General features: G+C 46.1%; 52 protein-coding genes and 1 pseudogene (1 of these 53 running past the window's edge). 34 read left to right on the forward strand and 19 right to left on the reverse strand.

Annotation, left to right across the window (positions count from 1 at the left end):
* Positions 1-155 (reverse strand): MqnA/MqnD/SBP family protein (locus QZ157_RS03495; RefSeq protein ID WP_363147720.1); only part of this gene is annotated, 155 nt, incomplete at its 3' end.
* 108 nt (positions 156-263) lie between these two features.
* On the opposite strand from QZ157_RS03495, the gene QZ157_RS03500 reads away from it, so the two are divergent.
* The 8 genes from QZ157_RS03500 to QZ157_RS03535 all read left to right on the forward strand — a co-directional run bounded on the left by QZ157_RS03500 (position 264) and on the right by QZ157_RS03535 (position 6,391).
* Positions 264-1,358: a DNA adenine methylase gene (locus tag QZ157_RS03500; RefSeq protein WP_295141867.1), complete on the forward strand. Its 1,095-nt coding sequence runs from the start codon at positions 264-266 to the stop codon at positions 1,356-1,358.
* 112 nt (positions 1,359-1,470) lie between these two features.
* Positions 1,471-2,571, forward strand: coding sequence for a recombinase RecA (gene recA, locus QZ157_RS03505; RefSeq protein ID WP_295141871.1), 1,101 nt, complete (start codon positions 1,471-1,473; stop codon positions 2,569-2,571).
* A gap of 3 nt (positions 2,572-2,574) precedes the next feature.
* Positions 2,575-3,825 carry a phosphopyruvate hydratase gene (gene eno, locus QZ157_RS03510; protein WP_295141873.1) on the forward strand — a complete coding sequence of 417 codons (1,251 nt, stop codon included), beginning with the start codon at positions 2,575-2,577 and terminating at the stop codon, positions 3,823-3,825.
* Positions 3,822-4,088 (forward strand): septum formation initiator, encoded by a 267-nt coding sequence (locus tag QZ157_RS03515; protein WP_295141876.1) that lies wholly within the window; start codon positions 3,822-3,824, stop codon positions 4,086-4,088. The genes eno and QZ157_RS03515 overlap by 4 nt, the downstream gene beginning before the upstream one ends.
* 31 nt (positions 4,089-4,119) lie before the next feature.
* Positions 4,120-4,863: an AMIN domain-containing protein gene (locus QZ157_RS03520; protein ID WP_295141879.1), complete on the forward strand. Its 744-nt coding sequence runs from the start codon at positions 4,120-4,122 to the stop codon at positions 4,861-4,863.
* Positions 4,864-5,096: 233 nt separating this feature from the next.
* The gene (locus QZ157_RS03525; RefSeq protein WP_295141882.1) at positions 5,097-5,531 is read left to right on the forward strand and encodes a hypothetical protein; all 435 of its coding nucleotides are present in this window, start codon (positions 5,097-5,099) and stop codon (positions 5,529-5,531) included.
* Positions 5,532-5,599: 68 nt separating this feature from the next.
* Positions 5,600-5,941, forward strand: a complete 342-nt coding sequence (locus QZ157_RS03530) for a hypothetical protein (protein ID WP_295141885.1) — start codon at positions 5,600-5,602, stop codon at positions 5,939-5,941.
* Between the two features lie 90 nt (positions 5,942-6,031).
* Positions 6,032-6,391 (forward strand): hypothetical protein, encoded by a 360-nt coding sequence (locus QZ157_RS03535; RefSeq protein WP_295141888.1) that lies wholly within the window; start codon positions 6,032-6,034, stop codon positions 6,389-6,391.
* 306 nt (positions 6,392-6,697) lie between these two features.
* On the opposite strand, the gene QZ157_RS03540 is transcribed toward QZ157_RS03535, so the two are convergent.
* On the reverse strand, positions 6,698-7,183 hold the full coding sequence (locus QZ157_RS03540; protein WP_295141891.1) for a hypothetical protein: 486 nt from the start codon (positions 7,181-7,183) through the stop codon (positions 6,698-6,700).
* Between the two features lie 140 nt (positions 7,184-7,323).
* Between QZ157_RS03540 and QZ157_RS03545 the strand changes: the two genes are divergently transcribed.
* Entirely contained in the window at positions 7,324-7,581 is a 258-nt protein-coding gene (locus QZ157_RS03545) for a SemiSWEET family transporter (protein WP_295141894.1), read from the forward strand.
* A gap of 967 nt (positions 7,582-8,548) precedes the next feature.
* Here the strand turns inward: QZ157_RS03545 and leuC are convergent.
* Together leuC and QZ157_RS03555 are read right to left on the reverse strand one after the other, a co-directional pair.
* Positions 8,549-9,823 (reverse strand): 3-isopropylmalate dehydratase large subunit, encoded by a 1,275-nt coding sequence (gene leuC, locus QZ157_RS03550; protein WP_295141897.1) that lies wholly within the window; start codon positions 9,821-9,823, stop codon positions 8,549-8,551.
* A gap of 363 nt (positions 9,824-10,186) precedes the next feature.
* A complete protein-coding gene (locus QZ157_RS03555; protein ID WP_295141900.1) occupies positions 10,187-12,322 on the reverse strand; it encodes a TonB-dependent receptor in 2,136 nt (711 codons plus the stop codon).
* 86 nt (positions 12,323-12,408) lie between these two features.
* Between QZ157_RS03555 and QZ157_RS03560 the strand changes: the two genes are divergently transcribed.
* The 12 genes from QZ157_RS03560 (at position 12,409) to QZ157_RS03615 (ending at position 28,254) form a co-directional block, all read left to right on the forward strand.
* Positions 12,409-13,728, forward strand: a complete 1,320-nt coding sequence (locus QZ157_RS03560) for an NFACT RNA binding domain-containing protein (protein WP_295141903.1) — start codon at positions 12,409-12,411, stop codon at positions 13,726-13,728.
* Between the two features lie 14 nt (positions 13,729-13,742).
* The gene (locus QZ157_RS03565) at positions 13,743-14,099 is read left to right on the forward strand and encodes a hypothetical protein (protein ID WP_295141906.1); all 357 of its coding nucleotides are present in this window, start codon (positions 13,743-13,745) and stop codon (positions 14,097-14,099) included.
* 326 nt (positions 14,100-14,425) lie between these two features.
* Positions 14,426-15,157, forward strand: coding sequence for a phosphatidate cytidylyltransferase (locus QZ157_RS03570; protein WP_295141908.1), 732 nt, complete (start codon positions 14,426-14,428; stop codon positions 15,155-15,157).
* The gene (dxr, locus tag QZ157_RS03575; protein ID WP_295141909.1) at positions 15,139-16,254 is read left to right on the forward strand and encodes a 1-deoxy-D-xylulose-5-phosphate reductoisomerase; all 1,116 of its coding nucleotides are present in this window, start codon (positions 15,139-15,141) and stop codon (positions 16,252-16,254) included. The genes QZ157_RS03570 and dxr overlap by 19 nt, the downstream gene beginning before the upstream one ends.
* 599 nt (positions 16,255-16,853) lie before the next feature.
* Positions 16,854-18,095 (forward strand): uracil-xanthine permease family protein, encoded by a 1,242-nt coding sequence (locus QZ157_RS03580; RefSeq protein WP_295141912.1) that lies wholly within the window; start codon positions 16,854-16,856, stop codon positions 18,093-18,095.
* A gap of 212 nt (positions 18,096-18,307) precedes the next feature.
* Positions 18,308-20,416 (forward strand): type I DNA topoisomerase, encoded by a 2,109-nt coding sequence (gene topA, locus QZ157_RS03585; RefSeq protein ID WP_295141915.1) that lies wholly within the window; start codon positions 18,308-18,310, stop codon positions 20,414-20,416.
* A 307-nt stretch (positions 20,417-20,723) separates the two neighbouring features.
* A complete protein-coding gene (locus QZ157_RS03590; protein ID WP_295141917.1) occupies positions 20,724-21,563 on the forward strand; it encodes a biotin synthase in 840 nt (279 codons plus the stop codon).
* A gap of 387 nt (positions 21,564-21,950) precedes the next feature.
* The gene (locus QZ157_RS03595; protein ID WP_295141919.1) at positions 21,951-23,477 is read left to right on the forward strand and encodes a flagellin B; all 1,527 of its coding nucleotides are present in this window, start codon (positions 21,951-21,953) and stop codon (positions 23,475-23,477) included.
* 397 nt (positions 23,478-23,874) lie between these two features.
* Positions 23,875-25,047: a cation:proton antiporter gene (locus QZ157_RS03600; protein WP_295141922.1), complete on the forward strand. Its 1,173-nt coding sequence runs from the start codon at positions 23,875-23,877 to the stop codon at positions 25,045-25,047.
* On the forward strand, positions 25,044-26,318 hold the full coding sequence (locus QZ157_RS03605) for a citrate synthase (RefSeq protein WP_295141925.1): 1,275 nt from the start codon (positions 25,044-25,046) through the stop codon (positions 26,316-26,318). The genes QZ157_RS03600 and QZ157_RS03605 overlap by 4 nt, the downstream gene beginning before the upstream one ends.
* A 369-nt stretch (positions 26,319-26,687) precedes the next feature.
* Positions 26,688-27,551, forward strand: a complete 864-nt coding sequence (locus QZ157_RS03610; RefSeq protein WP_295141927.1) for a 3'(2'),5'-bisphosphate nucleotidase CysQ — start codon at positions 26,688-26,690, stop codon at positions 27,549-27,551.
* A 172-nt stretch (positions 27,552-27,723) separates the two neighbouring features.
* Positions 27,724-28,254 carry a hypothetical protein gene (locus tag QZ157_RS03615; RefSeq protein ID WP_295141930.1) on the forward strand — a complete coding sequence of 177 codons (531 nt, stop codon included), beginning with the start codon at positions 27,724-27,726 and terminating at the stop codon, positions 28,252-28,254.
* 167 nt (positions 28,255-28,421) lie between these two features.
* Here QZ157_RS03615 and tsaD read toward each other — a convergent pair whose 3' ends face one another.
* The 3 genes from tsaD to QZ157_RS03630 form a co-directional block, all read right to left on the reverse strand.
* On the reverse strand, positions 28,422-29,420 hold the full coding sequence (tsaD, locus tag QZ157_RS03620; protein WP_295142046.1) for a tRNA (adenosine(37)-N6)-threonylcarbamoyltransferase complex transferase subunit TsaD: 999 nt from the start codon (positions 29,418-29,420) through the stop codon (positions 28,422-28,424).
* A 566-nt stretch (positions 29,421-29,986) separates the two neighbouring features.
* Positions 29,987-31,315, reverse strand: coding sequence for a cell envelope integrity protein CreD (creD, locus tag QZ157_RS03625; RefSeq protein WP_295141932.1), 1,329 nt, complete (start codon positions 31,313-31,315; stop codon positions 29,987-29,989).
* A gap of 216 nt (positions 31,316-31,531) precedes the next feature.
* Positions 31,532-33,031 carry a C69 family dipeptidase gene (locus tag QZ157_RS03630; RefSeq protein WP_295141934.1) on the reverse strand — a complete coding sequence of 500 codons (1,500 nt, stop codon included), beginning with the start codon at positions 33,029-33,031 and terminating at the stop codon, positions 31,532-31,534.
* A gap of 212 nt (positions 33,032-33,243) precedes the next feature.
* Between QZ157_RS03630 and rpmI the strand changes: the two genes are divergently transcribed.
* The 6 genes and pseudogenes from rpmI to QZ157_RS03660 all read left to right on the forward strand — a co-directional run.
* Entirely contained in the window at positions 33,244-33,435 is a 192-nt protein-coding gene (rpmI, locus tag QZ157_RS03635; RefSeq protein ID WP_002944195.1) for a 50S ribosomal protein L35, read from the forward strand.
* 82 nt (positions 33,436-33,517) lie between these two features.
* The gene (gene rplT, locus QZ157_RS03640) at positions 33,518-33,871 is read left to right on the forward strand and encodes a 50S ribosomal protein L20 (RefSeq protein ID WP_002944116.1); all 354 of its coding nucleotides are present in this window, start codon (positions 33,518-33,520) and stop codon (positions 33,869-33,871) included.
* 166 nt (positions 33,872-34,037) lie between these two features.
* Complete coding sequence (locus QZ157_RS03645; RefSeq protein ID WP_295141939.1) at positions 34,038-34,526, forward strand: hypothetical protein; 489 nt, start codon at positions 34,038-34,040, stop codon at positions 34,524-34,526.
* Positions 34,527-34,790: 264 nt separating this feature from the next.
* Positions 34,791-35,288: a hypothetical protein gene (locus QZ157_RS03650; protein WP_295141942.1), complete on the forward strand. Its 498-nt coding sequence runs from the start codon at positions 34,791-34,793 to the stop codon at positions 35,286-35,288.
* 9 nt (positions 35,289-35,297) lie between these two features.
* Positions 35,298-35,978, forward strand: coding sequence for a DUF4304 domain-containing protein (locus QZ157_RS03655; protein WP_295141944.1), 681 nt, complete (start codon positions 35,298-35,300; stop codon positions 35,976-35,978).
* A 98-nt stretch (positions 35,979-36,076) separates the two neighbouring features.
* Positions 36,077-36,166: pseudogene (locus QZ157_RS03660) on the forward strand (50S ribosomal protein L20); the annotation flags it as partial.
* A 52-nt stretch (positions 36,167-36,218) separates the two neighbouring features.
* Here the strand turns inward: QZ157_RS03660 and QZ157_RS03665 are convergent.
* The 6 genes from QZ157_RS03665 to QZ157_RS03690 form a co-directional block, all read right to left on the reverse strand.
* Positions 36,219-36,590, reverse strand: a complete 372-nt coding sequence (locus QZ157_RS03665) for a hypothetical protein (protein WP_295141946.1) — start codon at positions 36,588-36,590, stop codon at positions 36,219-36,221.
* A gap of 187 nt (positions 36,591-36,777) precedes the next feature.
* A complete protein-coding gene (gene coaE, locus QZ157_RS03670) occupies positions 36,778-37,176 on the reverse strand; it encodes a dephospho-CoA kinase (RefSeq protein ID WP_315105677.1) in 399 nt (132 codons plus the stop codon).
* Positions 37,177-37,390: 214 nt separating this feature from the next.
* Entirely contained in the window at positions 37,391-37,702 is a 312-nt protein-coding gene (locus QZ157_RS03675; protein WP_295141947.1) for a hypothetical protein, read from the reverse strand.
* A 59-nt stretch (positions 37,703-37,761) separates the two neighbouring features.
* On the reverse strand, positions 37,762-39,333 hold the full coding sequence (recJ, locus tag QZ157_RS03680) for a single-stranded-DNA-specific exonuclease RecJ (protein WP_295142049.1): 1,572 nt from the start codon (positions 39,331-39,333) through the stop codon (positions 37,762-37,764).
* The gene (locus QZ157_RS03685) at positions 39,323-39,475 is read right to left on the reverse strand and encodes a hypothetical protein (protein WP_295141949.1); all 153 of its coding nucleotides are present in this window, start codon (positions 39,473-39,475) and stop codon (positions 39,323-39,325) included. The genes recJ and QZ157_RS03685 overlap by 11 nt, the downstream gene beginning before the upstream one ends.
* 221 nt (positions 39,476-39,696) lie before the next feature.
* The gene (locus QZ157_RS03690) at positions 39,697-41,361 is read right to left on the reverse strand and encodes a CTP synthase (protein ID WP_295141951.1); all 1,665 of its coding nucleotides are present in this window, start codon (positions 41,359-41,361) and stop codon (positions 39,697-39,699) included.
* A 134-nt stretch (positions 41,362-41,495) separates the two neighbouring features.
* Between QZ157_RS03690 and QZ157_RS03695 the strand changes: the two genes are divergently transcribed.
* The 5 genes from QZ157_RS03695 to QZ157_RS03715 all read left to right on the forward strand — a co-directional run bounded on the left by QZ157_RS03695 (position 41,496) and on the right by QZ157_RS03715 (position 45,715).
* A complete protein-coding gene (locus QZ157_RS03695; protein WP_295141954.1) occupies positions 41,496-41,711 on the forward strand; it encodes a DUF4492 domain-containing protein in 216 nt (71 codons plus the stop codon).
* Position 41,712: 1 nt separating this feature from the next.
* Complete coding sequence (locus QZ157_RS03700) at positions 41,713-43,242, forward strand: cytochrome ubiquinol oxidase subunit I (RefSeq protein WP_295141957.1); 1,530 nt, start codon at positions 41,713-41,715, stop codon at positions 43,240-43,242.
* Complete coding sequence (locus tag QZ157_RS03705) at positions 43,226-44,353, forward strand: cytochrome d ubiquinol oxidase subunit II (protein ID WP_295141960.1); 1,128 nt, start codon at positions 43,226-43,228, stop codon at positions 44,351-44,353. The genes QZ157_RS03700 and QZ157_RS03705 overlap by 17 nt, the downstream gene beginning before the upstream one ends.
* Positions 44,354-44,361: 8 nt before the next feature.
* Positions 44,362-44,490, forward strand: a complete 129-nt coding sequence (locus QZ157_RS03710) for a hypothetical protein (protein WP_002943393.1) — start codon at positions 44,362-44,364, stop codon at positions 44,488-44,490.
* Between the two features lie 79 nt (positions 44,491-44,569).
* Entirely contained in the window at positions 44,570-45,715 is a 1,146-nt protein-coding gene (locus QZ157_RS03715; protein WP_295141965.1) for an iron-containing alcohol dehydrogenase, read from the forward strand.
* Positions 45,716-46,080: 365 nt separating this feature from the next.
* On the opposite strand, the gene yedF is transcribed toward QZ157_RS03715, so the two are convergent.
* The 6 genes from yedF to ilvD all read right to left on the reverse strand — a co-directional run bounded on the left by yedF (position 46,081) and on the right by ilvD (position 56,065).
* Entirely contained in the window at positions 46,081-46,323 is a 243-nt protein-coding gene (gene yedF / locus QZ157_RS03720; protein ID WP_004323059.1) for a sulfurtransferase-like selenium metabolism protein YedF, read from the reverse strand.
* A 1-nt stretch (position 46,324) separates the two neighbouring features.
* Complete coding sequence (yedE, locus tag QZ157_RS03725; RefSeq protein WP_295141971.1) at positions 46,325-47,533, reverse strand: selenium metabolism membrane protein YedE/FdhT; 1,209 nt, start codon at positions 47,531-47,533, stop codon at positions 46,325-46,327.
* A 988-nt stretch (positions 47,534-48,521) separates the two neighbouring features.
* Entirely contained in the window at positions 48,522-49,481 is a 960-nt protein-coding gene (locus tag QZ157_RS03730; RefSeq protein ID WP_295141974.1) for a UDP-glucuronic acid decarboxylase family protein, read from the reverse strand.
* Position 49,482: 1 nt separating this feature from the next.
* Entirely contained in the window at positions 49,483-52,680 is a 3,198-nt protein-coding gene (locus QZ157_RS03735) for a radical SAM protein (RefSeq protein ID WP_295142052.1), read from the reverse strand.
* Entirely contained in the window at positions 52,656-54,257 is a 1,602-nt protein-coding gene (locus QZ157_RS03740; protein WP_295141977.1) for a glycosyltransferase family A protein, read from the reverse strand. The genes QZ157_RS03735 and QZ157_RS03740 overlap by 25 nt, the downstream gene beginning before the upstream one ends.
* Before the next feature lie 134 nt (positions 54,258-54,391).
* On the reverse strand, positions 54,392-56,065 hold the full coding sequence (gene ilvD / locus QZ157_RS03745; RefSeq protein WP_295141980.1) for a dihydroxy-acid dehydratase: 1,674 nt from the start codon (positions 56,063-56,065) through the stop codon (positions 54,392-54,394).
* Positions 56,066-56,174: 109 nt separating this feature from the next.
* Here ilvD and QZ157_RS03750 point away from each other — a divergent pair, with 109 nt between their 5' ends.
* Positions 56,175-57,626, forward strand: coding sequence for an MBOAT family O-acyltransferase (locus tag QZ157_RS03750; protein ID WP_295141983.1), 1,452 nt, complete (start codon positions 56,175-56,177; stop codon positions 57,624-57,626).
* An 8-nt stretch (positions 57,627-57,634) separates the two neighbouring features.
* A protein-coding gene (locus QZ157_RS03755) for a hypothetical protein (RefSeq protein WP_295141986.1) crosses the window boundary here: on the forward strand, positions 57,635-57,671 show its start. Its footprint extends 1,001 nt past the window's final position; the window shows 37 of its 1,038 coding nt (coding positions 1-37); it begins with the start codon at positions 57,635-57,637; its stop codon lies beyond the right edge, outside the window.

The raw sequence follows: 57,671 nt of genomic DNA on the forward strand, positions 1-57,671 counted from the left end.
TTTAGCGCCTCGTCGTTTAGCGTCTGGATATCAAGCGCGGTGGCGCTAAATTTTAGATTTTTCGAGCTCACCCAGCCAAAATCAATCGCCTTATACATAAAAATATCGTCGGCGTCGGGCGAGTGAGCGACGTTTATATGCTTAAAAATCTTCAAATTTTATCCTTTTTGCTCCGCTTTAAATTTCGCGCGTAGTTTGATTGCGAAATTATAGTAAATTTTTGCTACAATCGCCATAAAAATGCGGAATTTATAAAGAAAAATATGGAAAATCAGGCGTATTTAAAAGAGCAAATTTTAACTTATCTTGGCAACAAACGCTCGCTTTTAGGCTTTATCGAACAAGGCGTAAATATCGCAAAACACACACTTGGCAAAGAAAAACTAAGCTGCTGCGACCTTTTTAGCGGTAGCGGCATCGTGTCGCGGTTTCTAAAATCCCACGCAAATTTCATCGTCGCAAACGATTTGGAGCTTTATAGTCGCGTAACAAACGAATGCTACCTCGCAAACGCGGACGCGAAATTTAAAAAAGAGCTTGATTTTTGGCACGACAAATTAACTCGCCAAATCGGCGCAAATTTACGCGAGGGCTTTATCTGCGAGCTTTATGCGCCAAAAGACGAGGCGAATATTTTGGCGACTGACCGCGTCTTTTACACGAGAAAAAACGCTGCCTACATCGATACCGCGCGCCAGATGATCGACTCGATCGTGCCGCAGGAGCTGCGCGTTTTTTTTATCGCTCCGCTGCTGTATTCAGCTAGCGTGCACGCCAACACTAGCGGCATTTTCAAGGGTTTTCACAAAAACAAGGACGGCCTTGGGCAGTTTGGCGGACGCGGCAAACACGCGCTATCTCGCATCACGGCCGACATTAGCTTGCTTAAGCCCGTTTTTTCAAATTTTAACGTCGAATTTGACGTGCAAAGGCGAGACGCAAATGAGCTTGCCGCCGAGCTTCCGCCGCTTGATCTGGTCTATCTTGATCCGCCGTATAACCAGCATCCCTACGGCTCGAACTACTTTATGTTAAATTTGATCGCTAGCTACGAGCGTCCGAGCGAAATCTCGAGAGTTTCTGGTATCGCGCGGGGCTGGAACCGCTCGGTGTTTAATCAAAAATCAGCCGCCGCACCCGCGTTTTTCGAGCTAATCTCAAAACTAAAAGCCAAATTCGTGCTCATCTCGTTTAACTCCGAGGGCTTCATCGCGCGCGAGGAATTTAGCGAAAATTTAGCAAAACTCGGCGAAGTGCAAATTTTGGAGCAAAAATACAACGCCTTTCGCGGTAGCAGAAACCTAGCCAGCCGTCCGACGCACGTTAGCGAGCTGCTTTACGTCTTAAAAAAGGCGTAAATTTAGGCTAAATTTGACCGCGCCCAAACCCGTCTCAAATTTGCGCGAATAATCAAAAATTCATCTCAAATTTGATAAAATCAGCCCGATTATTTTAAATTTAAGGAAGCCGATGGCAAAAGAAAAAGAAGAGAAAAAGATAGTCCCGCCGACAAACGATTCGGACAAGAAAAAGGCCTTAGACGCGGCTTTAAAGCAGATAGACAAAGCGTTCGGCAAGGGTACGCTGATCCGCCTAGGCGACAAACAAGTCGAGGCCATAGATAGTATCTCCACGGGTTCGCTAGGACTTGACCTAGCCCTTGGTATCGGCGGTATCCCAAAGGGCCGTATTATCGAGGTTTACGGACCTGAGAGCTCGGGTAAAACGACTCTGACGCTACACATCATCGCCGAAGCGCAAAAAACGGGAGCCACGTGCGCCTTTATCGACGCGGAGCACGCTCTAGACGTGAAATACGCGGCAAATTTGGGCGTAGATACCGAAAATCTCTACGTCAGCCAGCCAGACTTCGGCGAACAGGCGCTTGAGATCGTAGAAAACCTCGCTAGAAGCGGCGCGGTCGAGCTTATTGTAGTCGATAGCGTCGCCGCTCTAACGCCAAAAAGCGAGATAGAAGGCGACATGGGCGATCAGCACGTAGGCCTGCAAGCTCGTCTAATGAGCCAGGCGCTGCGCAAACTAGCCGGCGTCGTGCACAAGATGAATACGACCGTGATCTTTATCAACCAAATTCGTATGAAAATCGGTGCGATGGGCTACGGCACACCAGAGACCACTACGGGCGGTAACGCGCTTAAATTTTACGCCTCAGTGCGCCTAGACGTGCGAAAAATCGCCACGCTAAAACAAAACGAAGAGCCTATCGGCAACCGCACGAAGGTAAAAGTCGTGAAAAACAAGGTCGCGCCTCCGTTTAAAACGGCGGAATTCGACATAATGTTCGGCGAGGGTATCAGCCGCGACGGCGAGATCATCGACTACGGCGTGAAGCTCGATATCATCGACAAAAGCGGCGCGTGGTTTAGCTACAAAGCCGCCAAAATCGGCCAAGGCCGCGAAAACGCAAAAGCCTATCTCAAAGAGCACCCCGAGATATCAGACGAGATCGTAGCGACGATAAAAAGCTCGATCGGCCTAGATAAGCTAATAAGCGGCTCAGGCGGCAAAGACGAAGACGGCGAAAGCATAGAAGAAAATACGGAGGAATAAAAAATGGTATTTATAGAAGACGTAACCGCGATAGAGGTACTTGACAGCCGCGGCAACCCGACCGTGAAGGCGACCGTGGCTCTAAGCGACGGCACTGTGGCAAGCGCGATAGTCCCAAGCGGCGCAAGTACGGGCAAACGCGAGGCGCTGGAGCTTCGCGACAAAGACGAAAGATACTGCGGCAAGGGCGTGCTAAAGGCGGTAGAAAACGTAAATTCGCAGATCGCCGAAGCCGTGATCGGGCTAGATGCCTTCGATCAAAAGGCGCTTGATGACGAGATGAGGGATCTTGACGGCACCGATAACTACTCAAATTTGGGCGCAAACGCCGTGCTTGGCGTATCTATGGCGGTAGCGCGCGCGGCGGCAAAGAGCCTTGACGTGCCTTTGTACCGCTACCTAGGCGGCGCAAACGCTAGCGTACTGCCGGTGCCGATGTTTAATATCATTAACGGCGGCGCGCACGCGAACAACAGCGTGGATTTTCAAGAATTTATGATTATGCCGTTTGGTTTTGATAAATTTAGCGACGCGCTGCGAGCGGCGACGGAGATTTACCACACGCTAAAAGGCCTACTAAACGCGGCCGGTCACAGCACGGCAGTGGGCGACGAGGGCGGATTTGCGCCAAATTTAAACGATAATGAAGAGCCGATCAAACTCATCATGCAAGCTATCGAAAAAGCGGGCTACAAGGCAGGCGAGCAGATCAAACTAGCCCTTGACGTCGCAGCTAGCGAGCTGTACGAAAACGGCAAATATAAGCTAGAAGGCAAGGAATTTAGCAGCGAAGAGCTGATAGAGCGATACGCGCAGCTTTGCGAGAAGTATCCGATATTTTCGATCGAAGACGGCCTAAGCGAGGACGACTGGGCGGGCTGGGCGAAGCTAACGAGTAAGCTTGGCTCTAAAGTGCAGCTTGTGGGCGACGATCTTTTCGTAACGAACGAGAAAATTTTGCGCGAAGGCATCGCCAAAGGCGTAGGCAACGCGATTTTGATAAAACCAAATCAAATCGGCACGGTTAGCCAAACTATGCAGACGATCCGCCTAGCTCAGCGCAAAGGCTACCGCTGCGTGATGAGCCACAGAAGCGGCGAGAGCGAGGATAGCTTTATCGCGGACTTCGCCGTCGCGATGAATACGGGCCAAATCAAAACGGGCGCGACCTCAAGAAGCGAACGCAACGCCAAATACAACCGCCTGCTTGAGATCGAGCGCGAGACGGACGAGTTTTTGGGGCATGAAATTTGAACGAGGCGCAAGACGAATACGTCGAGAAAAAGCCGTTTGATTTCAGGCTTTTTTTCAGATTTATGCTTATAGCGTTTTGCGTGGTCTGTTTTGGTGTTTACGTCGGCAACATAGTTTTTGGCAAGCGCTCGCTAGACGTGATGCTAAGCCTGCAAGAGCAAAAAACGCAGCTAGAACGCGACGTCGAAACGCTAAAAAAACAAAACGCCCAGCTGCAAAAGGCGTATTTCGAGCTAAAAGAGCTCGAGCCGAGCGGCGGCTGATTAGTCGGAAAATTTAAAAAACGGGGGAGTTATGAAAATCGGTAAAATTTGGCTTTTGGCGCTAGCCTGCGGGCTGGCTTTTGGCAGAGAAAATCCTTTTGCGCCCTCGGGCGATGTAAACGCGAGCATGACTAGCAGCAACGTCGTGGAAAATTTGCCGCCTTTTGAGAAGCAAAATTTCAAATTTCCCGCCGACGCTAGAAACTTCATCTCCGTCACGCTAAAATACAAAAGCCTCGACGGCAGTATCAAGGAAAAAACCGTCGATATAAACAAAAGCATCTCGTGGCAGGATGAGTTTTTGCTCAGCAAGATCGCAGTACCAGTCGTCGTAGAAAAGCCCGACGTCTCGGTCACTAAAGAGGAACCAAAAGCCGCCGCGATAGACGTCGCGCCAAAGCCTACCGAGCGCAATATGACAACACAAGAGCCGCTAAAAGACGTCGTCATAAAACCGCTTGAAAAGCCGCAACCGCAAAAGCAAATCGTCTATAAGCAGACGAAATTCGAGATCTATCCGATGCAGATAAAAATCCTCACGACCGATGAGAAACTAAAGGACTACTCGATCGACAAAGGCACCAAGGTCGTGATCGACTTCGCCTCGCAAACGGACGTAAATACCAGGAAAGACGAGCTTGACTGCGGCGCGTTTAAAACGGCTCTTTTTGGCTCGCACGGCAAATTTTACCGCGTAGTTTTTGATCTGGACGGCAGTTACAAGCACGAGATCGAAAAGACGCAGGACGGGTATCTGCTAAAGCTTTCTAGATAAATTTGATTTTTGCGCGCCGAGCTTTCGGCGTGTAAATTTACAGTGATAATTTTCTCGCGGCGAGGGTTAAATTTGAGCCTTTGTCGCGTTTTGTTTTTTAAATTTGGCTTTTAAATTTAGTCAAATTTGCCTTGATTTATTTTCCCCGCATTTTCCAAATTTCCCATCCCAATTTCACTCAAATTTAACCGCCCTTTGGCTAAGATTTTGCAAATTTGACTTAAGGGATAAATTTGAACAAACTCGCAGTAGCCTTCGCCGCTCTTTTCCTTGTCGTTTTCGTAAATTTTATTTACGAAAAACTATCCGGCCCGACTCGGTTCGTCGTTACCGCCGATACTAAAATAATCCCGGGTTCCGAGCTAAGCAAATACGTAACGCAAGAGGAGATAGACGATTTTGCTTTTAGATATTGGGATATAGATAAGCAGATAAAAGATGACGCATTTGCTGAAAATTTCCGCAAGCTTTTAAAATCAAAGCAAACGGATCAAATTTTAAAATTTATGCAAGATAATAACATTAGCATAGACTCTCCCGTCATAGACGGCGTTACTCCTTTGATGTACGCTAGCTTTTACGATGACGAAGTCACGGCAAAAAGACTTATAGATATGGGCGCAAACGCTCACGCAAAAGATAACTACAAACTCTCGCCCCTGGCATAGAAAACAACTCTACAAAGACCGCTAAACTACTGCTTGATAGCGGGGTGAAATTCGATGAAGTAAAGACGGTGCAGTACTACATAGATCCTCCGTTTTACAATAACATTGAAAAGCTTATCATAGACGGAGACGACGTAAAGATAATATTTGAAGACAACTATCAAGTTAACAAAGAATCCAAAGACGTAAACGATCCGATAGGATATATAGTAACCCATAACTACGTAGAGATGACCGAGCTTGCTCTTGCTAGCGGGTATAGACCCAAACTTCGAAATAGACCCTCCTCGTTTCCCGGCCTAAGAGACGGTAGTTCGCCTTTTAAGCACTCACATTATGCCCTATTAGATACCGTGCCCAACTACGAACCCATGCTAGAGCTTCTTTTAAAATACGACGTCGTAGGGTAACCTACTAAAGAGGAGCTAAAGAAGGCGTATGAGGAGTGCTATAAAAAGCGCAAGGGATGGATTGATTATAAAGAAAACTATATCTATAAGATGAATCAAGGCAGAGACGAAGAGGCCGAGGAAAAGATACAAAGAACCAATAATAAATACAAATATGCTCCTTACTGGCACATATATCAAGACGGTCTTTTACAATACAAACCAAAGCCGATAGACCCGAAAAAGATAGAAGAATTTGACAAAGAAATAAATTTCTATAATCCGCATTGCCCCGATGAAAATGCTACGTTTAAAGATATTAGGGCTTTTATCAAATGGGCAAACGAAATGGAAAAACGAGACGGGATCAAGAGCGCCATAGGTAGAGCCAAAAAGGGCATGGCTCAGGTGATTTACATAGATAGCAACCGAAGTAAATCAGACTCAAACTCAAATTTACAAAACAAATAGATAAAAGGAGATAAAATGTCAGGGGAAAAATTTGATAGAGCGGAGCTTGCCTAAAGCGGCGGAGGTCACCACTGGGCGCGGGAGATTTGACTCCGCGGTTTAAGTAGCGAGGGCGCCAACCGGAGGTGGTTTGCCGGCAAATTTGGCTTAACGGCCTAAGTTTAGCCTTGCTGCGAGGCGCGAGCAAATCCGCAACCGATCTAAAATTTACAATCTGTGCTAGGGTAAATGCTAGGATCGCTTAAGTTCCTGCGCGCGCAAATTTGAACCCCGCCTTTTAAAACTGCGCTCGGCACAAATTTAGCTTTATTTATCCGCGCTTTTGCCGGCTTTTTTGAATTCTAAAAACTCCTCGTAGCGGCGGTCGATGATTTGTTTGACCTCGGCATAGTTTTGCGGCGAGTTTTCTATGTAAAAATAGGCGTTGTTAAAGTCTTTTTCACCCAATTTATCCGAGACGAAATCCGCGTAATCCTGCAAATACCAGCCGTGGGTTTTAGCAAATTTCGTGTAGTAGGCTTTCGCAAACGCCTTGCCAGCGGCATTTAGCGCGTCGCTATCCAGCACACCGTCCATATCGCGAAAGAAAAATCCGCGGTAGTCAAAGCTATCGTCCATCCGCGCAAAATCCGCCGAAAAATCCGCCGCAAACTCCTTGGAATAAAGCTTGCGCTCCATGCACCAGCGAAAGAAAAACGCGATGTGCGTCGCGCCGTTTTCCTGCGGGATGTCAGTCGGCGCAGTTTCCGCGCCCCAGTGCCATTTTGCCTTGTCGTAGGTTACGTAAGCCATTTCGTCCCCCTTTAATCGGCGTATTTTACTAAAATTTAGCTTTACTTTAGCGCAAATTTACGCCCGCCGCGGGCAAATTTAGCGCTTGATTATCACAACTTAAAAGGATATAATGCCGCCTCTATTTCAAAGGAGAAAAAATGAGCGAGAAAAATTTACAAATTTTAGGCTGGATAGGCACGTGTCTGTCGGTCATTATGTATATTTCCTACATCCCGCAGATAATGGGCAACCTCGAAGGCAACAAGACGCCTTTTATCCAGCCTCTAGCCGCAGCGATAAACTGCACGATCTGGACTAGCTACGGCCTGCTAAAATCTAAAAGAGACTACCCGCTAGCGGCTGCGAATTTGCCCGGCATCATCTTTGGACTTTTGGCGACGATAACGGCGTTTTAAAGGACAAAGGCTGCTAAATTTGTCGATACGGCGAAGTTAAATTTGCTATTTTTAACGCGAGTTTAGGCGGCTCAAATTTGCAAATTCGACCCCAAATTTGAATGTAAATTTTCTGCACTGTTTTGCCGTATTTTTAATATCTTGATTTTCTTACTAAGGGGGAGGGCTTTGCTTCGCCTGCGGCTCGTAACTGCGAGCAGACCTATTTACGCTCTGTTTACAGCTACGAGCAAAGCGGTCTCAAGCCCATAGGGCGACGGTAGCGAACGTAGTGAAGCTAAAGTAGAGCGTCGCCTTTCTTTGCGTCGTGCTATGCACTCGCAACTCCGAAGGCAAACCCTCCCCCATCTGCTTGCAGCTGCTAACGCAGCGACGCAGAAGCCCTCTCTAACCCCACTGCATGTGAGAGGTTGCTGCACTGCTTGCAGGTTTATTTGGCGCCATCACGTCGCGAATTTAAATTTGACGTTTTCAAGGTGCGGGTCTTGGCGAGTCAAATTTGCAAATTTGACTTCAAATTTGAATGCAAATTTTCCGCACTATTTTGCTGCATTTTTAATATCTTGATTTTCTTGTTAAGGGGGAAGGGCTTGAATTACGCTCTGCTAGCAGCTCTCAAAGAGAGTGCAAGCACAAGGCGAGGCAAAGCCGAAGCAAAAGAGCTCCCCCTTAACAATCCCCCAACCCCTACGACGTGAGAAGTTGCTACACTGCGTGCAGGTTTATCTGGCGCTGTCGCGCCGAAAATTTAAATTTGACATTTTCAGGATGCAGGTCTCGGGGGGGGGTAAAATTTTGAAAATTTAACCAAATTTGACTTCAAATTTGAGCGTAAAGAGTTAAGGCGTAGGATTTTTGTTCTAGACGAGGCGGAAACGACGGAGGCAAGGGAGCGGACTAGTCGTCCGTGACCGAAGCCGACCGAGTTTCCAACAAAGTATAGAGCAAAAAGACAAGCCGCCAAATTTTAAAGATCGCGAGGGTCGGCGATCTTGCCTGCGACCGCACTCGCTGCGGCGACGGCCGAGTTTGCCAGATACACCTCGCTCGTGCGGTCTCCCATGCGGCCGACGAAGTTTCTGTTTGTCGTACTTACGCAGCGTTCCCCAACGCCCAAAATCCCCATATATCCGCCCAGGCATGCGCCGCAGGTCGGGTTGCTTACGACTGCGCCAGCCTCGGCAAATATATCCATCAGCCCCTCTTTTTGCGCTTGTAGGGCGATTTTTTGCGTCGCAGGCGTGATGATGAGGCGGGTTTTGCGCGCTACTTTGCGGCCTTTTAGGATTTCAGCCGCGATGCGCAGGTCGCTTAGGCGGCCGTTCGTGCAGCTGCCGATAAAGGCCTGATCGATAGCGATGTCGTCTTTTACCGCTTCGCGCACGCTCTTGCCGTTACTAGGTAAGAACGGATAGGCGATCACGGGATCGAGCTTACTAACGTCGATTTCTAAAATTTGCTCGTAATTTGCACCCTCGTCGGAGTAGTGCAGCTTCGGCTCGGCGCGTAAATTTTTGCCTTTTAAAAACTCTTTTGTTGTTTCATCGACCGCGATGATGCCGCTTTTGCCGCCGGCCTCGATCGCCATGTTACACATCGAAAAACGTCCGTCCATATCGAGGTTCTCTATCGTCTCGCCCGTAAACTCCAGCGCCTTATACAGCGCGCCGTCTACGCCGATGCGGCGGATGATTTCTAAGATGAGGTCCTTGCCGTAGACATGGCGGTCTAGCTTGCCGCGAAAGATCACTTTGATAGTCGGCGGTACCTTAAACCAATTTTTGCCCGTTATCATCGCGTAGGCTAGGTCGGTGCTACCCATGCCCGTGGCAAAGGCTCCCAGCGCACCGTGCGTACAGGTGTGGCTATCGGCGCCGATGATGACGTCGCCGGGCACTACGAGGCCTTTTTCGGGCAAAAGCGCGTGCTCGATACCCATGTCCTTCTCGTCGAAATAATTTTTTAAATCGTGCTTATACGCAAAATCGCGGCTGATTTTGGCTTGGTTGGCGCTTAGGATGTCTTTTGCGGGGATGTAGTGGTCCATCACGACGCTAAAGCCGTCTGGGTTAGCTAGCCTTGTCGCGCCGCTTCGCTCAAACTGCTTGATGGAGATAGGAGTCGTGATGTCGTTGCCGATGACCATGTCGATGTCGCTCTCGATGATCTCGCCCGCGAAAACCTCGCGCCCTACGTGCTCGCTGAAAATCTTTTCGGTGATGGTTTGCTTTTTGTTTTGCATAAATTTCCTTTTTGCGGATACCGCGCGTTTTAAAATTTAGCGATTTTAGCGAAAAATGGATAAAAAGAGATTGAGATTAAAATTTAAGCGCCGCAAATACAAACCCGGTTCGGCTAAATATCGCAATACGCCGCGGATTTAAAACCGAATTCGGCGTTTTCAAGTGCGGGTTTGGGCGAGTAAAATTTGAAGCGGAAATTTGCAAATTTGATTTAAAGTCTGAGCGTAAGAAGTCAAGGCGAAGTATTTTTGCGTTTAGACGAGGCGGATTTAAATTTTACGACGGGAGCTACCTAGTCGGTAGTGACCGAGTAAAATTTAAATCCAACGACGTATAAACCAAAAAAACGAGCCGCTTAAATTTTAAAATTTAACGCTAGCAGTCAGCATAAACTGCCTCGCATACCCCGGCTGTATCGGTATGATATTAGCCTGCGTGCCGGTCGATGAGGACGTATAGTAGAGCTTGTCGGTCAAGTTTTTGACGTTAAAGGCGAAATTCGTCTCGTAGCCCGCGATCTTGGTATCGTAGCTGATAAATGCGTCGTAAACGACCGCATCGTCCATCTTAAAGCCCGTTCCCGCAGGTACGGCCGGTAAATTCGTCCTCATGTAGTAGGTGTACCATGAGCCAAAGTATCTCGCTCCGCCGCCGATCCTTAGGCCTTTTGCGCCTAGGTGGCTAAAGTCGTAGTTAGCAAAGAGACTGGCTTGGTGCTTAGGCGTGGCTTCTAGCGGTTTGCCCACTAGCACGGCAAACGCGCCGCTATCCTTGCGCACCTCGGTTTTAGTGTATGCGTAGCTAGCGCCCACGCTTAGCCCTTGCGTCACGCGGCCGTTAAAGTCAAACTCAAATCCTCTCGAGCGCGCCTCGCCCACGGGCGTACTTACGCTATTTACGGTGCGCATGATGTTTTTCTTATCGATGTTAAATACCGCCGCGCTAGCCGTTATGCTATCGTTTTGAAATTTAGTTCCCAGCTCTATGCTTTTGCCTTCTTCGGGCTTTATGTCGCCGATGTCGTCGCCGCTGATCGCCATTTGCGGATTAAAGCTTTGCGCGTAGTTGGTATAAACGGACCACTCAGGCGTTAGCAGGTATAAAAGCCCCGTCTGCCATGTAAATTTGCCGTCTTGCTGATCGGTAGTGTTTGGTCCGCTAGTCGTGCCGCGCGCGACTTGGTCGTAGTATTCGTATCTGACGCCCAAAGAGTAGATCAAATTTTCGGTCAAATTTATACTATCTTGCGCGTAAAATCCGATCGTTCTTAGCTTTTGATACTGGATACCGGAGGCTCGGTCGGACGGATAGGCGACCGTGCCGTAGACTGGACTGTAGATATTTATCGGGAAGTTTTTGTGCGTCGTACCTGAGCTGTAGCTGTTTAGCGCGCCGGGTCTATAGCGGTAGTACTCTTTTGCGTCGATACCAAATAGCAAGTTATGCTCTATCTCGCCCGTTTGCACGTAACCGTTTAAATTTAACGATCCGGCGTGCGTGCGGTGGATAAATCCGTCATACGCCTCGTTTCGTCTAGCCGCAACGCCCGTGTTTAAATTTACGTTCATTAGCCTGATGTGACCGTACTCGTGCTTGGAGCGCGAATACGCGTAAGCGCCGCGCAGTAGCCAGTCCTCGCCGATATTTTTCTCAAAATTTACGTCTACGGTGTCGAGTCTGGTTTTTAGTTTATTAAACGGCTCGTCAAGGCGTCTTTTCTTATCTATCGGCAGCAGTTTGCCCGTGCTTGGTACCAGATACATACCGCGGTCGATCGGATCGGTCGAGCGCGTGTGCGTATAGGCTAAATTTATGCGGTAATCATCGCCTTTATAAGAAAGAGATGGCGCAAAGAGGACGTTTTTATATTCGCCAAACTCCCTCCAGTAGTCCTTTTGCATCATATCAAATATAAATCTATACGCAAAGCCGCTCTCCGCGATCGGTCCCATGGCGTCAAAGCCCGCGTTCCAGTAGTTACGGTTGCCGATACCGGCCCAAATTTCGTTTGAGAAGTCGTATTTTGGCTTTTTAGTGACCATATTTATGATGCCGCCGGGCTCTTGCGCGCCGTAGAGCAAGCTAGCCGGGCCTTTTAGCACCTCGACGCTTTCTACGGTTTTGTTAAAGCTATGCATGACGCTAGCGGGTACGCCGTTTCGCATGATCGAGCCGTCGCGTCCGCCGCCAAAGCCTCTTTTTATGATCGAGTCAAAGATACCGCCCGTGGTGTTGCCGTAGCTAACGCCGCTCACGTTTTGAAGGCTCTCGGCTAGGGTCTCGGGTTTTTTATCTTTTAGTTGCTGCTGGGTTACGACGTTTACCGTTTGCGGGATCTCTAAAATAGGCGTATTTGTTTTGCCTACTTCGCTGGTTTTGGCGCGGTATCCGTCGTCCGCGCTCTCGCTAATCTCGACGCCTTGCAGCGCGACGTCGGCGGCGAAAATTTGGGTTAAAAGCAGCGACGAGGCCGCTAAACTTAGGCTAAATTTGTTCATTTATTTTTTCTCCGTTTTAAAATGCATTATCATTATATTATTCTTGCGCTTAAAATTCGGCCCTATTTTAGGCTATAATTTCGGCTATGAAATACGCAAATTTAAAACAAATACAATCATTTTTGGGCAAATTTAAAAAAATAACCGCAATCAGACGCGCGGGCGATATGGCGATTTTTATCGAATTCGACGGCGAGCTCGGGCTGTTTTTTGATCTCAGCAAGGCTGACTCCGCGATCTATGCAAATCCTGATTTTCTAAACGTAAAAGAGTACAAAGCGCCCTTTGACGTCGCGCTAAAAAAGAGGTTCTGGGGGGCTAGAATTTTAAATTTAAGTGTGCCCGAGGGAAATAGAATTTTAAAGCTGGAGTGCGAATTCCAAGGCTCGTATAAAAGCCTCGCCTCAAGCCTATTTTTGGAGTTTACGGGGCGCTTTACCAACGCGATCATCACGGACGAAAAGGGTGTCATCGTCGAGGCTTTGCGCCATATAGATAATAATTTTCGCGTGATAAAACCGGGGCGCGAGCTGCTTGAGTTGCCGCCTGCAACGATAAAAGAGCGCCAGACGCCGCCGATAACGGATTTTGCGCAGTATTTTAGCGAGGAATTTAAGCGCGTAAATAACGCAAAGCTAGAAAATCTGCGCGCCGTAAAATCTGCCGCGATAGAGCGAAAAATGCAAAATTTAAGCGAGATTTTATCGGGGCTTGAAAACGAGGCGGATCTAAATGCGCAGAGCGAAATTTTAAGCAAAAACGCGGGGTTAATTTTATCAAATTTGCATGCGTTAAAGGACTACGAGCGCGAGGTAACGCTAAATGATTTCGAGCGAGGCGAGGTGAGGCTCGTGCTGGACGATAGCCCTAAAATCGCCGCAAACGCGATGTTTGCTAAGGCAAAAAGGCTAAAACAAAAGGCGGCAGGCCTAACGATAGAGCGGCAAAATTTGACCGAAAAGCTGGAGTTTTTATCAAATTTACAAACGCTCGTAAATGAAGCAAAAAGCGCCGAAGAGCTAGAGGTCCTAGCGCCTAAAAAGGCCCGCGCCGTAAAGCAAAAAGAGCAAAATCAAAACGTCGAGGATTTTTACGTGCAGGGCTATAAAATCAGCATCGGGCGCAACGAAAAGGGCAATGTCTGGCTGCTAAAAAACTCGAAAAAAGACGACGTCTGGATGCATCTAAAAGACCTGCCGTCCGCGCACGTCATCATCAAAACCGCAAAAAGCGCTCCCAGCGAGGAAATTTTGAGATTTGCGGCGAAAATTTGCGTAAATTTTAGCGTCAAAGGCGACGGGACGTACGAAGTTGATTTTACCAAACGTAACAACGTCAAAATTACGAGCGGCGCAAATGTAAATTATATTAACTTTAAGACGATATTAGTAACTAAGCACGACTAAAATAGGAGGCGAAAATGGCTGTAACACCGCTTGGTAACACGATTTTTATCAATCAAAACGTAAACATGGTCTCAAACAAGGTTGCCGACGTCCAAAATAGATTTGACCTGCAAAATCTCGCCGCCGCATCGCTAGCAAGCGACGAAAAACAAGAGATATCCGAGGTGCGACCGACCGAGGAAACCTACAAAATAGACCCTCAAAACGAGCACGAAAAGCAAAAAGGCAGGCAGGAGCAGGGCGAGTTCGCCTCGGAGCAAAAGGGCGAAAACGCAGACTCTGACGGCGATGAAAACTCGGAGGATCATGTCGCGGCTAACGACTTTCCGCAGGCGTCGCCCGTATTTCAGCATCTTGATCTTAAAATTTAATCTTTCCCGCTCAAATTTGGCTGGACTTTTTGCTGCGCGGCAGTCAAATTTGGCTCGATTTAGATCAAATTTGAGCTTTTATCCGCCGAATTTAAGCCGCCGTTTTTAGCAAAAGCAAAATCTAGCGCAGCTCGTCAAATGCGTGCCAAATTTACCGCCTAGCTCGGTAAAATTTGTCAAAAATCGTCAAATTTGTTGCTCGCTTCAAGCAAAAATAAACCTTCAAATTTAACCGTCCCCCAAAGCCCGCAAGCGTAAATTTGCCTCAAATTTCGGCGCTTTTAAGCGAAAATTTTATACAATTATTACTCAAAAAAGGAAAAATCATGAAAACGCGTATAATCACCGGCGTCGCGCTATTTGCGGCGGTTTTGGTCATCTTTTTCGTCGATAGTTATCTGTTAAATTTTGCCATTTTAGGCTTCGTGCTTTATACGGCCTTTGGCGAAGCGCAAAAGCTCTACGGCCTACAGGGCGGCTCTCTTGCGCTCGTGGCGGTTATTTTTTACCTACTCACGCCCTTTTCAAACCCCGTATTTATCGCTATTTTAGCGGTCTTGCTCGTGGTTAGTTTTCTCGCGCATTTTAAAAGCGAAAACCTAACGCCCGCGCTGCCGTTTTTGTATCCGATGACGCCGATTTTTCTCATCTGGATGCTTTATTCGCTCTACGGCGTGGGCTACTTGGCGTGGCTGATTTTAACAGTCGTGGCGTGCGATAGCGGGGCGTTTTTCGTCGGCAAATTTTGCGGCAAACACGCCTTTAGCGAGACATCGCCTAATAAAACCTGGGAAGGCGTCGCCGGCGGTATCGCCGTGGCTACGGTCTTTGGCGCGGGCTTTGGCTGGGTGCTAACCGATAGCTTTTGGCATAGCCTCATCACGGCGTTTTTGGTTGCGGTTTTCGGCGTTTGGGGCGATCTTTTCGAGAGTTACTTAAAGCGCCGCGCGGGCGTCAAGGATAGCGGCACGCTGCTGCCTGGTCACGGCGGTATGCTTGACCGCATCGACGGCTATCTTTTCGGCGTCGCGGCTATGCTTTGGACGCTATCGTGGTAGTGCTGGGCTCGACGGGCTCGATCGGGACGAATACCCTAAATCTAGCCCGTAAATTCGGCCTTGGCGTCGAGGCGCTGAGCTGCGCGTCAAACTACGAGCTTTTAAACGAGCAGATCGCCGAATTTAAGCCTAAATTCGTCTGTATCGCCGAGCCTAAATTTGCTAAATTCGTAAAGCACAAACGCGTTTTTGCCGGCGCACAGGGCATCCGCGATATGCTAAAAGAGTGCGAGAGCGAGCGCGTCGTAAACTCTCTAGTCGGCTTTGCAGGGCTGGCTCCTAGCCTAAGCGCGCAAAAGCTAGGTAAAAAACTAGCGCTTGCCAATAAAGAAAGCCTCGTCGCGGGCGGCAAATTTTTAGATAGGGGCGCGATAAATCCGATAGATAGCGAGCATTTCGGGCTTAAATTTCTACTCGCAAACAAAACCCCGGTCGCTAGGCTCGTCATTACGGCTTCAGGCGGCGCCTTTTACAAAACTCCGCTAAAAGCCCTAAAAGACGCCCGCGCCGCAGACGCGCTAAAGCACCCCAACTGGAGCATGGGCGCAAAAATCACGATCGACAGCGCGACGATGGCGAACAAGCTTTTTGAGGTGCTGGAGGCCTTTTGGCTCTACGGCGTGCGGGATATCGAGGCACTCATCGAGCGCACGTCCACGGTGCATGCGCTGGTGGAGTTTGCCGACGGCTCGACCACGGCGCATCTATCCAAAACCGATATGATTTTGGCCATCGCGCATGCGATTTTGGGCGAGGACGGAGCGCTAAATTTGAACGCCACCGATGTGAAAATCGTGCCAAATTTGGACCTAAAAACATTGAAAAATATAAAATTCGGCGAGATAAATTTGAAAAAATATCCTATCTTTTCGCTAAAAGACCAAGCTTTGCAAAACCCCGATCTCGGCGTTGCTATCAACGCCGCAAACGAAGTTGCGGTGTATAAATTTTTGCGCGGCGAATGCGGATTTTTGGATATCTCGCGAACGGTTTTAGCTGCGGCAAAGAGGTTTGAAAACGAGAAGATAGGGAACGAGAGTAAGATATTTGAAGTGGATTTAGAAGTGAGAGCGTGGGCGGAAAAGTCGCTGAAATAGCGGCTTGTCTTTTTGCTCTATACTTCGTTGGATTTAAATTTTACTAGGTCACTACCGACGAGGTAGCTCCCGTCGTAAAATTTAAATCCGCCTCGCCTAGAACAAAAACACTTCGCCTTGACTCTTTACGCTCAAATTTGAAGTCAAATTTACAAATTTATAAATTTAACTCCATCAAAATTTACAAAACTCGCGACGCTTTGCGTCAGCAAAGCTATGTCGCCACCATAAAAGCGTCGTAGGGGGAGGGTTAAAGGGGGTGGGGAGCGACTTCGCCATTCAAGCCCCCACCCCCTTTATAATAAAGTAAAAAACAACCTCAAATGGTTGTTTTTTATGCAAGAAAGCTGAACTCGCAATCCCAAATTTAACCAAACCAAATTTAGCATTTTTGCGGTGCGGGTCTAGGCGAGTAAATTTAAAATTTGCCCGAAAAATTTGCTTAAAACGACACTTTTTCGTCGCCGTAATCGTCGCCGATATGTTATAATTTCACGAATTTTTAAATCGCGCCGGCTTTAAATTCGGTCGCAAAAACAAGACAAATGCTGCAAATTTCAAGAGACAAAAAATAAGTCGCAAAATAAAAAGAGGAAAAAATGGAAAAATACGAAGGCTACAGTCTCAGGCTACGCGACGCTCTCGTCGGCGTACAGTTTTTATTCGTCGCGTTTGGCGCGCTCGTGCTGGTGCCGATATTAACGGGGCTTGATACGTCCGTGGCGCTGTTTACGGCGGGTATCGGCACGCTGCTGTTTCAGTTCATCACGCGCAAAAACGTCCCGCCGATCTTTCTCGCGTCTAGCTTCGCGTTCATCGCGCCGCTTAGCTTTGGCGTGAAGGAGTGGGGCATAGCCGCTACGATGGGCGGAGTGGTCGCGGCGGGGCTGTTTTACGTGGTTTTGAGCTTGCTTATTAGGCTCAAAGGCGAGGGATTTTTGCATAAAATTTTACCGCCCGTAGTCGTCGGTCCCGTCATCATGACGATCGGTCTCATCCTCTCGCCAGCAGCCGTAAATATGGTCATGGGCAAGGGCAAGGAGGCGCTCTATACGCAGGGCCAGTCGCTTACGATCGCGCTTATCTCGCTCTCGGCGGTTATCGCCATTATGATGTTTGGCCGCGGCATGCTGCGCCTCGTGCCGATACTTTGCGGTATCGCAGCTGGATACTGCGCGTCGCTGTTTGTCGGCATCGTGGATTTTACGCCGATTCTAAACGCGCCGTGGTTTGCGGTGCCGAGCTTTACCGCGCCGGTTTTCAAACTCGAAGCGGTAATCTACATGGTGCCTATCGCTATCGCCCCTGCGATCGAGCATATCGGCGATATGCTTGCGATCAGCAACGTCACGAAGGAAAATTTCCTCAAAAATCCGGGGCTTAAAAGCACGCTACTTGGCGACGGACTCGCGACGTCGCTAGCAGGGTGCTTCGGCGGACCGCCGAACACCACCTACTCCGAGGTCACGGGCGCGGTTAGCATCACGAAGGCCTACAATCCAGCCATCATGACCTTTGCTGCGCTTACGGCGATACTGCTAGCTTTTGTGGGTAAGCTCGGCGCCGCGCTCTCCACGATCCCCGCTCCCGTCATCGGCGGCATTATGCTGCTGCTTTTCGGTATCATCGCTAGCGTGGGCATGGAAACGCTCATAAAAAACAGCGTGGATCTAGCCGAGCCGCGCAATATGATCATCGTCGCGCTCATCTTCGTCTGCGCGATCGGCGGCATGGTGCTGGATTTTGGCGCGATGAGCTTTAGCGGAGTGGGACTTGGCGCGCTTATCGGCATTACGCTAAATTTGGTGCTGCCAAAAACCAAGCATTTTGACGGCTACTAAGTAAAATTCGCGCGGAGCGTGAGTGGTTTTGCGCGGTTGAGTGTAAATTTAGGCCGAGAGGATGTTTGCCGTTTGGTAGCCAGGCTTAAATTTACAATCGCGTCAAATTCGCTTAGCTTGAAGCCTGACGCGAGTTTAAATTTTCACCCCTCTTTCGTTTTTAGGCGAAAAATTTGCTACAATTACCGCAAAAAAATAAAAAGGCTATATTAATGAAAAGCTTAATCATCGTGGAATCTCCCGCCAAAGCCAAAACGATAAAAAACTTTCTAGGCAAAGACTACGACGTCATCGCATCAAAAGGCCATATCAGGGATCTGCCAAAGACGGCATTTGGTATCAAGATCGAGGGCGAAAAATTTACGCCCGAGTATAGGATCAGTGCCGATCACTCCGCGATCGTAAAAGAGATCAAAGAGCTCGCCAAAAATGCGGGCCAAATCTACCTCGCGACCGATGAGGACCGCGAAGGAGAGGCCATCGCCTATCACATCGCCGCAGCCATCGGCAAAAAGCCCGAGAGCCTGCCTCGCATCGTGTTTCACGAGATCACCAAAAGCGCCATCGAAGCCGCTTTAAAAAACCCACGCACGATAAATATGGATAGCGTAAACGCACAGCAAGCCCGCCGCCTGCTAGACCGAATCGTTGGCTACAAGCTCTCGCCGCTGTTAAATTTAAAAATCCAAAAAGGGCTAAGCGCGGGACGCGTACAAAGTGCCGCTCTAAAAATCATCGTAGACCGCGAGCGCGAGATTCGCGACTTTAAACCGATCGAATACCACAGTATCGACGCTGTTTTCAAAAAAGACCTTGACGCCGAGCTGGTTAAATTTGAAGCGCAAAAGATAGAAAAGCTAACGATAACAAACGCCGACCGAGCCAAATTTATCGTAGAAAATCTAAAAAATGATAAATTTAGCGTCCGCGAGATCGAAGCCAAAGAGCGCAAAACCGAGCCCGCACCGCCTTTTATGACCTCGACGCTACAACAAAGCGCGAGCAACCGCCTAGGCTTTAGTCCGAAAAAAACGATGATGATCGCGCAAAATTTATACGAGGGCGTGCAGACGCATCAGGGCTTCATGGGCGCGATAACCTACATGAGAACGGATAGCCTAAATCTCGCCAAAGAAGCCGTCGCAGCCGCGCGCGAGACGATAGAAAAAGAGTACGGCGAACGCTACCTGCCCGCTAAGGCTAAAATTTACGCAACCAAAAGCAAAGGCGCGCAAGAAGCCCACGAGGCGATCCGCCCGACAAACCTTAGCTTCACGCCCGCTATCGCCGCGCAATATCTAGAAAAAGACGCACTGCGCCTCTACACGCTCATCTACAACCGCTTTTTAGCCTGCCAGATGAGCGCTAGCATTAGCCAGACGCAAAACGTATTCGTCGCGGGCGCAAAGGGCGAGTTTAAAATAAGCGGCCGCAAGGTGCTGTTTGACGGATTTTACCGCGTTTACGGCGATATGGATAAGGATAAAATTTTGCCCGACTTAAAAATCGGCGACGAGATGAGCCTGCAAAGCATCAAAAGCTCGCAGCACTTCACCGAGCCGCCGTCTCGCTACTCGGAGGCCGGACTAGTTAAAAAGCTAGAAAGCCTAGGCATCGGACGCCCTAGTACCTACGCGCCGACCATCTCGCTGCTGACCTCTCGCGACTACGTCAAAGTCGAGAAAAAGCAGCTCGTGCCAAACGAGATCGCCTTTACGATGATGGGCGTTTTAGAGGAGCATTTTAGCGATATCGTAGATAGCGAATTTACCTCAAATATGGAAGAAAAGCTCGACCACGTTGCCGAAGACAAAGCCGACTGGCAAAAGCTTTTGAGCGATTTTTATCATCCGTTTATGGATAAAATTTCGGCCGGCAAAACGGGCATAAAAAGCCAAAAAGTAGCCACCCCTATCGGCGAGAAGTGCCCCGAGTGCGGCGGCGAACTGCTACTGCGAAAAGGGCGCTACGGCGAGTTTATCGCATGCGGAAACTTCCCTAAGTGCAAATACTCGCGCAATATCGCCAAGGCAGAACAAGGCGCGCAGGAAGGCGAAACTGCGGCAAAGCCGAAAAAAGAGCTAAAAAAGATCGACGTACCGTGTCCAAAATGCGGCGGCGACATCGTCGAGCGCATCAGCCGCAGGGGTAAATTTTACGGCTGCGCAAACTATCCAAAATGCGACTTCGTCTCAAACTACGAGCCGGTCGCCGAAAAATGCGACGAATGCGGCGGCGATATGATCAAAAAAGAGCTCAAAAAGGGGACGTTTCACGAGTGTGTGAAGTGTAAGAAGAAGGTACAAATCGCGGAGCAATAGCGGCGGCTTGTCTTTTTGGTTTATACTTCGTTGGAAATTTCGCCGAAGCTCGGTTACATACTACTTGTATGCGCCCTCGCTCAGCTTATTTCCACCTCGTCTAAACGCAAAAATATGTCGCCTTATCGATTGCAACTCAGAAATTTTAAATTTAACATAAAAACGACAAGGCGAAGTATCGCGAGATGATTTTTTGAGTTTTGAAGCAAAATTGAGCGTGCGCTAGGCATATAGCCTGCGGAGCGAAAATTTTGCGAAATCTCGGAAAAGCGCTCGTGAGACAAGCCGCAAAAAAAGGAATAAACTAATGAAAACTATTATGTTATGCGCCATCTGTTCGGTCAGCTCCGGCAACTGCTCCGAGGACTGCGGCTACTGTACGCAAAGCGCAGGTATAAACGCCGATATCGAAAAATACAAAATGAAAACCGCCGAGCAAGTAGTCGCCGAGGCCAAGATAGCGGCGGCGAATCACGCGCTGGGCTTTTGCCTAGTCACCAGCGGCGCAAGACTCACGGACAAAAAGACTGAGGAGATCGCCCGCCTCGCGCGCGCCGTAAATAAAGAAGTCCCAAACCTCATGCTAATCGCTTGCAACGGCATGGCTACGCTACCGCAGCTAAAAGAGCTCAAAAGCGCGGGCGTGTTTAGCTACAACCACAACCTAGAAACCTCGCGCGAGTTTTTCCCGCAAATTTGCTCGACGCATAGCTGGGACGAGCGCTGGCAGACCAACATCGACGCCAAAGAAGCAGGTCTAATGCTCTGTACGGGCGGCATTTACGGCCTTGGCGAGAGCAAGGCCGACCGCGCGAGCCTGCAATCTAGCCTTGCGAAGCTTGATCCGTTTTCTAGTCCGATAAATTTCTTTATACCAAACGACGCGCTACGCGTTAAGCGGCCGCCTATGACAGCGGACGAGGCGCTAAAAATCATCGACGACACCGTCCGCGCGCTACCTAACGCTCGCGTGATGATCGCAGGCGGTCGCGAGAAAATTTTAGGCGAACGCCAATACGAAATCTTTGATCACGGCGTATCCGCCGTCGTTATCGGCGACTACCTCACGACAAAGGGCGAGGTCGCCAGTCGCGATATCGCCGAGTTTAAGGCGCGCGGATTTAGCTTCGCTACGCTTTGCCACTGACGCAAAATTTACTCTTGTTTAGCTCGGGGCAAATTTCGGCAGCATTTTTAACGTGTTTTTTAGCGTTTTTGTTTGCCTCGGGTTTTGTTATCTAGGTGCCGTTATTTGCTGAAATTCTAAATTTTACGTACCGAGACCCGCACCTTTAAGGTGCTAAATTTGGCGTTGCAAGTTTATTATAAAGGGCTTGGGATTTAAATCGCACTCTGCACACAGTTGCGAGCGTTTTGGCTTGTTTAATCTGCGCTGTGCCCGATTTTTCGGGGATTTTCTCGTCAAATTTAAAATTTTTGCAATTTTTTTTCTTTTTCTCTAAAGTTTTTTTGATTTCGTCCGATATAGTTTTTGAACGACAAGAAGTCGTAATTAAACTTAAAAGGATTTACAATGAGTTTTCGTATTAACACGAATGTAAACGCTCTAAACACACACGCAAACGCAGTCGGTAACAACCGCAACCTTTCTCTTTCTTTGGGTAAACTTAGCTCAGGCCTAAGAATCCAAACTGCAGCAGACGACGCTTCCGGTCTTGCTATCGCCGATAGCCTTCGCTCTCAAGCCAGCGCGCTTGGTCAAGCTATCAACAACGGTAACGATGCTATCGGTATCATCCAAGTAGCCGATAAAGCTATGGACGAGCAGCTAAAAATCCTAGACACGATCAAGGTAAAAGCTACCCAATCAGCCCAGGACGGTCAAACAAGCGATTCTCGTCAAGCTTTGCAAGCCGACATCGTTCGCCTAATGGAAGAGCTAGACAACATCGGTAATACTACGTCTTTTAACGGTCAGCAGCTACTAAACGGAACATTCTCTAACAAAGAGTTCCAAATCGGCGCTTACTCAAACCAAACTGTTAAGGCCTCTATCGGCGCTACTACGTCAGACAAGATCGGTCTAACGAGATTTGAGAGTTCAAAACTATTAACGCTTGCGAATGCCCTTTCTAAAGCTTCTTTAAACGTCGTCGATATGAAATTTTTAAACGTAGACGGCGTAAACGATGTTGGCGTAGCTAAAGCTAATATAGGATTTGGCTTAGGTCAAGGTATAGGCGCACTAGCTGAAAACATCAATAAAGTAGCGAATAAAACGGGCGTTAGAGCTACGTTTGACGTAACTTGGAGAGGTACGGCATCAGTAGCGATACCGGGAGGACTTATCAAGAGCCTTTCTATCAACGGCGTAAAAATAGGCGACCTTGATGTAAAAGCAAACGACAGTAACGGCGCTCTAGTAAACGCTATCAATAAAGTAAAAGACCAAACCGGCGTAGAGGCTTCGGTAGACGCAGAAACCGGAACTATGGTCTTAACTAGCCGCGACGGCCGAGGCATACAAGTAAAAGGCGGCGACCTTTCAAAAGGTCTAGGTAAGGGAACGGCTGCGTTAACCAAAGGTTTCGTAGGTCGTTTGAATCTAGTTCGCTTGGATGGACGCGATATAAAAATCGGCGGAACTACTAAACTTAATCTAAGTAAGGATGCATTTTCTGCAGACGGCGGCCAGCAACAGTCTGTTTCTCTAAGAGACGTTCGCGGCCAAATAGATAAGAAATTAGCTACGGCCATGGGCTTTTCAAGAATGAGCAAGGAGCTAAGCGTAAATCAATCAGCGGGCGTTATGACCTTGCGCGGCGCTATGGCTGTTATGGATATCGCTGAATCTGCTCAAAAAACTCTTGATCAGATCCGCTCTGACCTAGGTTCTGTTCAAAATCAGCTTGTTGCAACCGTAAACAACATCACGGTTACTCAAGTAAACGTAAAATCAGCCGAATCTCAAATCAGAGACGTTGATTTTGCTAGCGAGAGCGCAAACTTCTCTAAGTTTAACATCCTTGCTCAATCAGGAAGTTACGCTATGAGCCAAGCTAACTCCGTTCAGCAAAATGTCTTGAGACTACTCCAGTAGTCGAAAGCATTTCTACGCGAAGCGGGGGCAACCCCGCGTAGCGCGTAGCTGGAAAACGTAAATTTTTCTGCTTTTAGCGGGATTTATCCCGCATAGCATAAATTTATACGAGCCCCTAGTCTAACAAATTTACTTACGGCTAGGGACTTTGCTTGCGATTTTGGGTTAAGATAGCCTTAATCAAATCTCTTCAAATAAGTTTGTCTAAAGGCGAGAGCCTTTTTTAAAAGTGAATTTTAGCCGAGTGTGCGCTCGGCTATTTTACTCTCGGTATTTGCCGTAAATTTCAAAGCCCAAATCCTAAAATTTAATACAAAGCAGTCTTCTTAATTAGCGCAAATTTATCAAACCGTAACGAAGCTTAGGCTATAATCGCGCATTTTTAGAAAGGATAAATTTGCAAACCGACGGACTAAGTATTCTTATCGTTCTAGCTCTTATCGTTTTTTCATCGCCGTATTTTTCTAAAATTTTACGCATCCCTATCGCGCCCGTGGAGATTATTTTAGGCGCGCTCGCAGGATACCTAGGACTCATAGGTCATAATGAAATGTTTAAAATCGTGAGCGAAGTCGGATTTTTTTACCTGATGTTTTTGGCCGGCACAGAGGTTGATTTAAAGATATTTTTTACCACCGATAAGAAAATTTTAAAGCTCGGACTCTTATATATCGCTATTCTTTACGCGCTTTCGGCGTTTACTACCTTCGCGTTTAATATCGACAAGCTATTTATCTTGATAATTCCTTTGATGAGCGTGGGGATGATTTTTACGCTTTTTAAAGAGTACGGCAAGGATAAAGATTGGCTAAATTTAGGCATGCTCGTAGGCTCTATCGGAGAGGTCGTTAGCATCGCCGCGCTTACCTTCGTCGGTGCGTATATGAAATTTGGCGCCGGTAGCGAGCTTGCGCTCACGACGCTATATCTGGGCGGCTTTTTGGCGCTTAGCGCGGGCGCGTTTAAGGCGCTAAACGTACTATTTTGGTGGTATCCGCAGCTGCGCGTCATCTTGATGCCTCACTACGATAATGCCGAAAAAGACATTCGTTTGTGCATGGCGCTGTTTTTTAGCATCATCGCACTTATGCTCTATCTAAATTTAGAGATTGCATTTGGCGCTTTTGTAGCAGGAACCTTTATAGCGACTTTTTTTGATCATAAAAAAGACCTGCCGCATAAGCTTGCGAGTTTCGGCTTTGGATTTTTGGTGCCGACTTTTTTCGTTCATATCGGTTCGACTTTTAAGTTAAATGCTATTTTTATAGACGGAGTGGTCAGAGACGCGCTACTAATCGTAACAGTTATGACTTTGTTTAGAGCCGTGAGCGCGAGCGTGTTTTTAAATTTGCTAGGTTTTCGTAAGACCCTTCTTTACGCGCTTTCGCACTCGATGCCGCTAACGCTTCTCATCGCAGTTGCTACCATAGCCTACAAATCAGGCGGCATAAATGAAAATTTTTACTTCTCTTTCATACTAGCGAGCCTAACTCAGGCTATAATAGTAACGATTTGTATCAAAATCCTAATGAGCTACGAAAATAAAAATTTGCAAAAGGAGCTAAAATGAGCGATACGGTTACGCTAACAGACAACAGAAACGGCAAAAGCTACGACTTCCCGATACTGCACGGTACGATGGGGCCCGACGTCATCGATATCTCGACCTTTTTTAGCGATACGGGGATGTTTACGTTTGACCGCGGATATACCTCGACGGCGATGTGCCGCTCTAGCATCACTTATATCGACGGGCTAAAAGGCGAGCTGATGTACCGCGGCTACGACATCGCGTATCTAGCGGAGAACAAAACCTTCATCGACGTGGCGTATCTGCTGCTAAATAAAGAGCTACCGAATAAAAAGCAATACGACGAATTTAAACTCGAGCTTAAAAAACGCAGCTTCATCCACGAGGGTATGATGAAAATTTTCGACGCTTTCCCGGATAAGGCGCATCCGATGGCGATCTTGCAGGCGGCGGTCTCGGCGCTTTCTGCGTTTTACTTTGATCACTTAAACATGGATAAGCCCGAGGAGTACCACGAGATGGCGATGCGAATAATCGCCAAAATCCCGACTATTGCGGCGTTTTCTTATAGATTTTCGCGCGGCCTGCCGATCATTTATCCAAATTTAGACCGCGGCTTTACGGAAAATTTCCTCTACATGATGAGGAGCTATCCGTACGAGCACGTAAATTTGCGCCCGATCGAGGTCAAGGCTCTCGATACGGTCTTTATGCTGCACGCCGATCACGAGCAAAACGCCTCCACGACGACCGTTCGCACCGTAGGCTCGACGCACGCGCACCCGTATGCATGTATCGCCGCTGGTATAGGCGCGCTATGGGGCTGGGCTCACGGGGGTGCAAACGAAGGCGTCATCCGTCAGCTAGAGCAGATCGGCTCAGTAGAAAACGTCGATAAATACATCGCCCGCGCCAAGGACAAAAACGATCCGTTTAGGCTGATGGGGTTCGGTCACCGCGTGTATAAAAATTTCGATCCGCGCGCTAAAGTGCTAAAATCTATGTGCGATAAGCTGTTTGACGAGATCGGCATAAACACCGAGCTTCTAAAAATCGCCAAAAAGATCGAGGAGATCGCGCTAAACGACGAGTATTTCATCTCGCGCAACCTCTACCCGAACGTCGATTTTTACTCTGGGCTGATTTTAAAAGCCCTTAGCATACCAAACGATATGTTTGCGGTTATCTTCGTCATCGGTAGGATCCCAGGCTGGATCAGTCAGTGGATAGAGCTAAAAGAGCAGGAGAGTATAAAGATCGTGAGGCCGAGGCAGTTGTATGTGGGCGAGACGAACAGGACGCCGAAATAATTTTAAATTTGGCGGCTTGCCTTTTTCCTTTATACTTCGTTAGAAATTTCGCCGAAGCTCGGTTACATACTATATGTATGCGCCCTCGCTCGGCTCATTTCCGCCTCGTCTAAAGAAAAAAATACGGCGCCTCAACTCTTTAAGCTAAGGTAAAAATTTATATTTTCAAGGTGCGGGTCTAGGCAACTCAAATTCGCAAATTTGACTTTAAATTTGAACACAAAACGACAAGGCGAAGTGTCTTGCGATGAATTTAAATGTTGCGACGAAATTTTCGACCGAAGATAGAACATTTAGTTCATCGAGGGAGAAAATTTCTAGCTCATTTAAAGGCGCGCAAGAGACGAGCCGCTAAAAAAAGAAACCAAAATGCAAAATTTACTAAACCTAGCCAAGCTTGCGGCCGTAAAAGCAGGCGATGAGATAATGAAATTTTACGCCCACAAGGGCTTTGACGACGAGATTTTAGCGACCCGCTCAACCTTGTCCAAAATCGCGCGCAACAAAAACGCCTCAAATTTTGAGGTAAATTTAAAAACCGATCATTCGCCCGTGACCTCAGCCGATCTCGCGGCAAATGCGGCGATATTTGAAACGCTAAAAAGCTCGCAAATCCCGATCTGCTCGGAGGAAAAGATTTTGGGCGAGTCCGCGCGGACGTTTTGGCTCATCGATCCGCTAGACGGTACGAAGGATTTTATCGAGGGTAGCGGCGAGTTTTGCGTCTGCATCGCGCTTATAGAGGACGGACGCCCGGTTCTTGGCGTTATCTACGTGCCCGTTACCGGCGAAATTTATAGCGCGGCAAAGGGCGAGCCAACGCAAAAAGAGCTTTATAAAAACGGCGCATTTATCCCGCAAACTCTAGCCGCAAAAGAGCGCGCGCCGCAAACGATAATCAGCGGCAAACGCGGCAAAAACGTAACGGCCGGCAAGCTCGCAGCCGCTCTAAATTTGGACATCGCGCGACTAAGCTCGGCGATCAAATACTGCCGCATCGCCGAAAATCTCGCGGGCGCTTACATGCGCTACTCGCCAAGCTCAATCTGGGATAACGCCGCGGGCGAGATGATCGCTGCGGGTGCGGGCGCAAAGATGATCGATCTAGCGACGCTCAAAGCCCCGATCTACGATGCCGCCTCGCTAAAAAATAACGAATTTATCGTCATTGCAAAGGATTTTTTAGGCCGCGAGGATGAAATTTTACGAGCGATAAAAGGGCTAAATTTATAAACCAAAAGGCGACTCGCCGCCTTGCAAATTTAAACGGCTCAAGTAAATACCATTGTATAGCAACGCCGAATTTAAGACCCGCTAGACGAGAGTCGATAAATTTCATTTAAAATTTAGCTAAAATCGTAGTCAAATTTCAAGCCCTAAGTCGCCAAACGTTTAAAGGAAACAATTGTTAAAAATCATAAAATCAGTTCTTAGCGTCATTTTCCAGGCTAGAATTTTATTTATCCTTTTTTACTTTTGCGCCTTCGTTACTTTTGCGCCCATGGCGTCTATCTTGGGCGTAGAGACTGGCCAAATGACGCTTTCTGCGCTATTTAACCCGCTCACGATACTATCTTGCGCATTGCTTGCCGTTTATATCGGCTTTAGGGTCGCAGCATATAAAAATCACGGCATAGATTGCAAAATGGACGCCGTATTTTTCTTCGCTTTGAGCTGGATATTTTTTATGCTGTTTTGCTTGGCGACGCTTCTTGCGACCATTTTATTTTTGGAGGATTTTAGAGACTTGCCGTCGCGAGAATTTTGCTCGCTACTTTTAGTTATGGCGGTTGTTGCGGCGTGGCGCACGCTTAAGAGCTCGGAATACAAATTAAGCGTATTTTACGAGCGAAAAGCGGGTGCAAAGACAAACATATACAAAATCTTAATCTATTCGGTTTTGGCGTTTGCAGCGATTGTCGCGGTATTTTTTTAGCGAAACGATTTTAGATTCTATAAATTTGGCGCTTTTAGTTCACCATGCCAATTTTAGATTTGCCGTGCTTTATACTCGCCAGCTCGCAACAGCGCCACAAAAAGCTAAATTTGGGGTAATAATCGCCGAATTTGAGCTAAAAAGCAAATTTTGGCCAAAAGCCGAATCTAAATCCTCGTTAGCTCGCTTCTAGGACTCGCCTGCAAATCAAGCCCCGCAAACTCGCCGCGCAGGTATTTTTCGCGTCCGGCGCGCGCGATCATCGCGGCGTTATCGGAGCAAAACTCCAGCGGCGCACAGATGAGCTCGCAGCCGTATTTATCGCATAGAGCCTTTAGGCGGGAGCGCAGATTTAGATTCGCGCTAGCTCCGCCCACGACGCCAAAACGCTCAAATTTACGCTGGGCAAATATCTTTTCTAGCTTGTTTAAGATATGCTTGCAAGCGGTATTTTCAAAGGCAAAACAGATATCGGCGATCTCCTGCGCGCCCAGATTTCCGCTTTCAGCGAGCTTTTCCGTTTCGACGCGAACCTGATTTTTGAGCCCCGAGAAGCTATACGCCGTGCGCGCATCGCCAAGCAGCGGCACGGTAAATTTAAACCTCTCGCGCCCGCTCTTTGCCGCCTTTTCGACCGCTACGCCGCCCGGATACCCAAGCCCCAGCATCTTTGCGACCTTGTCAAAGCTCTCGCCGAAGCTATCGTCCATCGTGGCAGCCAGCACGCCGACAGCCCCGTCCGCGCCGATATCTAGCACCATAGTGTGCCCGCCGCTAACTAGCAGCACGCCCGCGGGCAGCCGCGCCTCCTGCGACAAAAATAGCGAATACACGTGCCCCGCGAGATGATTTACGGCGATTAGCGGCACGCGCAGCGACGAGGCGAGCGCCTTTGCCATCGCGACTCCGCCCACTAGGCTCACGGAGAGTCCGGGCTCGTTCGTGACGGCGACGGCTTTTACACGCGGTAACTCCGCCTTGATCTGCTCTAAAATTTTAGGTAGCGCGGCCGTATGCAAGCGCGCGGCTAGCTCCGGTACCACTCCACCAAATGCGCAGTGCTCGGCGTCTTGCGAGATTTTTTTGTGAAATTTTAGCTCCAAGGTCTCGATGTCGAGCAGAGCAACCGAGCTGTCGTCGCAGCTGCTTTCTATACCCAAAATCAGCCCGCCCGCACTGCCGTGTTGTAAATTTTCGCTCATTTTATTGATTTTCCTTTTTTAGCGCATTTTACCGCTTTTTGCTTTCGCGGTTATAAATTCGGCCTGCTTCTTCGCAAAGGCGGCAAAATACGCACGCAAATCGCTTGACGTAAATTTGCAACAAAAACCGAATTTGAATAATCTTGAATCCAAATTTTACTCACCGAGACCCGCATCTTTAAGATGCCAAATTTGGTATTGCGAGTTAGATTTCTTTGCGTAAAAAAAATGGGGGGGGGTGGAGCTTGAATTGCGCTCTGCTAGCAGTTGCGAGGCAAAGCGTCGCAAATTTAAATTTACGTTTTTGCGATGCGGGTCTCGACGACTCAAATTTATAAATTTAATGTCAAATTTGAGCTTAAAGCGATAAGGCGAAGTATCGTGAGATGATTTTAAATGTTTTGAAGTAAATTTCGTCCCAAGACTAGACATATAGTCTGTCGCAGGGCGAAATTTACGTTCTGCTTACAGTTGCGAGTGCAGCGAAGCAAAAATCATTTAAAAGCACTCACGAGACGAGCCGCAAAAGGCTAAATTTTCAGCCCATTTTCGTACCAATCTATCTTTCTAGTTAAATACATCACCAACGCTATCACCGCAAATATCATCACGCTGCCCATCAAAAGCGCATAGTCTTCGGACTGCAAGATACCGTAGAGCAAGCAGTAGCTAACCCCGTGTACGAGCGCGATAAATACGCCCCATTTGCGCGCCCGAAAGATCGCCGAGCCGTAGAAAAGTATCGTCGCGCACACGGCTGCGGCCGCGACGAGGTAGCTGGCCAGAAAGCTAATGTGCTCCGAAAACGATAGCACGAGTAGGTAAAACAGCACGTCGGCGACCCCGATGAGTAGGTACTGGATCGGGTGGATGCGCACGCGGCTGTAAATTTCGCACAAAAATATCGCCAAAAACGGCACCGCCAGAAACAAAATCGCGTACGTCACGCAGCGCGCGATGAGCGAGTAGTTGTTTACGGGACTGATGAAGCTAGCCTCGACGCCCTCAAATCCCATCTCGCGCCTGCCGTCCATGATCCACGCCTGTGGAACGCCGGTGCTAAGGCCCGAGATCTCCCACTGCGCGTTAAAGCCGCTGCTCGTAACTTCGCGCGATTTCGGCAGCCAGCCGCCGCTAAAAGACGGCGAGCTCCACGAGGATTTTACGTCAAATTTATTATCCTGCCCCACAGGAACGAAGCTCGCGCTCTGCCCGCCTTGCATAGATAGCGCGCCCGCTAGCTCAAAGCCGCCACTTGCTAAATTTGCGGGTAGTTTGTAGTGGACACTTTGCCCAAAGGGCGAGTATTTAGGCGGCGCAAAAGACTGCGCGAGATCCTGCCCGTTTGCTTTTAGCGCGGGAAATGCGGTAAAGGTCTTTTTGCTGCCTACGCCTAAAATTAGCGTCGCCTCGCTTAGCAAAACGTCGCTTTCCGCGATATTTAGCTGCTCGAAATTTAGCGGGGCAAATTTGGCTTTTAGCGCGACTTCGCCGTTAAAAACGGGCACGCTAAAGATACCGCGCTTTAGATACTGTGGATTTAGCTGGGTCGATAGCTCATAAGACTGCGGCGCTATCATGATTTGCTCGGTAGTCTGCGATACCGTAGGTACGCCGTTTTCGTTATAGACGGCCGCTTGTTTTTTGTACGGCACCGAGATCAAAACGCCTTCGATCCTAAGCTCGCCGCCAACCGGCTGCATGATGGACTCCTCGGCGGTGCGCTTGACGTAGGCGCGGTCAGAGATCATCGAGCTGATGAAACCTAGCGGGATAAGTAGCAGCAAAAGCAAGACGAAAATGATGACTGGCTTCGTCCAAAATCCGCCTCTGACGCTATCCATGATTTTGTTTTCCATTGGATTTCCTTTTGATTTTTTTCACTGCGATTTTAGCTAGAAATCGTAATAAATCGGTAAAGGAGCCTGAATTTTCGGCTAAATTTCGGATTAAATTTAATGCCTAAAATCTGCGGCTAAATTTACGCGAATAAAATTAGCCGCTAAATTTAGCCTAGCTTGCCGGTAGTTGCGCCTATCGCAAAATTTACGAGGCAGGCCGCCCCGTAAATTTGCCTAGTCTTTTTTGCCTTTGTTTAGCGATTTTAGCTTGGTGTCGGTGTCGTCAGTTAGCATCGTAAAGATTTCGTTCGTCAAATTTTGCGTTAAAGCCTTGGCTTCCTTCATCATATTTATCGAAAATTCGTTTAGCAGCTTGTTTGCTTTGGCTTTGTCTTTTTTATAGAGTTTGACGTATTCGTCTTCAAATTTAGCCTGTTTGACTGCGAGCGCGTCCTCAAACTCCTTGTAGGCCTTTTTCACGACAGGCGAATACTTCTCATAGTCCATCATCACGAGGGTTTGCAGCTTTCTATATGTCCAATAAATGGACTCGTCGTCGGCCTTATACGAGCCCTTGTCGTAACCGTCGATAAATTTGTCGAGGCCATAGTAATACGGCAAATAAACGCCAAGCTCCGACATGCCCAGCGCCACGTAGGTCACTCTGCCGATCTCTTGGGGTAGCCACGGGCGCACCTGCATGACGTGCGACTCGTAGGTTCTAAAGACGCTTACAGCGCGGTAGATATTTTTTTGATTTTCGTCTTTGCTCGCGTAGTTATCGTATGCAGTGCCGTCGTAGTGAGATCTAAGAGCATTTTTTAGATCCTGTACGCTTAGCTTTTTAGCCGGTTTTAAAAATACCGGATAGTTGCCGCCGTCAAGGGTCTGCTTGTCTTTTAGCTCGGGATTAAACATCTGCTGCACCCAGCAAACGCGCGGATAGTTATAAGTAACGTCTCTATCGTCGTCTCTGGTGTAGGCTTTAGTAAACTGAAATTCGCCGTCTTTTGCCGGGTCGTAGGCGCCGTTATCTTGGGCAAATTTGATCAAATTTTTCGATCCCATAAAATTTGGATCGTTTTCTTTGTAGTTTTGTAGTCTGCCTTGGTTTGCGGAGACGAAGTACTCGTCTTTTGGTAGTTTAACCGCCATCCAGTGATGACCGGTGCCGGTTTCAAAGTACCAAAGCTCGTTTTTATCCACAAACACTACGCCAAAACCCTCTCCCGCACCCGTAGTTTCCACGATCTCGCCGAGCAGCTTTACGCCCTGCGCCGCGCTTTTCATACGAGGCAAAAGTACGTCCGGGATATCGTCCTCCGTGATGCCGGTAGCTTCGTTATACGGATCGATTTTTAGCAGTTCGTCTTTAGCATATATGGTCTCGGTGCCGCTGATGCCGACGCCCGCGTCATTGTAGCCGACCGCACCGTGAAGCTTGGTGTGGGAGTTTGCTATCGTCGTGTATCTCATACCCTCTTTTGGCAGCGGATAGGTAAAATCATTTGCTCCGTCATGCGCCTTTGAGCTGTGGACGCCTTTTTGATTGGCTTTTTTCGGATGTATCAAAAACACCTGCGCCTTTATCGCCTTGCTATCGGCACTCCTAGCTATCAGCATAGAGCCGTCGTCTGAGGCCCCCTCTCCAACCAAAATAGTCGTGCAAGCTAGCGCGTTTGCGCAAAACATCGCGCTTATTACCGCCGCAGAGGCGAGAAACTTCATCTTCATCGTTACTCCTTGATTTGAGATAATAAATCTAAGTAAAATTATAGGACTAAAATTATTAATTAAATCTAAAATTTAAGCTACTTTCAAGATTGTATTGTAAATTTGTTTTGTATTTTGACGCGCGCACCTTCAAATTTAAATTTATTAAAGGAATTTTGGGTATAATCCCACTCTTACGCGTAAGGCGTAAAAGAAATTTTAAAAGGATTAGTATGCCTAAGATGAAGACAGTTCGCGGCGCTGCTAAACGTTTTAAAGTGGGCAAAAACAAGATCAAAAGAGGCTCTGCTTTTAGAAGCCACATTTTGACTAAAAAATCTCGCAACCGCAAGAGAGATTTACGCTCGCCTCAATACGTAGACAGCACAAACGTCGCAAGCGTCAAAGCGATGCTCGGAATTTAAGTTTTTGACAAAAAGTCATTCCAAACTCCCCCAAATTTGGGGCAAGACTCACTCAGTGAGCGCCGATTTGTAAAGGATAAATATGGCAAGAGTAAAAACAGGCGTAGTTAGAAGAAGACGCCATAAAAAAGTTTTAAAACTAGCTAGAGGTTTTTTCAGCGCTAGACACAAACACTTTAGAAAAGCTAAAGAGCAATTAGAAAGAAGTTTGGTCTATGCTTACCGCGACAGACGCCGCAAGAAACGCGACTTCCGCCGCTTGTGGATAGTGCGCATAAATGCTGCGTGCCGCCTAAACGACATTAGCTATTCTCGCTTTATCGCGGGACTTAAAAAAGCAAATATCGAGCTTGATAGAAAAATCTTAGCCGATCTAGCTATGAATGACGCAAAAGCTTTCAGCGAGCTAGCTTCAAAAGCAAAGGCTGCTTTATAATACTCAGGAGCGGTTTCCCGCTCCTTTTTCTTTGATTATTTATTTTAATTAAATTTGATCGTCCCCCCCCCCCAAAAAAATCTCAATAAAACAAATTCCACTCCAAATTTTAATTTTTGTTTTTCGTTTTTCCGATAAAATACCGCCTCAAATTTAAGGAGCAAAAATGGATATACAAAAGCTAAATCAAAACCTAAACAAACTCAACAAATTTTTATTTATTATCTTAGGCATCGCCGTCGCGATCTGGATCGGCGTAGAAGTTTTTATAGGTAGCAAGGTAGAATACGCAAAAGAACAAATGAAAGAAAACCTATGCGAAGCGCCAAATGTAAAAGAAATGCTGGCGCGACTAAATTCAGGTCTCCCGAGAAAACTAGACGAGATAAATACGCTAGAAAAAATCGTCTGCGAAAACCGCCGTTTTGTTTATCATTATGCGCTTGGTAAAGGGCTAGAAACAGATGAAAACGCGCTAAATGATAAAGATATCGCCGAGCTAAAAGAGGAGCAAACAAAGGAACTCAAAAAAGAATTTTGCGAGGATACGCGGTTAAAGGCCGTACGCGAGATAGCTGACGGCGTGGATTTTGTCTATTTTTTGGGCGCTAAAGAGTTGATTCGAGTAAAGCTTGAAAGCAAAGATTGCGAGTAAATTTAGCTACTTTGCCCAAAATCCTGCAAAAGCCATGAAAAAAGCTAGGTCAAATTTATGCTTTAAAAGCGGTCGGTTTAGACGAATAGAGCTAGCGTACGTTTAGCCGCTAAACAGGATTGAAATTAGTGTCGTCGCCCGCCCGCCCGTATTTTAAAAATATTTAGTTAAAATTCATATTTAGATTAAGATGTATTTTATAGCCGCGTGCTATCATACGCTCCGATGCGCTAATCAACCTAAAAAACGAAATAAAGGGTAAAAATGAAACGCTGGAGTAAGCTTCAAAAACGGTTTTACGAACTCGTGGACGAGGGCATCGATTTTCAGATACACTGCGCGGTTTATAGGATGCAAAGCAGGCGCGGCGGCACGGATTTGCCGCGATATTTTATCACGCTTGCGGGCGAGATTATTTTTGATTACCCGAAGGATTTCGCACTAAAAGACGGCCGCATAAAAAGCCTAGCGCAGGGCGGCGCTCTAGCGAAATTTTATCCGTATGATAGCGGCATAAGCGACATCGGCGAGCTTATCCGCGAATATATCGACACGCCCAAAGATGAGCTGTTTAAAAAGCATTTTGATGCCGATGATTGGGGGCTTGCAAATATCCTAAAGGCCGCCGACAAACGCATCGGCAAAAGGAGGCTGCAAATTTTAGCCAAAAACAAGAAAAATCAAGCGATGCAAAAGGTCGTGCAAGCTAGGCTAAACTCTGCAGCAGATAGCAAAACGCCAGAATTTAAACGAGAAATTTAAAGGAAAATCATGACTCCGTGCGATATATTTTTAAACGGCTGCAATGAGATCGCGGCGAATTTTGCGGACTTTAAACCCACGCAAAAAGGGCAAAAAATAAGCAAAAAAAGCGCCGATAAGGACGTTTGGTTTGAGATTTATTTTCAGTCAAGCATGCATAATTACGAGAGTAGCGTGGAGATCCTGCCGCACGTCGCGATCTACTGCAAAAGCCTAAAAAAATTGATGCAAGAGGAGCTACCCTACGCGACTGATCTAGTGTTTGCCAAGCAGCTGGGCTATCTCACGCCGCACAAACAGTTTCGCGACTGGCAGCTCGCAGGTGCCGGCTTTGAGCCTAGCGTGTGCGAGATTAGCGCAGCTATCAAGGACTACACGCTGCCTATTTTTGAGCTGTTTGAGGATAAACGAAAGGCAGTGGAGTTTATGATGCGGCACGGAACTAAATTTAATCCGAATTTAAAAGATACCGATTTATATCCGATTTTTTTCATGTTTTATTTCGGCGATAGGGACGCTGCGGAGGCGTTTTTTAACGTATTTTTAAACGACTGCTCTTTTAGAGGCAGATTTTACAAGCTTTACGATAAATTTGCCGGCACCTCGCAGGGATTTGACGCAAAATCTTTTGAGAGCGACGCTGCGGTAAAATTTGCATTTTTAAAAGGGCTTAAAATTTTAAATCACTGAAATTTTAATCGCAACTTTTAACGTTTTGCTTTTTGGCGGGACTACTTGGGCGTTTTTGGCGCGGTGCTAGCAAGCTTAGCCGGCGATAGACGCCCCCAAAACGCGACTTTTGCCGCTTACAGGTAGCGCGCATTAACGCTGCGTGCCGCCGAGATGTTAGCTATTCGCGCTTTATCGCCGGACTTAAAAGCAAAGGTTGCTTTAAAATAATTTTTGGGCGATTTGGCTCCAGGCTTAAATTTAAAACGGATTTTTTAAATACCAAGTCTCGTCAAATTTTTCAATATTAAATCTACGAATCCTCTCTCCGCTTGAAAATTGTACTTTAATCGCAAGCTCGGCATGTCTAGGGCCCAGCACGTCTATCCTATAAACGGATGCGTCAAGTATCTTATCCGATTTATTTTTTTCTAGCTCATTTTCTATCTTTTTTGCTATTCTATCCTGCTCGTCTTTGCTATCGATTTTAACTAAAAACGCCATATCGACTGGATTATTTTTGATGGTTTTAACGACTATCGCGCCCAATTCCTCGGGCGTTTTTGCCTCGTCGCTTCCGCAGCCAACCATCACGAACGCGCCTAAAATCAATGAAAATAAAATCTTTTTCATCTTTTCTCCTACTAATAAATTTGTAGAAAATTGTATCGTTTTTTTTTTTTTTTTGTAAAGTCAAGCTTGCTTCATTTGAACTGTAGATGGTTGCATTTGCTTGACAGAACCGATATCAATAACCTTGTCAAAAATAAATTTAAGCTCCTCTTAGTGCGTGATAGCTAGTACGCCAAGGTGCGGAAAATCACACTTTAGCTGAGCTAAAAGCTCTTTTGCCAGCGTCCCGCCTTTCAAAAAATAGCGGAATACCCACAAAATACGTCCTGCCCGCGCTTTCTAGCTTTGCCGCGCGAGATAAAATTTCAAGCCTAATCTTTGGATGCAAAATTCGCTCTAAAATTTTTAGCTTATACGCGTCGTTAAAAACTAGCGCGCCGAGCTTTTTTCTATCTATTTTGCCGCCATTTAAAACCTCGTCTCCAAACTCCGCCGCAACCTCGCTCACGCACAAATTTAGCTGTTCGTGGGCGATAGAGTCCGCGTCGATGATCTCAAATCCCCGCTCGCGGAGTATCTCGCAAACCGTGCTTTTGCCGCTGCCGATGCTGCCCGTGATGACGATTGCGTGTTTAAATTGCGGCATTTTGCTTTTAAATTCGATATAAAATTAGAGTCATGCCTTAAACAAGACGGCAAATATCAAAAATGAATTTTTACAAAATCTTAAATTTATCTCGTAGGTTTTTAAATTTCTATATTATTTGCGATAAATTACCGTTTTGCGGTGCGATTTAAAAAATCATCGCATGATTTTGCCGAATTTAAGCACAAATTTTAAATGCCAGTATTAAATTTATCTAGTGCGCTCTTCTTGAGAAAAATCTTTTATGGCGAGAATGCCTGTATACTTCTACTTCTCTACAGTTTACCTTTTTCATTGCCTCCCTTATCGCGTCTGGCGTACCTTCTCTGAGTGCTGCTAGCATGACTTCGGGCGGCTGTTCTTCGCAGACTATCTTTTTCTCTTTATGAATAAACGTGCTAATGATATATAAGATAACGGCGACGATAGCGATAAACGTATAAAATAAAATATCATAGGTTATTAACTGACTAAAAATAGTTTTCTTTTTGCTAGATTTATTTTTTATTTGTTTAGATTTAGCCATAAAATACCCGCCGAAAAATCTCTAAATTTAATCCAAAATCCAGGCATAGCGAGCCGAATTCACGATATCTCTTTTACCAGTAGCTGCGGCGTAACGAGTCCGCGAAACGAGTTTTTCGATACCGAAAAAACTAGGTCTATGCTCTCGCCCGTATGCGGCTCGCGAGTGAAGTTAAAAAAGAGCGCCTCTAGGCACTTGCCGTCTTTTTGCAGGATGAGTTTTAGGTGATTTTGTTCTCTGCCGATTAGTTTTTTGTTTTTGACGACGACGGATTTGATTTCAAAGAGCGGGCGCGGATTTTTCTGTCCGTAGGGCTCGAAATGCTCCAAAATTTCAAGCAGCTCAAAGTCCACTTCGCCGGCTTCTATCTCACCCAAAGGCTCGTCAAACGCGCTAAATTCGTGCAAATCCATCAGCATACACGAGCTATTTATCGCGTTTTTAAACGCTTCTAAATTTACCGGATCTATCACGATGCCTGCCGCCCCCTTATGCCCGCCGTAGCCCGCGAGTAAATTTTCGTGGCTAGCGATGAGCGAGAGGATGTCTAGCTTGCCCACGCTTCTAGCGCTACCTTTGGCGCGGTTTTCGTCGATACTAAAAACGATGGCGGGCTTTTTAAACTGCTTTGCCAGACGCGATGCGACGATACCGATGACGCCCTCGTGCCAGCCTCTGCCCCACGTCACGATGATGTGTTCGTCCTCGCGCACGTCCTTTAACGAGCACTCAAAAAGCGTGCGCTCCTCCTCCTTGCGCGAGTTGTTAAAGCTCACGATGGTGTCGAGGCACTCGCAGGCGCGGTCTAAGCTTTTGGCGCGCAAAAACTCAAAAGACACGCTCGCATCGTCCATACGGCCCGAGGAGTTGATGAGCGGCGCGATGAGAAAGCTGATGTCGTCGCACTCGAATTTATCCTTGCCATAAAGCTGCTTTATCGCGGTAAACGCTGGCCTGCGCGAGCTGTTTAGGCGGTTTACGCCAAGCTTAACCAGGATGCGGTTTAGGTCGCGAAGCTCCATCATATCGGCGATTATCGCGATGGCTAGGAGGTCGAGAAATTTGCCCATATCGTAGTTGATGCGGCACACGTCTTTTAGCGCGCCCACTAGATACCACGCGACCTGAGCGCCGCAAATTTCGACGTTTGGAAAGTGGCAATCCTTTTGCTTCGGGTTTATGATCGCATAGGCCTCGGGCAGGACGTCGGGCGGCATGTGGTGATCGGTGATGATGAGATCGATGCCTTTTTGCTTGCAAATTTGAGCCGCGTCGTTTGCCGAGATGCCGTTATCTACGGTCACGATGAGGCCGGTGTCTGCGATCTCTTCGACGATTTGCGGATTTAGCCCATAGCCGTCGCTAAAGCGATTTGGGATACGCACGAAATACTCGCTAACACCCAAATCATCGAAAAACTCGGCCATTATGACGCTGGCAATCACGCCGTCCACGTCGTAGTCGCCGACGATGACGATCTTTTCGTTTCGCTCGATCGCACGCTTTATGCGCTCGGCACCCTTAAATACATCCTTTAACGCATCAGGCGTAGGAATTTCTGAAAGTTTTTTGTGAATGTCATTTTCAAATCTTTGGTTCAGTAATTCCTTTATCTTTTCCTTATTTAACATCGTTTTGACGGGCTTTCGCGTAAGCCTCGCCGTCAAATTTCGCCGCCTTACTACCGTTTTTGCCTAAATTTTCGCTCGCCTCGTGGGTCAAATTTACCCCTGTCGCGCCGCAAAAAAGGCTAAATTTTGGTTCAAATTTCATCTTTTTCCTTCTTTTTTATTTTCTAATGCGCAAATTATAGCTTTTTGAAATTTAATTTCTTATAATTGTAAACAAAGCGGCGAAATTACGGGTCTGATTCGGGTTTAAGAGCTTTACAGAATTGATACTCTTTACAAATTTAACGTTTTAAAATAATAAATGCGGCGTAAATTTTTAAATTTAAAGGAAAGAAATTTAGAGCCGAGCGGCTCTAAATTTGATTATTTCGATTTTTCTAGGCTAGCTTTGATAAAACCCAAAACTACGGGATTTGGATTCGTTAGACGGCTGGTAAATTCTGGATGAAACTGCACGCCGACAAACCACGGATGCGAGTTTTTAGCGCCAGTCAAAGGCGAGCTAAGCTCGACGGCCTCGATCAGCCCGTCGCTCTCGCCGCTAACTATCAGGCCGTTTGCTTCAAATTCGGCTCTGTATTTCGGATTTGCCTCGTAGCGGTGGCGGTGGCGTTCTTTGACGCTTTTGGCTCCGCCGTAGATTTGACTTAGTAGCGAGCCCGGCTTCACATCGCAGGTGTATGCGCCAAGCCTCATCGTGCCGCCGACCGGGCTTTGGTGCGTGCGGATCTGCGTCTGGCCGTGCGCGTCGATGAAACTATCGATGAGATAGATGATAGGATTTACGCACTCGGGCTTAAATTCGACCGAATTTGCGTCCTCGAGCTTTAGCACGTTGCGGGCAAACTCGATGAGCGCTAGCTGCATGCCTAGGCAGATACCAAGATACGGCACGCCCTTTTCGCGGGCGTATTTGATCGCCTCGATCTTGCCGCTCACGCCGCGCTCGCCAAAACCCCCGGCGACAAGCACGCCGCCCACGTCTTTTAGTAGCTCATCGACGTTTGAAGGCTCGATTTTCTCGCTATCTATCCACTTTAAATTTACCCTCGCATCAAGGCTCGCACCAGCGTGAATTATACTCTCGGTCAGGCTCTTGTAGCTCTCTTTTAGATCGACGTATTTACCAACGAATGCTATCGTGGTTTCTTTCGTCGGCGCAATGATGCGCTTAACTAGGCTGTCCCAGTTGCGCATATCAAGCTTTAGTTCGCCCAAATTTAAAATTTCGGCGATCGGGGTCAAAATATCTTGGTTATAAAACGCAAGCGGCACCTGATAGATGCTGGCCGAATCTATACTCTCGATGACGCAGTTGCGCTCTACGCCGCAGCTGGCGGCTATTTTATCTTTTAGCTCGCGGTTTAGCGGCTGCTCGGCGCGGCAGATTATCATATCTGGGCTAATGCCGATACGGCGCAGCTCGCCGACGCTGTGCTGAGTCGGTTTGGTTTTTAGCTCACCCGCGACTTTGATAAACGGAACGAGAGTTAGGTGGATATTCATCGCGCGTTTGCGGCCGACCTCGATGCGAAGGGCGCGGATAGCCTCTAAAAACGGCAAGCCCTCGATGTCGCCTACCGTGCCGCCGATTTCAACGATCAGTATGTCGCGACCCTCGCCCGCCTTTTTGATGCGACCCACGATCTCGCCCACGATGTGCGGGATAACCTGGATCGTTTTGCCCAGATAGTCGCCTCTGCGCTCTTTTTCGATGACGGAGCTATAAACGCGGCCGGTCGTGAAGTTGTTATCTTGGCTTAGGCTCTCGTCTAAAAATCTCTCGTAGTGCCCCAGATCCAGATCCGTCTCTGCGCCGTCGTCGGTGACGAAAACCTCGCCGTGCTCGAGCGGACTCATGGTTCCGGGATCCACGTTGATGTAGGGATCTGCTTTTAGCATGCTTACTTTTAAGCCGGTATTTTTAAGAAGCGTGGCGATAGAAGCCGCCGCAATGCCCTTACCTAGCGAGCTTAGCACGCCGCCGGTGATAAAAATATACTTTGTTTCATTTGAATTTTTTTGCATATCGCGCCTTTTAATTTTTTGCGCGATTATACCTTATTTAAAATTTATAAACGCTTGATAGCTAAAGAAAAAAATTTATAAAACGGAAACTTTAAAATAATGTTTTAAGTTAAATTTCTGTAGTATATTAAGCTATGATTAAAAAATATCTCAAAAACATCTCGTCTTTGTATATCGACGGCTTTAGAAATATGAAACTCGGAAAGAGCCTGTGGCTCGTCATAGCCATCAAGCTGCTTATAATGTTCGGGATTTTAAAAGTATTTATCTTTGATGAAAGTTTAAATTCGAAATTTGAGAGCGACGAGGCTAAAGCCGACTTCGTAATCTCAAATTTGACAAAGGAATAAAATGTCTGAAATCGCTTCGGTCGATTGGTCGCGCGCGCAGTTTGCGCTCACCGCGATTTACCACTTTTTGTTTGTTCCGCTCACGCTGGGACTTAGTTTTATCATTGCCATTATGGAGAGCATCTACGTCAAAACCGGCAACGAGCAGTGGCTAAAAATCACCAAATTTTGGCTCAAACTCTTCGGTATAAACTTCGCTATCGGCGTAGCTACCGGTATCATAATGGAATTTGAGTTCGGCACCAACTGGGCGAACTACAGCTGGTTTGTCGGCGACATCTTCGGCGCGCCGCTAGCTATCGAGGGCTTGCTCGCGTTTTTTATGGAGGCGACGTTTTTTGCCGTTATGTTTTTCGGCTGGGATAAGGTTAGCAAGAAATTTCACCTCATCTCGACCTGGCTCGTGGCTATCGGTTCAAATTTGAGCGCGCTTTGGATCCTCATCGCAAACGGCTGGATGCAGTATCCGGTGGGTATGAAATTTAACCCCGCGACGGCTAGAATGGAAATGGAAAATTTCTTTGAAGTAGCACTTAGCCCCGTCGGCATAATCAAATTTTTACACACTGTAACTAGCGGCTACGTCGCTAGCGCGCTTTTCGTAATAGGAATTTCGGCGTGGTTTATCCTAAAAGGACGTCATCTAATCATGGCTAAAAAATCAATCGTCGTAGCGGCAAGCTTCGGGCTTGCGACGTCGCTGTTTTTGATGTTTAGCGGCGATGAGAGCGCATATCAGGTCGCGCGCACCCAGCCGATGAAACTAGCCGCGATGGAAGGCCTTTATAAAGGCGAACAAAACGCCGGCCTAGTCGCGATGGGCGTGCTAGATCCGTCTAAAAAACATGGCGACGGCAAGGACGCGTTTTTACTCGAACTAAAAGTGCCTTACGCGCTTGGAATCATGGCTACTAGAAAATTTGATAGCTTTACTCCGGGCATCGAGGATCTAGTCTACGGCAACGAAGCGCAAAATATAGAGAGCGTCGCAAGCAAGATGGCTAAAGGCTCGCTAGCCGTTAGCGCGCTAGCTAGCTACAACGCCGCTAAAAAATCGGGTGATAAAGCCGCGATGGAGCAAGCCGAGCAAACTCTGGCTCAAAATATGAAATTTCTAGGCTACGGCTACCTAAAATCCCCGGAAAGCGCCGTACCGCCGGTAGGCATTACGTTTTATAGCTTTCACTTGATGGTGGCTCTTGGTACTTACTTTTTGGCTTTATTTTTGGTCGTTACGTATCTTACGATGGCAAACGATATCGAAAATTTCAAAAAGCTGCTGTGGGCGTGCGTATTTAGTATCCCGCTAGGACTAGTGGCGATCGAGGCTGGCTGGATAGTGGCCGAAGTCGGGCGTCAGCCGTGGGTCGTGCAAGACCTCATGACCGTGGGCGTGGGAGCGACGAATTTAGCCGACACCAACGTCAAAATTTCGTTCTGGCTATTTGCCGTTTTATTTACGGCGCTTTTGATAGCCGAGATAAAAATCATGCTAAAACAGATAAAAATAGGATTTGAAAACCATGCTTAGTTTAGAATTTTTACAAATTTACTGGTGGTGCGTAGTTAGCTTGCTAGGCGGTTTGCTAGTGTTTATGATGTTTGTTCAGGGCGGACAGACGCTGCTTTTTGGGCTTTGTAAAAACGAGCTTCAAAAGGACATGGTGATAAATTCTATCGGGCGCAAATGGGAGCTTACTTTTACCACGCTCGTAATGTTTGGCGGTGCGTGCTTTGCGGCGTTTCCGCTGTTTTACGCGACGAGCTTCGGCGGCGCGTACTGGGTATGGTTGGCGATTTTGTTTTGCTTTATTCTTCAAGCCGTGAGCTACGAATACCGCAAAAAACCGGACAACTTCCTGGGCCAAAAAACCTATGAAATTTTCCTTTTTATTAACGGCTCTCTAGGCGTTATTTTAATCGGCATGGCAGTTAGCACGTTTTTTTCGGGTAGCGACTTTTTACTAAACGAGCACAACTTCGTGCAGTGGCAAACGCCGTTTCGCGGACTTGAGGCTCTAGGCAACATCATGCTCTATCCGCTAGGCATCGCGGTATTTTTTCTCTCTCGCGTGGGCGGAGCGCTCTACCTCATCAACAACATCGACGATGCGGAGATAAGAGCCAATGCCAGAAAAGCGGCGCTAAAAAATACTATTTTGTTTTTGCCGTTCTTTTTAATCTTCATCGCTTGGATATTTACCAAAGCCGGTTTTGCCTACGACGAGAGCGGCGTAGTAAGCCTAGTGGGCTTTAAATACGCTCTAAATTTACTCCAGATGCCGCTTGTGGCTGCGATGATAGTTATAGGCGTCGGACTCGTGCTTTTTGGTATATTTAAAGGCGCGTTTACGACAAGCATCTACGGCGTAGTGCCTTACGGCGTGGGCGTAGTGCTAACTGTTACGGGACTATTTTTGATATCAGGCCTTGCGGACACAGCGTTTTATCCGTCGTTTTCAAATTTGCAAAGCTCGCTAACGATCAAAAACGCAAGCTCCAGTCACTACACGCTAAACGTCATGGCCTACGTGAGCCTACTAGTGCCGTTTGTTTTAGGTTATATTTTCGTCGTTTGGCGCGCGATGGACAGCAAAAAGATCACCGCGGACGAGATCAAGCACGATCATCACGCATATTAAGGATAAAAATGATAGAAGCGATAGTTTTTCTTTTTCTTTGGGTTTTGGCGCTTTTTGGCGGATATAAATTCGTCCATTTTAACATCAAGCACGTCGAGAAAAACGACGACAAATACTTTGGAAATTTACGCGAATAAGCGCTAATCCGTAAATCTCGTTCTACTTAAATTTTAGCTTTTGTCGCTATAATGAGGCTAAAATTTTAAGGAGAACGAGATGTTTGACTTCACTTTTCACAACCCCACTAAAATACAATTCGGCAGAGATAAAGAGCGAAACATCGGGCTTTATATGCGCGAATTTGACGCTAAAAAAACCCTACTGATCTACGGTAGCGAACGCATCAAAAAAGACGGACTCTTTGACACGGTCGCAGCGAGCCTAAAAGAAAACGGCATAGAGTTTATAGAGCTTGGCGGCGTAGTTAGCAACCCCGTGCTAAGCAAAGTTTACGAAGGTATCGAACTAGCTAGGAAATTTAACGCCGACAGCGTACTAAGCGTAGGCGGAGGCTCCTGTCTAGATAGCGCCAAAGCCATCGCTGCAGGCGCGCTACACGAGGGCGACGTGTGGGATTTTTTCACGGGTAAAAACCCAAGCCGCGCGCTAAAAATTTTTGACGTCATAACCCTTGCGGCGACGGGCAGCGAGATGAACTCGGGCGCGGTCGTGACAAACGAAGCTACGAAGCAAAAATTCTCCATCCACGGCGACGTCCTATATCCGCTAGTTTCGGTCGTAAATCCGCAGCTACAAGCTAGCGTTAGCCGCGAGTACCTAGTCTACTCCGCCGCCGATATCATCGCGCACAGCATCGAGGGGTACTTCACCGCAAGCGTTCAGCCTAGCGTCATCAACCTCTACATCGAAGCCAATATCAAAACCGTGATGAAAACGACCGAAATTTTACTAGCTGATCCCGACGACTACGACGCCAGAGCCGAGTTTGCCTGGGCGGCGACGATGGCGCTAAACGGCCTAACATACGTCGGTACGCACGGCTACTCCTACCCCAACCACATGCTCGAGCACGCCATGAGCGCGGTCGTAAACTGCGCGCACGGAGCGGGTCTGGCAGTCGTAATGCCTGCGTGGATGAAGTGGTATAAGAGCCGAAATTTGGGTGCTTTCGAGCGTTTTGCGCGGGAAATTTTCGGCGTAAACTCAGCTGACGAAGGCATCGCCGCATTTAAAACGTGGCTTAGCAAAATCGGCGCTCCGGTTAGCCTAAAAGCCGTCGGCATAGAGGGCGAAACGCTAGACGAGGTCATAAATTTAGCCTACGACTACGCAGTAAACTGGCGCAAAGACAAGCTCTACACGAAGGAAAATATCAAAGAGATTTTTGAGCTTGCGAAGTAAATTTACGGCTAAATTTAGCGCTAGCAAGATAATAAAATTTAAGGCTTATGCACCGATTTAAATTTAACCGTCGCGAGATAAATTGGGAAATTTGAGGTTTCAAATTTCGCGCTTTAAATTTGCTCCGAGTTTTGCCGTGCTGCAAATTTAAGCGTAAAAATACGAAATGTGCGTGCGGCGGCTAAATTTTCGATATGACGAAAGCGGCAGCGCAAAACGTCGCACGAATCACAAATTTAAGCGCGCAAGATAAGCAAAACGCGGCCGAGCGAGCAAAATTTACTTTGCAAGCGGCAAATTTACCCGCCCGCCGTAGTAAAATAGAGCAGGGCGCGTCAAAGTCCTGCGCCGCGCCGAAATTTAAATTAAGGCTTTTTGATGATAAATCTAAGCGTCGGGCCGTCTTGCTCGATTTTAAGCACCTCAAAGCCCCTGTTTCTCGCGTCGTAAGGGATCGAGTTTATCGCCTGCGGGCAGTCGCAAAGCACTTCTAACACCTCGCCGCTTTTCATTTTCGGCAGGATTTCTAGCGTCGCGACGGCGGGCATCGGGCAAGCCTCGCCTAGGATGTCGAGCGTATAGCTTATTTCAAAATCGTCTTCATGCATCTTAGTAGCCTCCTTTGGCGAAGAAATTTCGTTTGTAGATAAACACCAGCAGTAGCGCCGAAACGAATAAACATAAATTTACCGCTAAGCCGCCCAGCGGACCGAATACCTCTAAAAGCTGGATTTTGGGGCCGTCTTTGATCCACGCGGGTATCGCGTCGTAGCTAAGGGCTAACACCATGGTTCCTACGACGTTTGCGACGCCCACGATCATAAAGTGCAGCTGCCCCTCGGTGGCTCTATACGTCCAGCCGCACTCGCAGCCGCCCGCAAATACGATACCAAAGCCGAACAAAAACGCTCCGATCGCAACAGCCGGCGAGAAATTCGTAACTTTGCCGACGTAGCCGTTTAGCATCAGCACGAAAACGATGAGCGTAGCGATTATCATGCCGTAAAACGCGCCCTTGGTTGCAACATCCCTGCCGAATAAAAACAGGTCGCGAAAGCACGAAGTAAAGCAAATTTGGCCCTTTGAGATGATAAAGCCGAAAATCAGCCCGAAAAGCAGTCCAAGCGGCAAGATGCTGGCTTTGACTTTTAGATCTAGCGCCGGCGCCTGCATCAAAAGATACGCAAACCAGATAATCGCTAAAATCGCGATAATCACGCCGATAGCGAAATTTCGGTCGGCGCGGCCTTTGTCGTGCGTCGTACCTTTGCCTTTTGGGCCGAAGTTTTTAAGCTCGGTTTTAGGCATAAAGATAGGGAGCTTGCCGACCTTGACGGCGACGTAGATGCCAAGCACCATAAACACGGCAAAAAGCCACGTATGCAGCGAAAAATACGGCAGTCCGGTGAAAAAATCAAGCAAGTTGCAGCCAAAGGCCAGGCGCGCGCCAAATCCCGAAAGCAAGCCGCCGACGATAGCTTGAAAAACGCGAATTTTGCTTGCGGGTAGGCGAAATTTGACCTTATTTGCCATAAAGGCCGCGATCGTGGCGCCCACGAACATGCCTATTAGCATAAGTCCCTCAAAGCGCGTGAGCGGGCTACCGTCAAGGTTCGTGATCTTGTAGTAGGAGTAGCCGCTAAGATCCATCCCGAAAAGTTCCAAAAACTCGCCTCCCCAGCGCGTCATCTCGCCAGTCACCGCCCATCCGCCGCCAAAAATCCCAAAATATACGGTCGCGACGATGGCTAGGATAATCATCGCCTGCCCGACGTTCCAGAAATTCGTTAGATATTTCGTTCTAAATTCTTTAAACATAAATTTTCTTTGTATTAATTTCCTCGCTCCGCGAGACTAAAATTTGAGATTAAACGCGTATCTATGAGGTAGTCATCTAAGTATCCTAAAACGTGATCGTCAAACTTGACGCTAAGAAGAAAGAATTGTAGCTAAAATATTATTAAATAAAATTAAAATGTAGCTAGATTAATCTGCGATATTTTTATCTAAAATATAAAATCTATAACCATCTTTTTTGTTTTTCATTTATATCTTTTACCGTGATTTTCGGCTGGCATCTACCGCCTGATTTTGCTTTTTCGAGGATGTTTTTAAATTTAGTTTAAAATAAGCCAAAGTTTTTAAAGATTTTTTACCTCGAATAAATATAAGGCGACTGGACTTTTTACTCTTCCGGCAGCTGCGGTGCGGTCGCACGATTTTTACGTTACCGCTTATAAGCGGCGCAGGAAGCCTAAGCTACCACTTTTTTACTCGCCATAGCAAAGGACTCTAGCGCCGACTACGTTCCCTAGTTGTTCTCTTTTTTTGGGTTCCGCTGCAGGTCACTTTGCTAGTTGAAGCTTGCCGTATTTTTGTATTAACTTTTTAGTGCACGCTAGATTATCAATTTTATCAACGTAATAGCGGGTAGATTTGTGCGGACTTAGCGGGCGAGGGTATCGCCGCCTTTAAGGCGCGGCTTAATAAAATCGGCGTCCCGTTAGCCTAAAAGCCGTCGGCATAGAGGGCGAAACGCTAGATGAGGTAGTAAATTTAGCCTACGACTACACGGCGAACCGGCGCAAAGACAAGCTCTACACAAAGGAAAATATCAAAGAGATTTTTGAGCTGGCGAAGTAAATTTGAGAAAATATATTTGATCAAATTTACCGATTATAGCTTTTGTAAAATATCCGCAAATTTACTTGGCTCACAATGGATAACAAAAAGATTACGACCTGTAAAATCAAATTTTAAAAGAATATTTGATAGCACAAATCTAATCAGTTTGACGCAAGCGAAGTCAATCCGATTGATCTAATTGGCGCAAATTCAAATTTTTAAAATATGCTATTGTGCGCTCCAGTCCGTCTTTAATACCTATTTTGGGACTCCAGCCAAGCAACTCTTTTGCGAGAGTAATATCCGGCTTTCTTCTTTTGGGATCATCGGACGGGAGCTCTTTGTGTATGATGGATGATTTTAAATTTGTCAAAGAAGAGATCATGTATGCTATCTCTTTTATGCTATATTCCTCCGGATTGCCGATATTAACTGGGCCCATTATATCTTTGTCGGTATTTACAAGTGCCGCAAGCGCATCTATTGCATCATCAATATAGCAAAAGCTTCTTGTTTGCGCTCCGCTGCCAAATATCGTTATATCTCTATTTTTAAGAGATTGCACTATAAAGTTACTAATTACTCGTCCATCATTTTCGGCCATATTGGGACCGTAACAGTTAAAAAGGCGCGCAATTTTTACGTCGACGTCGTATTGCCGTTTATAGCTACCACATAAGGCTTCGGCAGCCCTTTTTCCTTCATCATAGCAAGCCCTAATGCCGATAGGATTTACATTCCCCCAGTAATCCTCTTTTTGCGGATGCTGCTTTGGGTCGCCGTATACTTCACTCGTTGAAGCTTGCAACATTTTTGCTCCGTATTTTTTTGCAAGATGCAAGCAATTTGCCGTGCCAAATACGCAAGTCTCAATAGTCTTTACGGGATCTGCTTGATATTTTACCGGCGAAGCCGGACATGCTAGATTATAAATTTCATCGATGCAATAGTCGATAGGCTCGGTAATATCATGCTCGATAAGAGTAAAATTTGGATAATTTTTTAGATGAGCTATATTGGCTCTAGCTCCAGTACTAAAATTATCGACACACAGTACATTATGACGCTCCTTGACAAACCTTGCACATAAATGCGACCCGATAAAGCCGGCCCCTCCGGTAATCAAGATTGTTTTACTCATGCTATTTCTTATACTCATTGTATATTCGTTCCCATGAGGAGGAAATTTTCTCTTTAAATGGTGCCTTTTCGCATCTAGGAATAAAGTCGCCGCGGTTTGGCGCATAATCTTTAAAATTTCCGCAATATTTACAAAACTCCTTAAAATGCTCTTGTAGCTTTTCGATTGTTGCTTCTTTTAGACTTTTTACTCCCTTGTCACCTCTCAAAACCCTATCAATACTACCGCAAACAGAGCAACCGTAATAACCGTTTTTATTTAAGCCTATACCGCAATAAGAAGCAACCCAGCACGCTGCAGAGTAATCCGCATCTTTAAAATTTATATCGTCGATTGGGGCATCATTAAAAGGCGTAAAGTAATCAACTAAATTTTTAGTTTTAAACGAACCATAATCGATCCTAACGTTCTTAAATAGCTCTGCCTGCTTGCAAAGCTCTTTTGTTTGTTTTGTAAAGCCGTTTGAAACAACCTGAATAATAACATCAGGATAAAAACTATCCGCATACTCTCTTTGTAAAATTTCGACAATACGCGAAAAATCTTTATGCAAAGTAGGCTCACCGCCCAAAATGTTAATAACTTTCCATTTTTTACCCAAAATTTTACTCTCATTAATAAAACGCCTTATGTCATCAATCGTCATGCTCTCAGATGAAGGTGCGTGCCCGCAGGATCTATTGCACCCTTTGCATTTCAAATTACACTCAAATGTTATGTCGATTTCAATCATATCCAAATTTGGAAGAAATCTTTTTTGCCCTTTGACTACGTCTTTTGGTGATAGCTGCGGTTTTTCAAGAATCTCTTTTATAGACTGCTCTTTAATTTCCCTATTTGCATCTTTCTTGTCATAATCACGCTCGTAATAGTAGTTAATAAAATCCATCTGCAACGGTGATGAACTCATTTCGACAATAGGAACCATCATGGCGTAGTCATCGCATTTTTCTATCCATTTTCGCTTACTTAGCCTTGCTTCTTTATCCTCGTACATAAAATACGAAAGCGGAATCGAGTCAAAAAGATATTTTTTAAATGTTTTTAGATGTTGCCATACGTTGCCGCCGGTTTTTCGCGGCTCCATAAAATTTACCGGATAGCGGTAGTGCGGCTCAAGCCTATATGTTTGATGAACGCGACCGCAAGTCATATCTACGCCCCACATATCATACTTTTTATAAATATCAAAAAGAGCTTCTTTGCCTATTAGAGCATCATCGGTGTCGACGCATACGATGATTGATTCTGGATTGTCGCAATAATGATGAATCGCCAGATACTCGCACTGCATTTTTGTTTGCAAAGTGCGACCTTTAATAAAAGTCACCTTATTTTTATATGGTTTGATGATTTGCTCGACAAATATCGAAATACCGGAATTTGAGCAATCATCATAAAAAATAACTCCGAATTCTTGAAACGTTTGGCTAATCAAAGAAAACCACATACGTAAAAATTTATGAATATTCAAGTCCCTAAAACAAGAGAGCACTATCATCTTTTCGCTGCGCTTTGGCATGCACCAGTCATAAAATGAGCCGTTACAATCAAACTCGCCAAACTGTAAATTTGGGATATAACCCTGCTCTACCCTATCTAAAATATTCATCCAACTATAAGCATTTGTTTTTCGGTAGTTTTGCGGATGAATGTAATAGCTACGCCTATCTCCGCCTCTTATAGAGCAAAAACCGCTATCTTTTTGCAGCTTTTCTAATGAACGGTACCAAGTAAGTTGTAATTTTAAATTTTCATCAATCGCATTTGGCAGAGGCCTAACGCCAAAAAGTCGACTTTTATCAAAAAGCCCCATTCTAACTTCCGGTACAAAACCGCCATTTTCAAAACCAAAATAAGTCTTGGTTTGTCGGTTATAGATATTAAAACCGACAAACAAGACACTTTTATTTTTTTGAATTTCGCTTATCATATCGGTTAAAAATGAGTGATTAATATCTAGCCTACCGATAAGCACATCACTGTCCATCTGCAAAACATAATCTCCCTTGCATTTCTCAAAGGCGTAAAGCTGCGAGCTTATGGGGATATTTGTCGCGGAATGCGTTTGGCCAGTCTCGACATTAAACCATTCTTTGTTTATCCTAGTTGTTTCATCGGCATCATAAATCACAAATCTATCAATAATACGTTTTTGACGCAAATTTTCCACAATATCTATAAGTTTTTTAAAGTCGGCATTATCTGTAAATTGCCTAGCAAAATCGCTCTGCTTTGTGTCGATAGAAACTACGACCTCGTAAAAACCGTTTGGATAAGAAAGCTGCCTAACGATGTGTTTAATGTTGGCTTCTATCGTCTGAACATCTTGCGCGCATGTTTTTATGAGTAGAGAAATCTTCTCTTTCAATGGCAACAAACTTTTATAGCCGACAGCGATCGACTGCGGTTCAAAATCATTATTTTCATTTAAAATAATATCCGAAATTTGAATATCGCAAAGATAGAAATTTTCTTTTATTTTTGAAAAAAATAAGTCCTCAAGATGCGGGAGCGTTTTTGCATTATAAATTTCATACTCTAAATTTGAAAATTTATTTATTTGCATATCTTGAAATGCCGTTTTCGACTCTGCAAATATTATACTAGAAAAAACTTCGTTTATAAATTCACGCGCACCTTCTAGTTGGGGCAGGTCAAAATTATTAACCGCGCTTCTTTGCAGTTTTTTTAATTGCGGATTATCCTGCTCATGCAAAAATAGATACATTCTAATGCATGCATTTAAAAATAGATTATCGCTATAATATACGCTAGCGTCCATATCGACTAATTTTAAATTTTCGCCTACTCGAACAAAATTCTCTTTTTTGCAATCCTGAACTATAATCTTTTTTTGCCAGCACTCAGTTAAAAACAAAACAACATCTTTTTGCGTAAATTTATCTACCAAAACGGACGGTTCATATTTATATTTTTGAATAAATACGTTTTTATATTCTATCACCTCTTCAAGATAATAGAATGACTTAAAATCCTCTTTTTCAAAGAAAAAGGTTAGATGCCTATAGGTATTCCATTTATTTTTACCTTTAAAAAATGGCATGATTACTTTATATACGTATGAGCTATCGTGAAATACGACGCCCTCAAAGCCTTGTCCGAGATAATGAGCCTCTTTTATTCCCATGTCGTCCAAAATATCTTTAGCTTTTAATTTTCTTGCTTCATCTTGCATAGCCACATCGCTTCCTCGTATAGTTGTTCCCTTGCGTTTAAGTACTTTTCTGTTTGTTTATTATCTGCCGTTTTGTTTCCGCTTAGATTATAGATCGTAAGTAAAATATCCTCGGCAAATTCTATTTTTAAATTTTTATCATTGAGCAAAAGTCGCACAAGTAAAAAATGATCTTCTGCGCTTGAAATTTCGGGATAATCTTGTAGACTATTTGGCGTCATAAAAACATTGCAAGACGGAAGCTCCGCCTCGGAGACACCTTCGCTCATCTGCTTCAAACGATTTAAAAGATATGTCATATCGGCTAGCTTTGGCGTTGCTATATTAACTCGATCAATAATTTTTCCATCAAGCCTAAGATAGTTTCCCGCCACCGCAACATCAAACTCTCTTTCATTAAATATATGCTCTATCTTTGAAAGAACCGTTTGATCCGCATATTCATCATCGGCATCTAGTCGTCCTATAAAAGCTACATTTTCAAAAAGAGTTTTTATATATCGATTTATATCATTTCTCGTTTTGGCTGCGTGATAATTTTTCGTACCTACAACTATTACTTTTTCGTTTCTAAGGATATCGCTAACGCTGTTTTTCCAACCGTCACCGGAATTATCATCCATTATCAAAATCCAAACATCGCGTTTTGCGTCCTTTTGCGCAAGAATCGACTCCAAACAGCGACGTAAAGTATTTTTATTATTATGGACTGCAACTCCAATCACTATCTTTTCCGTTTTTGAATATTTGTGAACAAGATTAAAAACTTTTTTAATATTATCGGACTCTTGATAACCAAAAAGCCTTTTAGCTCTTTGTAAAGCTTGATCAAGCAAGTCTTGAGAGTAGAGCCTGATATATTTTATATGAAAGCTATTTAAACCATCTGTTTTAGTAGTAAAATTTGACGTAACACTATCTTTTGAAACAAAGTGATCGATAAGTACTTTTGGGATAATTTTTATATTTTTATTAGAATAGTTGTGTAAAAAGCGAATCATTAAGTCCCTATCCGTACAACTTGCAAGCGTTTCGTCAAAGCCGCCTATACTTCTTAAAGCACCGAAACGAAAAAACATATTGCTACCTTGAATACCGGGGTTGCCTTTTAAAAAGCTACTAATGTTTATATCTTCCACTTCAAAAGAACTACAGGTATCACAATCGCTTCGCTTTATAAAGGCAAAGACGGCATCAGGGTTTTTGGACGATGATCTAATCGCATTATAGCAACTGCTAATATACTCTTTGTGCCAGCTATCATCGTCATCTAAAATCGCTATATAATCATCTTCGGTAAAAATTTTTTCATACCATTTAATCCCGGAATTCCAAGCCCCCGTTCCACTCATATGCGGGGTTCGTGAGTTTTTTATGTAATAAATTTTGTTATTTTTTAGTTCTAAAATTCTCCGCTCTATGTCTTTGCTTGCGGATTCATTTTGATTATCGTCGACGATAAGGATATGATCGGGGCTTTGTTTTTGATTAAAAACAGAATATAATGAGCGTGAAAAAAGTAAATCATTTCTATTTGAAGATGAAGCTATTATCACGCCGATTCTAGGCTTTTTCATTCTTATTTCAGCACTCTTGATAAAAATTATTTTAAGAAGATCTTAAATTTTCATAGATTGCAAAAGCCGTATATTAAGAAATATAAGGCTTTTGTGTTTATTAAAAATTTATCTATCTCAAATCTACTATTGGCTTACGCCTCCAAAATTGCTCCGTTACTAGCGTTCGTTACCAGCTTGCGATACATCCGCAGCCAGCGATACGGCAGCGGTTTTTCAAGCGGCTTAAATTTAGCCCTGCGTTCGGCTATCTCAGTCTCGCTTAGGCGCACATTGATCGCGTACGTATCCACGTCGATGTCGATGATATCGCCGTCTTGTAGCAATCCGATCATGCCGCCCTCGGCAGCTTCGGGACTCACGTGTCCGATACTTAGCCCTCTCGTAGCGCCGCTAAATCTGCCGTCCGTGATGAGAGCTACGTCCGCGCCGAGACCTCGCCCCATGATTAGGCTTGTAGGGCTTAGCATTTCCTGCATACCGGGACCCCCGCGCGGCCCTTCGTAGCGGATGACGACCACGTCGCCTTTGCCGACTTTGCCCTTTGAGATGCCCTCTATCGCCTCGTCTTGGCTGTTAAAGCACACGGCCTTGCCACTAAATTTACGCTCGCCGATGATGCCCGCGGTTTTTATGACGCAGCCCTGCTCGGCTAAATTTCCAAACAAAATCGCCAGTCCGCCCACGTCCGAATAGGCGTTTTCGACCTTATGGATGACCTCTTCGTCTTTTATGACGCTTGCTCCGACGCGCTCGCCTAGGCTTTCGCCCGTGACGGTCGGCGCGCCTAAGTCCAGCAGTCCGTTGTCGCGGCGTGAAATTTCGTTTATCACGGCGCTTAGCCCGCCCGCGCGGTCGATATCCTCCATGTGGATATTTGGCAGGCTAGGGCTGATTTTGGCGATGTGGGCGATCTTGCGGCTGATGTCGTTAAGCCCCGCGATCTGTAAATTTACTCCCGCTTCGCGCGCGATAGCCAGGATATGCAGCACGGTGTTGCTGCTGCCGCCCATCGCCATATCGACGACTAGGGCGTTTTGGATCGATTTTTCGTTCACGATGTTGCGTATTTTGTATTTTTCATCGAGCGCTATCTGGCAGATACGGCGTCCAGCCTGCCTGATAAGCTCCTCGCGCTCAGGAGTTAGCGCCGGCACCGTGCCGTTGCCTTTTAGCGCGATACCCATCGCTTCGCACAGCGTATTCATCGAGTTGGCCGTAAACATCCCCGAGCAGCTGCCGCCGCTTGGACAGGCTTTGCACTCGATCTCTTTTAGCTCCTCGGCGCTGATCTCTTTGGTTTCAAATTTACCCACCGCCTCAAACGCCGTAGACAGGTCGATCGGCTCGCCTTTTTTGGTGTAGCCCTTTTTCATCGGGCCGCCGCTAACAAAAACCGTCGGCACGTTCACGCGAAGCGCGCCCATCACCATGCCTGGCACGATTTTATCGCAGTTTGGCATGCAAACTAGAGCGTCTAGGGCATGAGCGTTCATCACGGTTTCGATCGAGTTTGCGATCAGCTCGCGGCTAGGCAGGCTATAAAGCATCCCAGTATGCCCCATCGCGATGCCGTCGTCCACGCCGATACAGTTAAACTCAAACGGCACGCAGCCGTTTTTGCGGATCTCGTCTTTTAAAATTTCGGAGTATTTGTTGAGGAAAAAGTGCCCCGGGATGATCTCGATGAAGCTATTTGCCACGCCGATAAACGGCTTTTCAAAGTCCTCGTCCTTTAGCCCCGTCGCTCTTAGCAAGCTTCTGTGCGGCGCGCGCGTATAGCCTTTTTTGATGATGTCGCTTCTCAAATTTGATCCTTTTGGTGAAATTTGAGCGATTTTATCAAATTTAGGATTAAAAAGCTTAATTTAAATCAAATTTGAGTATATTTAAACTCTTTTTTAAACAAGGAGTGAGATGCTTTTTAATTCATTTGCATTCATCGTTTTTTTCTTGCCGATTACTTTTAGCGTCTATTTTATATTAAATAAATTTAAGCTAATCCAACTAAGCATTTTATGGCTCACCGTCGCTTCGCTATTTTTTTACGGATATTGGAATTTTATTTATATTCCGCTTATTTTATGTTCGATCACGTTTAACTTCTACGTCGGTCATCTGCTTTGCAATCACCCTTCCCGCAAAAAGCTTATTTTATGGGCGGGCGTCGCGGCAAATTTAGCCTTGCTGGCCTACTACAAATACACCGACTTTTTGATAGAAAATTTTAACGGAATTTTCGGCGCAGACGTGCCGCTGCATCACGTTATTTTGCCTCTTGGCATCAGCTTTTTTACCTTTACGCAAATAGCGTTTTTAGTGGATTGCTATCATGAAAAAGTAAAAGAACCCAGCTTCCTTCGCTACGCGCTTTTCGTTACGTATTTCCCGCATCTTTTAGCCGGTCCTATCATCCACCACGCCGAGATGATGCCGCAGTTTGCGAATTTACGCTTAAAGCGCATAAACTATAAAAATTTAAGCATCGGGCTTTTTTTGTTCTCGATCGGACTTTTTAAAAAGGTCGTAGTGGCAGATTTTTTCGCTAGATTTGCTATTCACGGATTTGACGTTTACCCTACGCTTAGTATGAGCGAGGCGTGGATCACGAGCATTAGTTATACGTTTCAGCTGTATTTCGACTTTAGCGGTTACACCGATATGGCCATCGGCATTTCATATATGTTTAACATTATCCTGCCGTTAAATTTCAACTCCCCTTACAAAGCGCTAAACATCCAAGACTTTTGGCACAGATGGCATATGACGCTTTCTAGATTTTTACGCGATTATATCTATATCCCGCTAGGCGGCAACCGCAGAGGCGAATACCGCACTTACGCTAACGTTTTTGCCGTATTTTTGCTAGGTGGACTCTGGCACGGAGCGGGCTGGATGTTTATTATCTGGGGCGCGCTGCACGGGTTTGCTATGATGATTTGTAGATTTTACGGCGCGCATTTTCGCCCGATGAATAAATTTCTAGCCTGGTTTATAACGTTTAACTTTATAAATATCACTTGGATATTTTTCCGCGCTAGAGACCTAGATAGCGCGATGAAGGTGCTAAAAGGCATGTTTGATTTCAGCTCGGTTAAGATAAATTTTAACTATTTAGAGTATATAAGCAATTCTTTAGGATTTAATCAAATAAATTTCCTAGAAACGCCGCAAATAGCCATGGGTACGTTTTGTGCAATCATAGGCATCACGCTTTTGGTTACGGTTTTCGGGCGAAACTCGAACGAAATGGCCGCTAGAGCAAAATTTGGCTTTCTTGCCGCGCTGTTTACGGCATTTTTGCTTGCTTTGGCTTTTGTTTTTAGCTCCGGCGCGCAGGAGTCTCCGTTTTTGTATTTTAACTTTTAGGATTAAATTTGAAAAAATATAAAATTTTCCTTATCGCGCTTCCTA

Origin of the sequence: uncultured Campylobacter sp. (assembly GCF_905372745.1) — a bacterium.
GTDB lineage: Bacteria > Campylobacterota > Campylobacteria > Campylobacterales > Campylobacteraceae > Campylobacter_A.

What these genes read in the sequence shown, in the direction of transcription:
- QZ157_RS03500 (WP_295141867.1), top strand. Translation starts at nt 264, where the DNA reads ATGGAAAATCAGGCGTATTTAAAAGAGCAAATTTTAACTTATCTTGGC.
- recA (WP_295141871.1), top strand. Translation starts at nt 1,471, where the DNA reads ATGGCAAAAGAAAAAGAAGAGAAAAAGATAGTCCCGCCGACAAACGAT.
- eno (WP_295141873.1), top strand. Translation starts at nt 2,575, where the DNA reads ATGGTATTTATAGAAGACGTAACCGCGATAGAGGTACTTGACAGCCGC.
- QZ157_RS03520 (WP_295141879.1), top strand. Translation starts at nt 4,120, where the DNA reads ATGAAAATCGGTAAAATTTGGCTTTTGGCGCTAGCCTGCGGGCTGGCT.
- QZ157_RS03535 (WP_295141888.1), top strand. Translation starts at nt 6,032, where the DNA reads ATGAATCAAGGCAGAGACGAAGAGGCCGAGGAAAAGATACAAAGAACC.
- QZ157_RS03540 (WP_295141891.1), bottom strand. Translation starts at nt 7,183, where the DNA reads ATGGCTTACGTAACCTACGACAAGGCAAAATGGCACTGGGGCGCGGAA.
- QZ157_RS03545 (WP_295141894.1), top strand. Translation starts at nt 7,324, where the DNA reads ATGAGCGAGAAAAATTTACAAATTTTAGGCTGGATAGGCACGTGTCTG.
- leuC (WP_295141897.1), bottom strand. Translation starts at nt 9,823, where the DNA reads ATGCAAAACAAAAAGCAAACCATCACCGAAAAGATTTTCAGCGAGCAC.
- QZ157_RS03555 (WP_295141900.1), bottom strand. Translation starts at nt 12,322, where the DNA reads ATGAACAAATTTAGCCTAAGTTTAGCGGCCTCGTCGCTGCTTTTAACC.
- QZ157_RS03560 (WP_295141903.1), top strand. Translation starts at nt 12,409, where the DNA reads ATGAAATACGCAAATTTAAAACAAATACAATCATTTTTGGGCAAATTT.
- QZ157_RS03565 (WP_295141906.1), top strand. Translation starts at nt 13,743, where the DNA reads ATGGCTGTAACACCGCTTGGTAACACGATTTTTATCAATCAAAACGTA.
- QZ157_RS03570 (WP_295141908.1), top strand. Translation starts at nt 14,426, where the DNA reads ATGAAAACGCGTATAATCACCGGCGTCGCGCTATTTGCGGCGGTTTTG.
- QZ157_RS03580 (WP_295141912.1), top strand. Translation starts at nt 16,854, where the DNA reads ATGGAAAAATACGAAGGCTACAGTCTCAGGCTACGCGACGCTCTCGTC.
- topA (WP_295141915.1), top strand. Translation starts at nt 18,308, where the DNA reads ATGAAAAGCTTAATCATCGTGGAATCTCCCGCCAAAGCCAAAACGATA.
- QZ157_RS03590 (WP_295141917.1), top strand. Translation starts at nt 20,724, where the DNA reads ATGAAAACTATTATGTTATGCGCCATCTGTTCGGTCAGCTCCGGCAAC.
- QZ157_RS03595 (WP_295141919.1), top strand. Translation starts at nt 21,951, where the DNA reads ATGAGTTTTCGTATTAACACGAATGTAAACGCTCTAAACACACACGCA.
- QZ157_RS03605 (WP_295141925.1), top strand. Translation starts at nt 25,044, where the DNA reads ATGAGCGATACGGTTACGCTAACAGACAACAGAAACGGCAAAAGCTAC.
- QZ157_RS03610 (WP_295141927.1), top strand. Translation starts at nt 26,688, where the DNA reads ATGCAAAATTTACTAAACCTAGCCAAGCTTGCGGCCGTAAAAGCAGGC.
- creD (WP_295141932.1), bottom strand. Translation starts at nt 31,315, where the DNA reads ATGGAAAACAAAATCATGGATAGCGTCAGAGGCGGATTTTGGACGAAG.
- QZ157_RS03630 (WP_295141934.1), bottom strand. Translation starts at nt 33,031, where the DNA reads ATGAAGATGAAGTTTCTCGCCTCTGCGGCGGTAATAAGCGCGATGTTT.
- rpmI (WP_002944195.1), top strand. Translation starts at nt 33,244, where the DNA reads ATGCCTAAGATGAAGACAGTTCGCGGCGCTGCTAAACGTTTTAAAGTG.
- rplT (WP_002944116.1), top strand. Translation starts at nt 33,518, where the DNA reads ATGGCAAGAGTAAAAACAGGCGTAGTTAGAAGAAGACGCCATAAAAAA.
- QZ157_RS03645 (WP_295141939.1), top strand. Translation starts at nt 34,038, where the DNA reads ATGGATATACAAAAGCTAAATCAAAACCTAAACAAACTCAACAAATTT.
- QZ157_RS03650 (WP_295141942.1), top strand. Translation starts at nt 34,791, where the DNA reads ATGAAACGCTGGAGTAAGCTTCAAAAACGGTTTTACGAACTCGTGGAC.
- QZ157_RS03655 (WP_295141944.1), top strand. Translation starts at nt 35,298, where the DNA reads ATGACTCCGTGCGATATATTTTTAAACGGCTGCAATGAGATCGCGGCG.
- QZ157_RS03665 (WP_295141946.1), bottom strand. Translation starts at nt 36,590, where the DNA reads ATGAAAAAGATTTTATTTTCATTGATTTTAGGCGCGTTCGTGATGGTT.
- coaE (WP_315105677.1), bottom strand. Translation starts at nt 37,176, where the DNA reads ATGCCGCAATTTAAACACGCAATCGTCATCACGGGCAGCATCGGCAGC.
- QZ157_RS03675 (WP_295141947.1), bottom strand. Translation starts at nt 37,702, where the DNA reads ATGGCTAAATCTAAACAAATAAAAAATAAATCTAGCAAAAAGAAAACT.
- recJ (WP_295142049.1), bottom strand. Translation starts at nt 39,333, where the DNA reads ATGTTAAATAAGGAAAAGATAAAGGAATTACTGAACCAAAGATTTGAA.
- QZ157_RS03685 (WP_295141949.1), bottom strand. Translation starts at nt 39,475, where the DNA reads ATGAAATTTGAACCAAAATTTAGCCTTTTTTGCGGCGCGACAGGGGTA.
- QZ157_RS03690 (WP_295141951.1), bottom strand. Translation starts at nt 41,361, where the DNA reads ATGCAAAAAAATTCAAATGAAACAAAGTATATTTTTATCACCGGCGGC.
- QZ157_RS03695 (WP_295141954.1), top strand. Translation starts at nt 41,496, where the DNA reads ATGATTAAAAAATATCTCAAAAACATCTCGTCTTTGTATATCGACGGC.
- QZ157_RS03700 (WP_295141957.1), top strand. Translation starts at nt 41,713, where the DNA reads ATGTCTGAAATCGCTTCGGTCGATTGGTCGCGCGCGCAGTTTGCGCTC.
- QZ157_RS03710 (WP_002943393.1), top strand. Translation starts at nt 44,362, where the DNA reads ATGATAGAAGCGATAGTTTTTCTTTTTCTTTGGGTTTTGGCGCTTTTT.
- QZ157_RS03715 (WP_295141965.1), top strand. Translation starts at nt 44,570, where the DNA reads ATGTTTGACTTCACTTTTCACAACCCCACTAAAATACAATTCGGCAGA.
- yedF (WP_004323059.1), bottom strand. Translation starts at nt 46,323, where the DNA reads ATGCATGAAGACGATTTTGAAATAAGCTATACGCTCGACATCCTAGGC.
- yedE (WP_295141971.1), bottom strand. Translation starts at nt 47,533, where the DNA reads ATGTTTAAAGAATTTAGAACGAAATATCTAACGAATTTCTGGAACGTC.
- QZ157_RS03730 (WP_295141974.1), bottom strand. Translation starts at nt 49,481, where the DNA reads ATGAGTAAAACAATCTTGATTACCGGAGGGGCCGGCTTTATCGGGTCG.
- QZ157_RS03735 (WP_295142052.1), bottom strand. Translation starts at nt 52,680, where the DNA reads ATGCAAGATGAAGCAAGAAAATTAAAAGCTAAAGATATTTTGGACGAC.
- QZ157_RS03740 (WP_295141977.1), bottom strand. Translation starts at nt 54,257, where the DNA reads ATGAAAAAGCCTAGAATCGGCGTGATAATAGCTTCATCTTCAAATAGA.
- QZ157_RS03750 (WP_295141983.1), top strand. Translation starts at nt 56,175, where the DNA reads ATGCTTTTTAATTCATTTGCATTCATCGTTTTTTTCTTGCCGATTACT.